The sequence below is a fragment of the Pedobacter panaciterrae genome (assembly GCF_013204795.1).
Taxonomy (GTDB): domain Bacteria; phylum Bacteroidota; class Bacteroidia; order Sphingobacteriales; family Sphingobacteriaceae; genus Pedobacter; species Pedobacter panaciterrae.
Genome location: NZ_JABMKW010000018.1, coordinates 230,687 through 288,357 on the forward strand (window position 1 = coordinate 230,687; position 57,671 = coordinate 288,357).

Below are 57,671 nucleotides of genomic sequence, written 5' to 3' on the forward strand. Positions count from 1 at the left end.
AAATCCCTTTTCAATAAATCCATATTTATTAAGCCTATCTAAAACCTTTGGATTTGGAGTTAGGTGAATATGATTATATCCGGAATGAATAAAGTTACTTAGATTTTGATCACCTATTTGTAGAGACAAAGCAGGCCTAACAGTTATGGCAAGAGGATTCATTCCATATTTGTGTTTCAACGTATAAGCCACGTATGATCCATCTTTCCCCCCACTTACAGGAACAATACAATCAAAATTTCCAGTCTTGGATTTATGCTTAGCCAGCAATTCTTCTAATTCCTTATCCCTGGATGTCCAATCCATCACTTGTTTCTCTTCCATCCATTGACAGGCATTACACCATCCCCTTGAATCAAAAGTTATTCTTGGTCTTGTGGACATGTTTAGGCAATTCTTGCACCAAAAAATTGTTTTTTTACTCATTCTTTATTTATTTCTTACATCAAATAGAAGTCCATCCCCCATCCACCGCGATATTCTGTCCAGTTATATACTTAGCTTCTTCAGATAGAAGGAAAACTACTAATGGAGAAACGTCGTCGGGTAGCCCCATTCTTCGCATTGGAACTTTCTTATTATAATTTTCAACAAAAATAGGATTTTGATTGTCAAATATACCCCCTGGAGAAACTGTATTTACTCTTATATTTTTTTCACCCAAATAAGACGCTAAATATCTGGTCAAATTTATCAGCCCCCCCTTTATTGCGGAATAAGCTGCAGGCATAGTCATTGCCGTTCCTTCATAAACATTAAAATCTGGACCCACAATCCCATAAACAGAAGCCATGTTAATTATACAGCCTGATTTTCTCTCAGCCATATATTTTACAACTTTTTGCGTAAAATAAAAATAGCTATTTAATTGCCAGTCAACATTATTTTGCCATGAGGAGAAAGCGATGTCCTCAAATCTATCACCCCAATCAGTCGTTCTTGGATATGCATTGTTGACCAAGCCATCTATCTGTCCGTATTTAGCGATTACCATCGCGATACACTCATCAATTGAGTTAGTATCAGTGATATCGCATTTTATTTTTGACAACTCGGAATTAGAATCGTGATTAATATCAACATTAATGCAAAAAGCCCCCTCACTCTCAATTTTACTGATAATTTCACCCCCCAACAAGCCATTTCCTCCTGTAATTAAAACTATTTTATCTTTCAATCTATTCATTTGACAGCGTAATTTTTAAAATTTCTATAGATTCACTAAATGTATTCATCGGTAAAGTATCATCTTTTAAATGTGAAACAAAATAACTCATTTGATCAACATAGCTGTTGATCAAATCATATCCTTCATTATTAAAAATAATCTCCCCTTCATCCGTTAGAATATTGTTTCTGATTAAATCCACCGTCCATGTGGTATTTTCGAACAGTATCTCAATAGTACGTTTTGGTTTTCTTCTATAATAGTTTAATAAAATAGAGACATTAAAATCAGAAAAGCTGAGAAGATAGTTTGCATAATCCGGTGCATCAATTTTTAAGCTTGATAGGTTTGTCGTGTTACTTCTATAAAAAGATGGGAGACCAAATAACCAACATGCAAGATCCATTTCATGAAATAAATCCAGATGTACCCCTCCTCCCATATTCAAATTCGCACTATAAATATCACGATAGTTTTTACCTTTCCTCCAATCCGGAAGAAATGAACCACAATATATATTTACCTCATTAATTCTTTCATTTGAATTATTAAGATATGATTTAAGAAATTGGATACAAGGATGAAACCTTAAATTACATGCTACATATGTAAAAATACTATTCGGCTCAATCATTTGTTGTAGATGAGCGATATTCTCAAGTGTATGAACTACCGGTTTTTCAATGAACATTGGAATCCTTTGCTCAGCAACCTCTCTTATTGTATTATAATGTAAATAAGTGGGGTTTGAAATAATAACAAAATCTGGTTGGCCTATGTCCTTAAAATCATAAATATTGGTTATACCATCAACATTCCCTGCATTCCGAGATGATCTTAAAGCCTTTATGTTAACCTCATAATCCAGTGATCTCAATGCAAAAATATGCTTGGTAGAGATAGAGCCCAATCCAATTATTACTACATCCATATCTGAAATTCTAATTTATTCTCAGACAATAAAAAATCCAGGAATTCAAAATCAATTAAATGATCAAGGTCAAAGCAAAGATGAGGCGTTAAATAAATTAATGTCTTTTCAGTAAATACAGTTTTGTAATCTTTCTTAAAAAACTCGCTTTTATAAAAATAAAAAGAGGCATTTAAATCGTAAACCTGTGGAGCAGTCTGTCTACTGAGGACAACCTCTTCATTCTTTACAAGACCATAGTATCCTGAATCTTTTTTTTCAACCATATTAAAATATGGATTTCTTGCTGCATGATTAACTGAAAAAAGATTCATAGCTTGAGTATCCAATTTTAATTGTTCAAATGCGTGCTCAAGATCTTCAAGTGTTCTAAGAGGTGAGGTCACATCTAAATCTAAAACATAGTCAAAAGTTTTATCAAATTTAGTCTCATAATAATGCATTACATCTACTATTGTATCAATTTTACCGGCCCGATCCGTCGCTAAATGAACTGGTCGAAGATAATCAGTTGAGATACCCGATTCTTCTGCAACACGTTTTATTTCAAGATCATCAGTTGAAATGCCTATCACTGCAGTATGTTTTTCAGCAAATCTTTTTGCAATCTGAATGGTATAAGCGATCAATGGGATACCATTCAACAACTTGATATTTTTACCAGGAATCCCTTTGGATCCCCCTCTTGCACAAATAGTTATTAGTATTTCCATCAGCTAAAAGATATATGTTTAATGTCTTCCTGTGCTTTTATAAAATCTTGTTGTTTCCCAATATCAAGCCAATAACCCAAAAGCGGATAATGAACCAAAATCTTTTCTTTGCTTTCGATAATCCTGTCCATTAAATCAGTAGCATTAAAAAAGACTCCTTTTGTGACATATTCCTTTAAAGTATACTTGAGTAAATAGATTCCGCCATTTGAATAATAAGTATAAGAGGGTTTCTCAGCAAACGATGACACACTATGATTTTGGGTCTGTAAGACTGCGTAAGGAATATTCACAACATAAGGAATACTGGCTAGAGCCATGTCTGCCCCCTCTGATTTATAAAAATTATAAAAATCTTCAAAATCAATGTTAGTTAGAAGGTCCGAATTCATTACAAGAATATCTTCATGATCAATGCTATCGATTAACGAAAGTGCTCCCAAAGTCCCTAAAGGTTCGTTCTCTTCGATATAATGTATTCTAACCCCTTTTTCGGAACCATCTCCAAAATATTTAATAATTTGTTCTTTCAAATATTTAACACTAATGAAAATATCGGACACTCCGAAGGAAATCAAACGGTCAATATTGTGCTCTAATATGGGTTTCTCACCCACTTTCAACATTGGTTTCGGTATATCGTTGGTAAAAGGCCTTAACCGCTCTCCTTTTCCACCTGCCATAATCAACGCAGTTATTGGGAGTAAAGTCCTGGTTTTCCTTAAATCGATAATTTGTACAATTTTAAACTCATTGTCAACAATAGGAATAAGCATGATGTCTGCTTTTCTATATTCCTTGATGAGATCAACATTATCATGGTCATGGCGTAGAAATTTGAAATTTATATTCATAAATGCCTTTATTTCCTGAGAAATTTCCGCATCATTTAAAAGTCCTCGCCTTATATCGCCATCTGTAATAGATCCGACGATTTGATTTTCGTTATTAACAACAAAAAGGGTTCGGCTAACACTATCTGACAATTGATCTAAAATCCTCAATGCATGACGTGCGATTTCACTTTGATTTACAATATGTTCCTTATAACTAATCATAACTCAATTCTTTTTTCAAGGCATCTAAAATCTTATTTGTAGCACCGCCATTGTAATATATATTTTGCATCATAAGAATTTCCTTTTGTTCAATCTCAGATACGGCCCTTAAAATTTCAGAAGTCTGTATTTGAGTATGAATAACGTTAGCTCCCGATGTTCTACCTAACTGCCTTTTTCCCAGGTTTATTACATACTTGTTGAATGATGCAGCCTCAATAATTCCACTGGAAGTATTTCCTAAAAGAAATGATACATACTTAAGCGCTGAAAAATAGCTTTGAGATCCGAGATTTTCAATTAGAAATACATTTTTTGACCCATCGAATGCATGTTTAAAAGCAGTTCTGATTAAATTCCCGGCAGTATCTGCATTAGGCATTGTTATAATAAACTGATATTCACTTAGCGAATCAATTGCAGCAATAAGATTAGAAACATTCTGCCGATTAGAATCAAGGTCAACTGTTTCTGGGTGAAAAGTAACGAGTATGGTTTTGTTTAAGAGGTCGACTCCCCATTTATCTTTAAATTCCTCAATTGAAAGAAGTTCAAGTTGTTTTAAGTTATCAAGACTGATCGCCCCCACATTGTAAATTCCGTCATTAGTTCCAATTAACTTCGATACATATTGGGCATGGGATTCAGTTGATGTAAAATGAATCTTTGAGGCTAAACTTATGGAATGTCTAAAAATATTATCTATTGCCCCTAAAGTAGTTTCTCCCCCATGAAGGTGTGCAAATTTTATATTGAATGGAATCCCGGCGCTTACAGCAGCAAACATTTCAAATCGGTCTCCTATACAAAAAACAAGATCAAAATACTGACAATATTCTTTCCAGAAATCGCCAAACTTAATCATTGTTAACCCCATAGCTGTTGAAATGGAAGAAGGAGAATCTGTTGCCAAAATGGATTCAATTGTAAAATCTACTTTAAATCCATTGTTTATGATTTCATTTATGGTTTTCCCATAGAAATCAGAAAGATGTGTTCCAAAACTAATAATCTTCAGATCGAAATACTTATCTGATTTTAATGCCTTTGCTAAAGGCAAATAAATGCCCCAATCTGCTCTTGAACTTGTTAATATAGCAATTCTCATATGCTTAGGTCATTTAAAGAGAGCTTATGCCCGGCTGGTAAATTATGTACAATTGATTTCCCAATTACATTGTACATTATCATCGGCGATATTCCATCTCCAGGTCTTATCATATCTAAGTCTTCTGCCGTTATAATATCCCCTTTAACCTTATTTTTTGCCAGATGAATACTTTTTCTGGCTATGGCTCTATTTTTAATTTCTGAAGGACTTGGTTCTTTGATCTCGGAGCCTAATGCAATTTCAACATTTCTAATTGAAGAAACCATTTGTCTTAATTCTTCCGGCTCGAGAGAAGCTGCATGATCTGGGCCCGGTAGTGCTCGATCTAAAGTAAAGTGCTTTTCTATTATCTTCGCCCCTAAAGCCACAGCTGCGATAGGTATTTCGATGCCTAGAGTGTGATCTGAATAGCCTATTTCCACATTAAATGCTTTTCCAATTTCAAGCATAGCCAAAAGGTTAACATCCTCGTATGGAGTTGGATATTCTGTGTTACAATGAAGAATAGTAACTTTAATGTCGGTCAGATTTCTTATTACAGTTACTGTATCCTTAATTTCTTCCATAGTACACATTCCTGTAGAGATAATCAATTCGTCAGCAAGTTTCGATACTAACTCGATGTATGGAAGATTAGTTATCTCTCCTGAAGGAATTTTGAATAAACGAATACCAATTTTTTTTAAAAAGTTAAGACTATCAAGGTCAAAAGCCGTTGAAAGAAATTTAATCCCTTTTATAGCGCAGTAATCAATTAATTCGATATGATCTTGTTCAGACAACTCAAGCTTCTTGAGCATTTCAAACTGTGATTCAGCAGAATCTCCTGTATTTTGATTTTGATAATCAGCCTTAACAGCAACCCTACTTACAAGTTTTGTCGCTTTAAAGGTTTGAAACTTAACATAATCAGCACCTGCGGCCGTCGCAGCATCAATAAGCTTCTTTGCTATATTAATGTCACCATTATGATTTACTCCGGCTTCTGCTATTATTAACGTCCTCATATTTATTTAATCCTTGCAGGGTTTCCATACACTGTAACGTTATCAGGTATATTTTTCACAATGACAGAACCCGCTCCAACAATAACATTTTTACCAATTCTTATATTTTGTTTAATTACCGAATTTGCACCAATAAACGTAAAATCGCCGACATTAACATTTCCAGCCAATACAGCACCAGGTCCAATATGTGCAAAATCGCCAATTAAACACTCATGTTCAACGATACAACTTGTATTTAAAATAACACCTTTACCTATTTTAGAAATGGCATTTATAATGGCTCCAGCCATTACAACACTTGCAGTTCCAATTTCACTATATTTAGATACAATGGCCTTAGGATGTTTCAGCAAAGGTAAGCTTATATCATTATTTCTTAAATACTGATAAAGTCTATCTCTCACCTTATTATCTCCAATTCCCAGATAGACATTGAATGACTTCAGTTCTTCAACAACTTCGCTATTTGACTCATCTCCAAGGTAATCTACATTAAAAGGATTTGCCGTTTTCTTTTGTTTTTCACAATAGCCGGCAAGACTAATCTTATTTTTCAATAAAAGATCAGCAACAACGTAAGCGTGGCCAGAATAGCCAATAACTACTGCTTCTTTTTTCATCTAACGCTACTAGGAATATTCACCAAACGATCTGCAAGCCATTCGCTATTGTTCAGATCCCCCTTTTGTGCATTTATAAACATTGGCAATCTATGCATCAATTCCCAAACCGGCCTTGTCATTACTCCATTTTCATTCGAATACTCCAAGAATGAATCTCTCTCGTCAGCGTCAGCAAATAATATACAGTTTAGCCAATAGTTAGCTTTTGCACCCTCATTCTCGGTTACAAAGGCAATTTGTTGATCTTGAAAGTAACTCTTATAAATTGAGGCTAATTCCCTCTTGTTTTCTACAAAAACATTTAATTGTTCCAATTGAGCGCAAGCAAGCGCAGCATTCAAATTCGGCATCCTATAGTTATAGCCAATTTCATCGTGAACAAAGGCCCATTTATGAGGCACTTTCGCTTGAGTGGTTAAGTGCTTAGCTCTTTTAGCAAATTCTGGGTCATTTGTTACTAATGCACCTCCTCCTCCACATGTTACTGTTTTATTACCATTAAAACTAAATACACCTACTTTTCCTGTAACTCCTGTATGTTTACCTTGATAATAACTTCCTAAAGATTCAGCAGAATCCTCAACTAATGCTATATTCCATGTATCACAGATTGTAGAGATTTTATCGATTCTACAAGGAAATCCAAATGTATGCATTGGAACACATGCCTTTATCCTTCTATTACTTAATTTATTATACGTAAACCCGTCATCTCGTATTTCCGCATACTCAATTAGGAATTTTTCAAGTGCATCAGGAGAAAGGCCCATTGTATCTCTATCAACATCTACAAAAACCGGATTTGCTCTACAATAACTTATTGCATTACAAGTAGCGATAAAAGTAAGGCTTTGGGAAATAACCTCATCATCATCGATAACTCCAGCAAGAATCAATGCCATATGTAAAGCATTGGTTCCGTTAACGATCGCTACGGCATATTCAGCACCAGTAATTGAACACATCATTCTTTCAAATTGATTAACATATTCTCCTACCGAGGAGACAAAAGTTGAATCAATGGCGTCAATTAAATAGGCCTTTTCATTGCCATTAAAAACAGGAGCATGCAAGGGAATAAATTCCTTATTCGGATACTGTGACTTAACAAAGTTACAAACTTGTCTAAAAGATTCTGTTTCAATCATAAAATCTACATTTTCGCGTCTAAGTACTTTCCTGTCTCCTTATGTTCAAATCCAGGGATCATGTAATGAAATAATTGCACAATATCCTGTTTATTCCACCTATTTTGTGCCTTAATGTTAATTATCGAATCTTTGAAAAACTGAAGTTTAGAATTATCGAAATTAAGTTCATTTTTGATTACTCCCAGATTTTCAAACCTATCCATATCTAGGATTTCTTCACTCGTATAAAACTCCTCAAAATCCTTTTCTCCTGTAGTGTCGCTTTGGGTAAATAAACATGGCCAAATCTTTTCTGAAGGCAAAGACTTCATGAGATTTCTAGCCTCTTCTTCACTTACACATGGGGATGCTTTGTATCCCAACTCTTCGAGATACTTTATTGCTATATCGGCAAAAGTCATCAAGTGAAGTCCTTCGCTTAATTTTGGAAAAAAAACATCTCGATTATTCCCAAAAATGCATGAGATTAAACAAAGTTCCCCTGATTCTTTTGGTATCACAAAATATCTTTTAATATCATTTGGGGCAACTATAGGCTGTTTTTTTTGAATACGTTGATTAAAACCATGAAGTAACGATCCATCAGAAAAAGCAACATTTGCAAAACGGGCTGTAGAAATATCTATCTCTTGACTTTTTTCCATGAGAAACATCTCCATGATACGTTTAGATGCGCCCATCATATTTACGGGATTTGCGGCCTTATCTGTCGATACGCAAAAATATTTTTTAACCCCTTTAGAAATTGATTGATTTATTGTTTTCTCAGTATTAAAAATATTTACCTCAATCATTCGCATCAAAGTATATGGATCTTTTTCACTTCTGACATGCTTTAATGCAGATAAATTTAAAACATAATCATAATAGCCATCCGATTCTATGAACTTATCATATTCAATAGACCCAATATCTAAAGCAAATGTTTGAAAGTCCCCTTCTATATAACCGAAGGAACTTCTGACGTCCCGTACTAATTCAACCATATTGTTTTCACTAATGTCAACAACATGGAGCTTTTTGGGGTTACGCTTAAAAATCTCCTTGACAACAGCTTGCCCTATAGACCCAGCACCTCCAATCACCAAAAATCTGGATGATGCAATTATTACTTTTAATTCTTCATTGAGTCTATTGATATCATCATGAAATAACTCTTCTTTGCGACCAATTAAGCTTAATACATTCATATTATTAATCTATCTAGAGATGTTATTAAAAAGTCGTCTCATTATTAACACAATACACGTAATAAATCCTGCTATTATACCCCCAAGAATAAAGGACTTAACTCTTCCAAAACTGTAGCTATTCAGAGGAAACACAGGATGGTCAACTATTTGTAGCAAAGGAGTCTCTCTAAGAAGATTCATCTTTGATAGTTCTAAATTTTTTACAAGTTCGCTCAAAATTGCCTTGTTAGCTTCTGCATTGAATTGTGATTTCTGTACGGGTACCGCACGTTGCATTTGTCTTGTTGGGTTCAAGTTAGGCGTTGCATCTGAAACCATCGCAGCAGTATATATTGCTCCATTCATCACTGCCCTTATTGAATCCGTCTTCTTTTGTAGAATCATCACATTATCCAGAGATTTTTTTGTTTTTGTCTTTAAATAGAAATCACTAACATTTTTTACGATTTCATCATTGAACGTTTTTGCGAAAAATTCATTCTGAGATCGTATGTCGACTCTTATTATACTAGAGCCCTCTTCAGGTTTAAATACCTTCAAATAATTATTATTGATGTCATTTACAACCCTACCTAAAATACTGTCTTGAGAACGCGAATGAATTATAGGATTTAAAACATCTTTTGATTTAAAACTATCATTGTCGAAAGCATTACTATTTGTGCTTTTGTCAGGACTATTGAAATCGATATAAATATCTATTAGCGACTTTTTTTTTCCTTCGTAATCAACTTCCGTCAGTAGAGTTGATTCAATCATTTTTCTAGATTTATACAGTTCAACAATATTTCCTACTTGAAATATTCCACCTCCGCCTCCACCAAGATTAATGCCGGCCAAAGATGCGAGTGCTGCATACTGCCCTCCTCCATTTTCCGCCCCCCCTTCTTCCAGAACAAATGTCGTTGTTGCAGTATATACAGGCTTTTTAAAATAGGTTAATAAAAATCCCATAACTCCTCCGATTAAGAAGAACAATAAAATAGTTCTCCATTTTGATAACAGATATTGGTACCAAGACTTTAATTTCAGAACGATATCCCCTAATGAAATATCTTGACTTTTTAGGTTATTTGGTAAATTTTCTTTCATCAATTTTATCTCAATAAACTAACAACAATAGCCGCCAAAGAAGCAAAAGCTGTACTAATTCCTATCCAAGCCTGAACGTTCATTTTTTCTCTCTCAGCACGTTTTGGCACAAAAATCTCTGCACCTGGCTTAACCTGAGGATAATTATTAAAAAATAAGAACCTCTTAGCCGCAGCAACGGAGCCATTTGAATACACGATGTATGCTCCCTTTTTATACGCATTATAGCTGAAACCACCTGCTCCATCCACGTATCCTTTAAAGGTTCTCCCTTTAATGTAAACAATGCTGTTTGGTTTTAAAACCTCTCCAGTTACTCTTACTGTTTGCAATTCCTTAGGAACACGTATTACATCTCCATCCTCTACAATCAAATCATTTCTAGACAGTGGCTTTTTTAGGATTCTCACTAAATCAATACCTACCAGATCACTACGCAGCACCTGTATGTCTTTTTCAAATGTGGTTGTGTCCTTAGCTCCAGACTGCTTCAAGCGTTGCAAGTTCATCAGCTTTTCCTTCTCTTCCTTTCTTCTCTCCAGACTATCTATAGCCCGCGCCTCTGCACCACCGGTACGTTTTAAAGACGCCCCCTCTACATAAGCCAAAGGACTTAAGCCACCCGCTCTTTTCATAATATCTGATATTCGCTCGTCCTTTTTAGTAATGGTATAAGTTCCAGGATAAAGAACTTCTCCCTCTACTTTTACTTGTCTCTGTACCTGATAACTCTCAGAACTCCGGATGGAAACTATATCAAATGGTTTTAAAGTAAAATCTCTCTCCTGAATTTTTAGATTCTGGTCTACATTAACCGTAAACACCTCTGCAGTTTGTGCAGATGCCGATGTTGCATCGCTATTTTTGATCCTTCTCGATATCTCAATACGATTTGGCGTAGCGCCTTCCTTAAAGCCTCCAGCCATTTGGATCAATGATTCCAGGTTCATGTTATCTCCATATTCAAAAGTACCAGGTTCTCTAACCTCTCCCTGAATAGTTACTTTATATTCTTCTCTTAAATCGAATATTGAAGAGATGGTTACTTTATCTTCTCTCTGCAGCTTAATATCTGCTTCGGTTCCGGCCAATACTTTGGCCACATCGAATGATAAAAGTGATAAGCTGTTGTCTGCATTTAACCTTGAGATGTATCCCCTGTTTAAAAATGCGTCTTCCTTTAAGCCATCAGCCTTATCAATCAATTGTTTTAAAGTCAGGTTCTCGTCAAGCTCAAACTGCCCCGGACGGAAAACAGCCCCTGAAATCTCTACCCTGTTTTCGAAACGATCCAGAATAGCCTCGACCACATATTTATCGCCGTTTAATGGATTGTATTTATTATAATCATCAGCCGGTACATCCGTGATCTTACGTTCTTTATTAGTTTTTTGAAGTACTTTAATCTGCGCAGTATAAGCATCGTTAGAGAAACCACCTGCAAAACGAACCATATCTTCTAAAGTTTCTGTATTTAGCGCCTCGTACAATGCCGGGCGTTTAACCTCTCCGGCCATTTCAACCCTTGTTTGATACACCGGCACATTGATCACATCCTGATCCTGCAAGCGGATATTGTTTAGCTGGATTCCGTTTAACAGAAAATCATAAACATCTATAGTAGATACCACTTTATTGTTCCTAACCACCTGTATTTTACGGAAAGACCCATTCCTGTTCGGCCCTCCTGATTCATATAAGGCATTAAATACGGTAAACAGCGAAGGAACGGTGTATGACCCTGGTTTAACTACCTCTCCTATTACGGTTACTTTGATGCTTCTGATATTGCCCAAAGTTACGGAGACACTAGTTCTGCCAGACCTTAAACTTGGGTAAGTACTTGCCATGCTTGAACGGATCTTTGAAGTGGCCTGCTCAATAGTTAACCCACCTACCGATATCAATCCTACGTATTGTAAACGGATGGTGCCATCAGGACTTACCTTAAGTTTATAGTTGGCTTCGTTGTCTCCACTTAAATCGATTAGCAATTCGTCATCAGGACCAACAACATAGCTTTTAGGAGTGGCCATACGAAGGTTTGGCTCAAAAGTAAGGTTCTCGTTTTTAAACAGGTCTTCACCAAATATTTTAGGCTTAAGGCCTTCGAAAAGCTTTTTCATTTCCTCAAGCTTTTCCTCTTCCAAAGCCTTTTTAGTTTTCAGATTGCCGCTTGAATCTGTTTTATTGTTATTTTTAGTGGTATCTCTTACGTTTTGCTTATCAAACCCTCTGGTTCTGTCCAGCTCATTTCCATTTTGCTGATTTTTATTGGAACCGTTGCCGTCCGATTTATCATTACTTTGGCCACCTTCCTGTTTCCTGATCTTTTCTACTCTTAAACGGAGTTTCTGAATTTCAGTGGCATTCATGCCCTGAGCCGCAGCCATTTGCTCCAGCTGAGCATCATTATATCCTACCGATTCCGCTCTTTGCATTAATTGTCGGATCTGTGTATCCGTTAAGTCATCAACTTTTACGTCCGCATAATTGGTTTGCGAAAATGCCGATTGAGAAAGAATAATGGCAAAGAAGAAAAGTAATGCGGTAAGTATATTTTTAAACTTCATAGGTAATTGATCGTGTATGAAATAGCTTATTCGAAATAATTTAATGTTTTAAAGCCGCCTTGCTTTAAGTACTCATCCTTTTTCATCAAATGCAGATCGGAATGAACCATGTCTTTTACTAATAGCGGAAGATCATACTTAGGTTTCCAATCCAGTTTGGTATTGGCTTTTGTTGGATCGCCCAATAAAAGATCAACTTCTGTTGGTCTGAAGTACTTTTCATCAACCTGTACCACAATGGTACCCGGTTTTAAATACTCGTCATTTAATCCTAGTTGAACAATTAAATCCTGATCAACATCAATAATTACACCCCTCTCGTATTGGTCTTTTCCGCTGAACTCGATTTCAATTCCCAACTCGGCAAAGCTCATTTTAACAAAATCTCTTACCGTAGTAGTAACGCCTGTAGCGATTACGTAATCTTCTGGCTTTTCCTGTTGCAGAATTAACCACATGGCTTCGATGTAGTCTTTTGCGTGACCCCAATCACGTTGTGCCGAGAGGTTGCCAAGGTAAAGGCAGCTCTGAAGGCCCAATGCTATTTTACATGCCGCACGAGTGATTTTACGGGTAACGAAGGTTTCGCCCCTAACCGGACTTTCGTGATTAAACAAAATGCCGTTGCAGGCAAACATATCATAGGCCTCTCTGTAGTTAACCGTAATCCAGTAAGCATACATTTTTGCTGCCGCATAGGGTGAGCGTGGATAGAAAGGGGTTGTTTCGCTTTGAGGGACAGCCTGAACCAATCCGTATAATTCGGACGTAGAAGCCTGATAAACTTTAGTTTTTTTGGTAAGACCCAAAATCCGAACAGCTTCTAATAACCTAAGTGTTCCGATTCCATCGGCATTTGCGGTATATTCTGGTGTTTCAAAACTCACCTTAACATGGCTCATTGCAGCCAGGTTATAAATCTCATCGGGTTGGGTTTCCTGAACGATACGAATTAAATTGGTTGAATCGGTTAAATCGCCATAGTGCAATTTGAAATTTACATTATTTTCGTGTTGATCCTGATAAAGGTGATCTATACGCTCTGTATTAAACGATGAAGATCTTCTTTTCAATCCATGTACAAAGTATCCCTTTTTTAACAAAAATTCAGCTAAATAGGCTCCATCCTGTCCCGTTACTCCCGTAATTAAGGCAATTTTCATCTGTGTGTTTACGCTTTAGGTGTTATGAAGTTTGCATGAGACTTGTTTAAGTTAGATTTGAGCGGTAAGCTCATGCAGTTTCATTTGATAAGTGTGTTCAATTTATTCACGCAAACATACGGAATTATTTGATTTGTTAACAATAGGTAAACTCCAAATAAAGGCATATATGAAGTAGAAAGCTATTTGTTGCTGCCTAAATGGATTTGAATCCCTACTGAAAAAGGATTCAAAAGAAATTCGGTTGTCCGGTCGTTATTGACTGTTCGGGTATTATTAATATCCTGCAAAATCGTTTTCTGCTTCTCGAAAGAGTACAGAAGATCCAGAGTGCCTTCGGCGAAAATAGAAATCTGAGGTATTGGGTTGATTTTAAACCCTACAACCGGGGATACCATAATTCCGTGCTTAGTGGATTCAATCTCCTGGCCTACGGCATCTGCACTCACGTCTCTCAATTGGTTTCTATTCTGTAAACTACCCTTAAACCTGTTATAACGATAGCCCAAATCAAATCCGACATAGGGTTGAATCCGTGAATAATTAAGGTTCTTTTCAAATCCTAATTTAAAGGAGTAGTCGAGCAGCTTGCCATCGGCTTCCTGACAGGTTTCACACTCATTGAAAAACTTTTTGGATTTATTATAATAGGTTCCGTTTAAACGATAGCTAAACTGGTTGTCGTTAAATTTAACCATCACTCCGTTAAAATAAGCATCTGTAAACTTATCAGAGCTGGTTTCATTAAATACTTTAGGCATCTCAACCATACTATATCCTCTGATGGCAATACTATAATTATAGTCGCCATTCATTTGTGAAAATGCAGTAACAGTAGTTAGCAAGAATAGGGCTAATAGTAAAGGTTTTTTCATATATACTTAATTTGATCGAATGACTTTCTTAGCCAGCCTGATTAATATTGGTGGTGTTAAATCATATAATACGCTGCGCAAGGTGATAGGTTCTTTGGTAACATCATTTTTCGTTCCGGATCGGTTTACAAACAGCGTTCCATGCGGTTTGTGGTTTACCTCGCTTTTTGGTCGGCCATTACTATAATAATATAATGCCAGAGATTTTCGACTCCTGTCTGGCGGGCATGCTAGCGCATTAGGATGGCCATGGTATGAAAAATCGGTGGTTGAAAATATAGCTACCCGATTAAAAATAGGCAGTACCTTTGTGCGCGCCTCCTTCATATCACGATCCCATAGTTCAAAATGTCCGCCGTAGCTTTCATCCCAGTCCTTATTAAGATAAACCAACAAGTTAATGCGACGATCCAGCAAAGCTAATTCATGCTTATTGAAATCAGCATGCACTTTTAGCAAACCACCTGATTTTATTTCATGATAGCCGCCGCCCAAAAAATAAGGATCCGGTAGTAAAGTTTCCTTAATCCCCGTAAGCTCCTGCAAAAATTCCAATATTGGCTGTGAATTTAAAAAATGAGCCAGCAAACGGGCTGATTCACTGAAGTGTTTCTCGCCTAAAGCTTCCAGCTTCTTTTCATTATGGTTATCATATTTCTTTACATCCTTTTGTTTAGACAAGTCAGGAAATTCATCAGCCACTTTACCTAAAAACTCCTCGTTAAAAAAATTGTCCAATACAATACTGGGGAAAGGATCAGCGCTTATGTATTTCTGATGCATATCTTTTCCCAGTTGCTTTATATCTGTTATAGATGGATGTAAAATATTCATGTATGTAATTTGATGTAAATATAGTGTTTCCGCTTTTATAAACGAAAGCAGCCCCGGTATGCCAGGACTGCTTTACGATTATTAACTGTTAAATCTCAGAGCGCTATATTCGTTTTGTTTTAACTTTAAAATGGAAAGTCCCCGTTACCAACCTCTTGCTACTTTCGTTAAGGGTTTCACCCATACTCATGCTGTAACGGCATTTTATTTGAAATTGAGCATAATTGCCTTTAACACCTATATACTTGATCTCTAAAACCTCGTTATAAGAATCGGAGCTGGAACCGGACAGACTTACTAATTTTGTGGTTGAGTTGGCAATTATTGGAAGTGTTTGTGAAAACTCAAAGGGCTTTTTATTGGCCCCAACTCTTGTGATCCCATACTTTTTAATATTGGAAGACCTTACCATAACCGAGCTATCACGGGGAAATGAAAAGTAAAATGTTTCATTTGTAGAGGCCGATGTTGCTGATACATATGATGTGGAATCGTTTAAGCTGATAGGATCCAGATCGAGATGAGTACAGTCGATCTTTCGTTCCCAATCAGGTGTTTTGAAGGCCATATGTAGTGTATTATCCACTGCATCTCCATTACCGATTACAGGACCCTTAACGGGACCCGGGTTCTCATTTGAGGGACCATCGCTGTTTTTTTCACAAGCCATAAAACTTGCTGATAATAAAATAAGTAGTATTAATTTGCTGAGTGTTTTCATGAGCGTTAGTTTTAGGAAAACTATTTCATTAGGTTAAGTTCGACGACTTCTTTATGTACGATCCCTTTCTGGGTTTCAATATGCTCTTCATATACAGAAAGCGTGGAATCGGTTAATTCCTTTATATGATAAATAGTGACATCATCACCATCGATATATTTTAAGACCAGGTTTTCTTTTGTGGCAGTATAAGTAAAAGCATCAACATCGCCCTCGCCGTCATATATACTTCCTTTTTCTCCTTCCTTAAATTCAAGATAAGCACCAGGGATCGCAAACATATCTGTTCTGAATACTTCAGCCCCATCAATATAGTCTATTTCGACCGCATTTGCGACAACCCACTTGCCTACAACTCGACTTCCCATGATAATCTAATTAAATCCAGGTATCTTAACTGAATCGAAAATTCAGAAGATTTACTCAAAGGAAAAGGAAAACGCTTAAGCAAGCAATACCCATAATTAGGTATTTTAAGTGGCTGCTATTTAGCCTCAGCTTTATCGCCTACCCACACATATCGATTTGTAGTACATTTTGGGCACCAGTAAATTCGTATAGGAAGAAATCCCAGCAAATGTTTTAACACAAATCCGCGTGGAACCTGATAATGAAAATCTGTATTGCACTTCCTACACTTATAATCCTGATAGCTCATGTATTAGAGAAATTAATTTAGCTTTTTAATAAAATCCCGCAAAGGTATGTAAAATCGATTATTAAAAATTACTTCACAAACTTATTACAAATAAAAAGGCAAAAAATCGGCCATTGTTAAATATGACCTCATTTCTGATCATTTAACGAAAAACAAGGTTAATACTGAGGCAACTTTTTCTCCTTTATTCCCCGTTTTAGGACAATAGGCATGGGGTTCACAGGACACTGGGTTAATAATCTTTCTTGGGAACTTAGAATGGAGAGAGGATAATCACGGGATTTCTCCTATCGTCAGAGATGACGGCGCCTTCTTTAGCAGGGGATGCAGGCAAAGAGCGACCGCCTTATGGCGGCCGCTTTAAGAAGAACGCATGTTACTTTTTAAACCATTGTTTTATTTTCTTAGAATTTCTATCGGCAACTAAATACATACATGGAACCAATACCAGGGTTAAGAAAGTGGCAAAACTCAAACCGAAGATAATGGTCCATGATAGTGGGCCCCAGAACGCTACGTTATCACCTCCAAAATAAAGGTGTGGGTTAAACTCAGTAAATAAAGTCACGAAGTCAAGGTTCAAACCTACTGCCAGCGGAATGAGGCCAAGCATAGTTGCGGTAGCGGTAAGTAATACCGGGGTCATCCGGGTACGGCCTGCTTCGATAACGGCCTCTCTTACTTCCATGCCCTGACTAACCATCAGGTCGGCAAATTCGACCAGCAGGATCCCATTCCGGACTACAATTCCCGCCAGGGCGACAATTCCCAGTCCCGTCATTACAATAGACAACTCCATTCCGAAGATGGTAACGCCCAGTAATACCCCAATAATGCTAAACAGGATCTCACTTAAAATAACAATCGGCTTACTAATGGAATTAAACTGCAGTACCAGGATAATGAGGATAATAAACAAAGCGCTGACTAAGGCTGTGCCTAAAAACGCAGCTGTTTCCATTTGCTCTTCCTGCTCACCGGCCATTTTTATTTCAATTCCAGCAGGTGCTTTAAATTCATTTATCTCCCGCTGAATATTTGCCACAACCTCGTTCGCATTGTATTCTGAAAGCACATTTGAGGAAAGAATTATGATTCTTTTTTGCTGCTTGCGTTTGATACCACCATAAGTATTGATATAATCTATATTTGCGAAAGATGATATAGGCACTTGCCTAATAACACCGTTCATTGCCATATCACGGTAGGTCACTTTCATGTTTCGTAAGGCTTCCAGGTTGTTCCTTTGATCTTCTCTTGCCCGAACATTGATCTCATAGTCTTCATTAATGTCCCTGTATTTAGAAACTTCCTTACCATAAAGTGCCGTACGCAATGCCATGCCAACCTGACCGGTTGAGATCCCTTCGCGATTGGCCCGTTCCCGATCGATATCAAAAATAATTTCGGGCTTGTTATTTTGAAAATCAGATTTAAGCTCTTCTACCCCGGCAATTTGCCTGCTATCCAGGTATTTTTTTAAGCGATCGGAAGTCACCGCAATGGAATCCAGGTCATCGCCCGTAATTTCTATACTGATTGGTTTGGCCGTTGGTGGCCCCCCTTGTTCCTGGGCTACCGAAATTTGTGCTCCAGGAATCCCTTTTACCGCTTCACGGATCTTGCCGAGGTAATTTACGGTGCGCTCTCCTGTTCTTTTGCCATAGGCCACAAAGGCTACTGTAACCTTCCCCTTGTTGGTATACTCGCCCTGGTCTTCGCCTTGCGGGTCGGTTACCCCTACAGTGACATTGGAGATTATTGAAGATACATCGGGATTCTTTTGGCCGACTACCTTTTCTACCCGCTGCTCAACCTTTTCGACTATTTTGTTGGTATACGCCTGATCTGTACCTACCGGCAATTCAATATAGACATACACAAAGTTCGGGTCGGCAGTAGGGAAAAACACTACCCTTGGCGGCACAATGTTTACCAGAATCATGGTAAAGAAAAACAAGCCCACTGTACTCCAGATCATGGTACGCGGACGTTTAAGTGCCCAGGTAAGTAAACTATGATATTTATTTATTGCTTTTGGCCACACTACCGTCTGGAATTTCTTGATCACCCCTGTTAAGAAGAAGTGGTTTAGCAGGTATAACAAGGCAAGCAATATGATAAAGTTACCGAATCCGATATTGATGAGGTAGCCCAATAAGGCCATGACTGCAAATACAACCATTGTCCGTTTTACTTTTCTGTCAAACCTTGGTTTCTGATCTTCATGATCATCATGCGGTTTCATAAAGTCGACTGCAAAAACCGGGTTAATAATGTATGCCACCACCAATGAGGCAGAAAGCGTTACAATAAGCGTAACCGGAAGGAAATACATGAACTCACCAATGATTCCGGGCCAGAATAGCAACGGGAAGAACGGTGCAAGGGTGGTTAAAGTTCCGGATAATACGGGCATAAAAACCTCGCCAGTGGCCGTTTTAGCAGCCTGCACAATAGGAACCCTTCCGTTATCAAAAATCCGGTGTGTATTCTCTACCACCACAATGGCATCATCCACCACAATACCCAGTCCGAGCAGGAAGGAGAACAGCACCATCATGTTCATGGTGAAATTAAAATCGAACACCCCCCCGAGAACGGGCATGGAGAGAAAGGCAATGAACATGGACAACGGGACGGACAGGGCAACAAACAGCGCATTTGTGACGCCCATAAAGAACATCAGGATCAGGGTAACTAAGATAAAACCGATGATGATGGTATTGATCAGGTCATGCAGGGTAATCCTGGTCTGATCAGATTGATCACCGGTAATGGTAATATCCAGTTTAGAAGGCAGTAAAGTGCCCTTCATTTCCTTTAGCATGGCATTGATCTTGTCAGACGCCTCAATTAGGTTTTCGCCGCTGCGCTTGCGTACATTTAGCGTAATTACATTTTTTCCGTATAAGCGTGCATAGCTGTTTTGCTCTTTAAATGAATCTTTTACTTCGGCAATATCCTTTAAGTAAACCGAGCCTCCTGCCTGTGACTTGACAATCATATTGCCTAATTCCTCGGCATTTACGAACTCCTTTTTCACATTTAAGGTACGCTGCATGCCATCCATTTTCACTGAACCTCCTGATATGGTCAGGTTTTCGGCCTTTACTGAATTTCCGATATCGTCAAATGAGATTTGCGCCGACTCCATTTTACGGAGATCTACATTGATCTGGATCTCTGGCTCAAGGGCACCCACAATATCTACCCCGGCGATTTCTTTCAGTCCCTCTACCCTATCTTCAATATCATCGGCATACTCTTTTAGTTTTTTCAGGTCATAATCTCCGGAAATGTTGATGTACATAATGGGGAGGTCTGAGAGGTTGATATCCATAATTACCGGATCATCGGGTAAATCTGAAGGCAGGTCAGTTTTTGCTTTATCAACGGCATCCTTAACCCGCTGTTTTGCATCTTTGATATCGACCCCGGTATTAAATTCTGCGGTAATAAATGAGAAATCCTGAAAGGAGTTGGAGGTGATCTTTTTTAACCCAAGCGTACCCCTTATTTCCTTTTCGAGCTGCTTTGTAATCAGGTTCTCCATATTTGCAGGTGAAGTTCCCGGATATATGGTTTGCACGAATATTTTAGGAATGACAACTTCCGGAAAATTCTCTTTTGGCAAACTGTTGTAGGAAAAATACCCCGCCAGAATCAGGATACATGTAAACACATATATCGCTGTGCGGTTATCTATAGCCCAACTGGATGGACCGAATTCTTTATTGACGTCTTTCATATGATCGTAAGATTATCATGAATCTTTATTTATAGTTTTACGGAATCGCCATCGTTCAGATCCTGGAATCCTGTGGTAATCACTTTATCGCCGGATTTTAATCCGGTTAAGACCTCTGCCTGGCTATTGGATATTTTTCCTGTTTTGATATCTGTTTTTTTGGCTTTGCCGTTTATAGCTATAAAAACATATTCACCAGCTTCGGACTTTTGGATGGCATTGACCGGTACCGTTAGTGCCTTATCATTTTTATAATCTATAATTTTAAGAATGGCCAGCATATTTGGACGGTACTTTTTACTGGAAGGCAGCTTAACCTCTACATTAAAGCCTCTTGATATCGGATCAATAACTTTGGCGGCAAATGAGATTTTAGTATGCAGGTTCTCTGGCACATCGGGCAAAGATACCTCAACCTCATCTCCCTGGTTTACCCTGGCGGCATAGTTTTCTGAAACAAGGGCTTTCACTTTTAGTCGGCTTGCATTAACCACCCGGATGCCTGTAGGTGTTCCCGGCGCGACGGATTGCCCTAACTTAAGCTCCATGGCATCAACAGTACCCGAAACAGGACTTTTGATCTTATTCATTGCGGCCTGAGATTGCAAGCCCGACAATTGTTTTTGGAGGCCCTCTTTCTTGCTTTTTTCGGTAAGGTATTGAACCTCGGTACCAATTTTTTGATCCCAAAGGTTTTTCTGACGGTTGAAAACGGTAGTGGCCAGATCCAGCTGTGTTTGTAATTGTGCGATATTTTGGCGTAGTACTTTATCATCAATCTGTGCGAGTACCTGACCGCGGCTCACGCTTTGTCCGACTTTAACATAAATTGCAGTTACTGAACCAGGGGATTCGGGAGTGACCTCCACATTGTCTTCCGCATCCACCTTGCCCTGAACCTCAACGAAGTTCCTGAATTCGGTTTCCTTAAGTTCAGTAGCAGTTACATCTTTAGTATCTGCCTGACTTTTATTCTGACCAAGTTCTTTCTCGATCTGTTCAATTTTTCCGTTAAGAGCGGTACGGTCTTTTTTGAGTTGTTCAAGCTCTGCTTTTTTGTCCTTAGGTTTTTCTGATGATCCGCAGGAAGCCAGAAAGAGAACTAATGCGATGCTATATATTGTTTTCATGAGTTTATGTTGCTTGATTAATAGTTAATTTTTCCTGTGGCTTTATCCAGATCCACTTTATTGATGAGCAGGTTATATAAAGCAGTGATGTAGTTGTTTTGCGCTTCCTTTTGAGAAGTCTCGGCAGTGGTAACTTCCAGACTGGAACCTATTCCCTGTTCATATTTGATTCGGGTAACCCTGAGGATTTCTTCGGCAAGCTTTAAATTCCTTTCCTGATTTTCCAATGAGCGCTGGCTATTGGCGTACAGCTTTTGAGTGGTGGAGATTTCATTCACGATTCCATTTTTGAGGTCCTGCATCTGATTTTCGGTTTGCTTTACCACAAGCTTGGCGTTACGCAACTGATAAATCCGCTGACCTCCGTTGATCAGGTTCCATGAAAGGGTAAGGCCAATTACCGATGTAGGGTAGTTTTGGTCGTACAGGTTTGAGAAGTTATCGGACTGAAAACTTTTGGTAGCACTTGCAAAACCTTTTAGCGTAGGCAGGAAAGTACTTTTGTACCTTTTCACATCAAGCAGGTTTAACTTTTTCTGCGTTTCTAAAAGGGAATACTCAATTCTTGCCTTGTAGGCAGAGGTATCGGCCACTGCAGTCGAAACGGGTTGCGCGCGCACGTCACTGATCTTGTCGACAGGCTCAAGTGCAGCCGTTACCGGCATGCCCATCTGAAACTTAAGCAGATCGATATTGATAGATAGTGAGCGGGTAGCATTTTCGCGTTCCGTTTCGAGGTTATTCTTTAACACCAACAGCCGGTCGGCATCAATTTTTTCTGCAAAACCGTTTTTAAACATCGCCTCGGTATCATTAAAGGATTTGGTGAGCTGTACCAAATTGGCATCGATAAGGGTTAACTGTTCCTTATTGACCAATACCGAATAGTAGGCTTTTGTAACGGCAACCACGGTTTCAATTTTAGTTCTTGTGCTGGTTCTGACAGACAGCTCCTTATAGGTTTTTGAAGCCTGCAGGCCTACAATATAAGTTCCATCGAAAAGGAGCTGATTCAGCTCTATTCCTGCCGAAGAATTATACTTTACACCGAACTTAACCGGAATTTGTGTGCCGGGCTGACCAAAGAACTCGCCCGGAAGCAAGCTTGTTGGCACTTTAAGGTAATCCTGAAAGTTAAAAGTAGTGGAGACCTGCGGCAAGCCGGTACCCACCGTTTTTTTAACATCATTTTTAGCTATTTCTTCATCAATCTGTGCGTTTAGCACGGCCGATTGGTGGTTTAGCGCATAATCTATGGCCTCTTTTAGGCTGAACTTATAATTCAGGGAATCAGTTACCTGAGCCTGAACCATTCCGCCGGCAAAAAAGAGGAGTAGTATTATGAGATAGATTTTGGTTTTCATAGGTATTTATCGCTTATAGGATTAATTGCTTTTCTTTATTGAGGTAATGCCCGGTTAATGAGCCGGGGTATTCCATTAATTCGGCAGGGGTTCCTGTAAAAATAACCTCTCCTCCTTTTCTGCCACCTTCCGGCCCCATATCAATGATCCAGTCGGCATTTTTGATCACGTCCAGATTATGTTCAATTACGATTACGGAATTCCCGATATCAACCAGGTGATTCATGATTTGCAGCAAATGTTCTACATCGGACATGTGTAATCCGGTGGTTGGCTCATCCAGTACATAAATGCTTCCTCTTTTGTGCAGGTTACTGGCTAGTTTAATGCGCTGGCACTCGCCACCGGATAGTGTACTAAGTGGCTGCCCGAGGGTTAAATAATCGAGCCCTACATCCAGTATGGCTTCTATTTTGCGTTTCAGTTCCTTCTTATCAAAAAAATCTACCGCTTCCTGTACAGTCATGGCCAGCACCTCGCTAATCGATTTGCCATTTAATCTATAGGCCAGTACTTCTTCTTTAAAGCGCTTGCCATTGCATATTTCGCATTCGGTTTTTACCGGCTCCAGAAAAGCAAGGTCTGTATAGATAAACCCCAGGCCCTGACAATTGGGGCAGGCTCCTTTTGAGTTGAAACTAAACAGGGAAGCGCTTACTCCATTTTGCTGGGCAAAGAGCCTGCGGATCTCGTCCATAATGCCCGTATAAGTAGCAGGATTAGATCGAATTGAGGTACTCACAGCAGTCTGATCAATAATGATTGCTTCGGGATATTGCTTTATAAACTCATGGTTAATGAGTGAGCTTTTACCAGATCCGGCTACCCCGGTTACCACCGTAAAAACCCCCGTTGGGATGGCTACAGTTAAATTTTTAAGGTTATGCAGTTTTGCGTTATGAACGGTAAGGGCTCCTTTGGCACTGCGATAGGAGGATTTTGCATAGTGCTGCCGGTTCATGCAGTTACCCGTTAAGGTGTCTGATTTCAACAACCCCTCTACTGTTCCATGGTACACGATTTCGCCTCCATGGGTTCCTGCATGAGGGCCGACATCTACCACATGGTCGGCAATCCGGATCACTTCAGGGTCATGCTCTACCACAAGAATGGTATTGCCTTTATCGCGAAGCTGCAATAAGAGCTCATTTAAACGGTGCACATCATGCTGATGCAGTCCTACACTCGGCTCATCGAAAATATAGATCATATCGGTAAGGCTGCTGCCAAGGTGCCTCACCATTTTAATGCGCTGAGATTCTCCGCCTGAAAGGCTGGCTGTCTCGCGGTCAAGGCTCAGGTACTCCAGACCGATATCTATTAAATGTTGTAAACGCATTATTAATGCGGAAGTCATGGTTTCAGCTATGGGATCATCTATTTTGGCAATGATCTTAATGAGCTCATCGACCTCAAGATTGGTGAGCTGAGCGATGTTATATCCGTTTATTCTGCAGCTTAATGCGGCCTGACTTAACCGTGTTCCTTTACATAAGGGGCAAGGTGCAAAAAGGATAAACCGTTCAAGGGTGCTCCGCATGGATTCGGACAGGATACTGGTATCGCGCTTGATGTACATGCGGTTAAACTTATCGACCAGTCCTTCAAAATTGACATTGAGTGGCACATTGTCTTTTTTAACCTGAAATTTCTTGCTTTTCCCATGTAGCAGGGTTTGCCACTCCTCCTGGGTATAATCTTGAAGCTTCTTATCGTTATCAAAAAATCCGGAATAGGCATAAGTGTTAAAATACCAGCTGCCTACCGAGAACATAGGGAATAGGATTGCGCCCTCGTTAAGTGATTTAGATTTATCGAGCAATTTATCCAGGTTCAGTTTTACCGTTTCTCCTAGGCCATTGCATTCGGGGCACATTCCGGCAGGATCGTTAAAGGAAAACGCGTTGGAATAGCCGATAAAAGGCTTGCCCACTCGTGAAAACAGGAGACGCAGTATGGAATAAATATCTGTTATGGTACCTACTGTAGATCTGGAATTACCTCCTAAACGTTTCTGATCGATCACAATTGCGGTAGAAAGGTTACTTATGGCGTCGGCATCAGGCTGGCTATGTTTTGGTAAGCGGTTTCGTATAAAAGTGGAGAAGGTTTCGTTGAGCTGTCTTTGGGCCTCCGCCCCGATGGTATCAAAAACAATAGAGGACTTGCCCGAGCCTGATACTCCGGTAAATACCGTAATTTTTCTTTTTGGAATCCGCAGCGAAATATTTTTGAGGTTATTCTCGCGGGCACCTTTGATCTCTATAAATTCTTGCTTCATCGGGATTTCGAATTATAGGTAAACGGGTTAATTATTTGGTTTATCAAAATTGCTCTGAAATGCGTTTACCTACCCCTTCTGGAAGGAGAATAAACCATGCGAAAAGGAATAATTTCCTGACTCCTTCTTTTAAAAAGTAAAATTTGACTAAATTCGTTCTAGTGAAGCGCCTTTAACATCATCTCCTAACCCTATGAACGACAATGAATTAAAAGCACCCCTTCTTTCAGATCTCTCAGAAACCTGCGAGTTGCACTATACTGACGAATTAGGTGCATCGGGCTATATGAACATCAGTGAAATAAAAATTGATGGCGCAGATATTTTTGCCGCGAGCTGCAAACAGAAGCATGAAATTACCATGCGCGAACAAACGGAAACGCCTACCCTAAACATGTATTTTTCGTTACAAGGGCAAAGTGCGGCATGGGAGGCGCAAAGCAAAGACAGGTATGTGCTGAATGACAATGAGCATGTGATTTCATTTATGCCAAGTTTTGATGGGTATTATGCATTGAGCAGTCCGGAGATCAAGAGCTTTGGTATTTCGCTGTATGAGCCTTTCTTTCGCAGGCTGTTTGCAACCGATATGGATTGTTTAAAGCGGTTCTGGGACAAGGTGGATGCCGGGAAAATGGCGGAAATCTCGAAACATGCCCTGCCGGTAACCTCTAAACAGCAACTGCTGATTAATGAAATGCAGCAATGTGTTTATTCAGGACATATGAAACAGCTGTTTTTTGAATCTAAAATTATTGAGCTTTTTCTGCTCCAGGCCGAACAGGCTGACAGTTTAGATGGGCAGAAACCCATTAAAATAGAACGCCATAATGTAGATAAGCTGCATGCTGCAAAACAGTTTGTACAGCAAAGGATGTTTGATCCATTAACCTTAAACGGAATTGCACGTGAGGCGGGACTAAATGAGTTTATGCTTAAGAAAGGCTTTAAAGAGCTGTTCGGATTAACTGTATTCGGGTATTTAAATGAACTGAAAATGAATTACGCCCGGCAGATGCTGTTAGATTCGAACTGTACCGTATATGAAGCTGCTTATACCATAGGGTATAATGAACCTTATAACTTCTCTAAAGCTTTTAAAAAGCATTTTGGATATTCACCCGGTGAGTTAAAAAGATAATTCCATAGATTTGTCGGATAACATAAAAAAGCTAGATATGACTTATCCGGAAAAACTGAGCGCGATACGTAAACAAATGCAAGCCGACAACGTACAGGCTTATATTATTCCATCTGCAGACCCACACATTAGCGAATATCTGCCAGACCATTATAAATGCATTCCTTTTACTTCCGGTTTTACCGGATCGGCGGGCACATTGGTAATAACAGCAGATTTTGCTGGTTTATGGGCCGACTTCCGTTATTTTGAGCAGGCTGCTGAACAATTGGAAAACAGCGGTTTCGAACTGGTGAAACAAAAAGTTCAACATGCTCCTGAATACATTCAATGGCTTATTGAAAAGCTGGATAATGGTGCTGTAGTTGCCAGCAATGAGAAATTGCTATCGCTGCTTTTAGGAGACCTGTTTACACAACAGTTTTCGGTTAAGAACATCAGTTTGGCCAATAAAGATTATTTAAGCGCTATTTGGGAAAACAGACCTGAGCTGCCAATTCAAAGCGCATTTTTGATAGCGGAAAAACATATCGGACAATCGGTAAGCAGTAAGCTTGCGGAAGTTCGTTCGGCACTAAGTAAACAAGGTGCGGCTTATCATTTAATCTCGTCGTTAGATGATATGGCCTGGTTGTTTAATATCCGCGGCAACGATGTGAGCTACAACCCTGTGGTTTTAAGTTTTGCATTAATTAACCAGGATCATGCTAAAATATTCATCAACCCTGATAAATTAACTGCTGATGATAAGGCACAGTTGTTAAAAGAAGGTGTAGAGGTATTTGATTACGAAGAAATAGAGGATGCGTTAAAAAGGATTCCGGAGAACAGCTCCATATTTATTGATCCGAAACGGAACTGTTTTGCCTATGCTAAGTTGATTCCTAAAACGGTTAGAGTTATAAAAGACACCAACCCCTCTACCCAGCTTAAAGCCATTAAAAACGAAACAGAACTGGCCAATACGCGTAATGCAATGGTTAAAGATGGTGTTGCGATTACCCGTTTCCTGAAATGGCTTTCTGAAAACATTGGAAAGACTTTAATTACTGAACTTTCTGCAGCTGCTGAATTGCGTAAGTTCAGAGCAGCCCAGGAAGGATTTGTTGGGGATAGTTTTAATACGATTAGTGCTTATAAAGCACATGGAGCCCTGCCTCATTATGGAGCATCTGAGCAGAGCAATTCGGAAGTAAAGGCCGAAGGGTTGTTCCTGGTAGATTCTGGTGGCCAGTATTTTTATGGGACAACGGATATTACCCGTACCATCCCAATGGGAAACAATACGGAAGAAGAACAAAGGGATTATACGCTGGTATTAAAAGGAATGATTGACGGATGTAAATCGCGCTTTCCAAAAGGTACTTGTGGCTATCAGATTGATGCAATAACGCGCAAACCATTATGGGATTATGCGCTTAACTATGGGCATGGAACCGGACATGGTGTTGGTTATTTTTTAAATGTACATGAAGGCCCCCAGGTATTTAACCCAACCGCGACGCCCGTTGCCATCGAACTGGGAATGATCACTTCTGTTGAGCCTGGAATTTACCGTCCGGGGAAACATGGTATCAGGATTGAAAACCTGGTAAACACCATTAAGGATGTAAGTAATGAGTTTAATGAATTTTATGCTTTTGAGTGTTTAACTATTGCGCCGATAAGCACTAAGATTGTTAAAAAGGACTTACTGGAACAAAATCAGATTGACTGGCTTAATGGTTATAATGCGTTGGTTTTTGAGAAACTTAGTCCGTTTTTGAATGAAGATGAGGTGGCCTGGCTGAAGGAAGAAACAAGGGAAATTTAGTATTCTCAGCTAAATTTCAGGAAAAAATATTGGAGAGGAGAGGTAAAAAAAGAGAATGTGTTCCAGGAGGAGAAACACATTCTCTTTTTCTCTTTAGCTAACGGAACGGTCTAAATGAACATATCCGCCGTCAACATATACCAGTTGCCCTGTAGTATGGCTCGAGGCTTCTGACAGCAAAAACACAGTAGCGTTGGCTATTTCTTCGGCAGTTGTCATTCTGTTTCCCAATGGGATTTTAGCTTTAATAGAAGCCAGTTTTTCTTCAGAATTAGGGATTGAGCTGATCCATGTTTGATACAAAGGCGTATAGCACTCTGATACGATCACAGAATTTACACGGATGCCATGCGGCAATAATTCAACCGCCCACTCTCTTGTAAGCGCATTTCTGCCCCCATTGGCTGCAGCATAGGCGGATGTACCACCCTGGCCAGTATCAGCAACTTTTGAGCCTATGTTAACAATAGCACCTTTTGATTTGATGAGTGATGGTAAGGCATGATGTGCCATTAAATAATAATGCACGATATTTTTATGTAAGCTCTCTATAAACTTTTCGTAGCTGCCGCTGGTTAAGCTAACCCCATCATTTACGCCCGCATTGTTCACCAATCCATCTATTCTACCGAACTTTTCCAACACCTGGGCTATTGCCTTCGCATTATCTTCCGGATTAGTTAATTCAGCAACGACCTGAAATACTTTACCCCCGTTTGCGGCTATATCATCGGCCACTTTCAAATTATCGGCCTCGTTTCTTCCAATGATAACAGGAATGGCTCCTTCTTTGGCCAATACCCTTACAATGCCCTCGCCAATGCCTTTAGCACCACCTGTTACGATAATTACTTTATCTTTTAATTGCAGATCCATAGATTGCTTATTTCAAATTGTAAAATTTAGTTGCATTACCTCCCCAAAATAATGCTTGTTCGTTTTCTGAGAGTTTGGAAACATAGCCTTTAGCCAGATCTACTACCTGCCCGTAAGCCGCAGCAACCAGGCTCACCGGCCAGTCGGACCCGTACATCAACTTGTTTGTTCCAAAAGCTTCAAAAACGACATCTAGATATGGGGTAAAGTCGTCATTTTTCCAGTATTTCCAATCTGCCTCAGTTACCAGACCGGATACTTTACAGTATACATTTTCATGAGCTGCCAGCTTTTGTATGTCAAGCGCCCAATCATCGATGTTTTTATTTTTAACATCCGGTTTAGCAATATGATCCAGTACAAAAGGCTGATCCGGAAATTTAGCTACCAGTTCGGCTGCATACTTTAACTGATCCGGAAAAACCAATATATCATACGTAAATCCGTAATCTTTTAACTTGCTTATTCCGTTAACAAAATCAGGTTTTAGCATTAGGGCACGGTCTGTTTCGCCTTGCAAAATATGCCTGAATCCCTTCATTTGAGGGTGCTCGCTTAAATCGGCAAGCTGCTCACTGATGTTTGCAGCCCTCAGATCGACCCAGCCGACTACGCCCTTAATAAAAGAGTGATCTTTGGCATTTTGCAGTTGAAAGGCATTCTCTGCAGCAGACTGATCTGCCTGGACCACCACGCAGCCATCGAAATTAAAGTGTTCAAGAACGGGTTGTAGATGCATTGGAAGAAAATCATCCTGCAGCACCGCCATATCATCTGTTATCCAGCTATCCCTTACTGCATTATATTTCCAGAAATGCTGATGAGAATCAATTCTTAACATAATTTTTAACCTGTTGTTTTGAGCTGCCAAGGCCATCTATGCCAAGTTCTACAACATCACCTTCTTTAAGATAAACAGGAGGATTAAACCCTAATCCAACACCTGCCGGTGTTCCGGTAGAAATTACATCACCAGGTAACAAAGTCATGAACTGACTAACATATGAAATTACAAAAGGCACGTTAAATATAAAGTTGGAAGTATTTCCATCCTGCATTATTTTACCGTTTACACTAAGCCAAAGTCTAAGGTTATCGACGTCAGCAATTTCATCCTGTGTGGCAAGGAATGGACCTAAAGGTGCAAAAGTATCGCAACCTTTTCCTTTGTCCCAGGTTCCGTTTCTTTCGATCTGGAACTCACGCTCTGATACATCGTTATGTAAAACGTAACCTGCAACATAATCAAGGGCATCAGCCTCATCAACGTAAGATGCTTTTTTTCCGATTACCACTGCCAGCTCAACTTCCCAATCTGTTTTTACAGAATTTTTAGGGATCACAATATCATCAAAAGGCCCTACCATAGCAGTAGATGACTTCATAAAAATAACAGGTTCAGGTGGTATTGGTGCGTTGGTTTCCTTTGCATGGTCGGCATAGTTTAATCCTATACAAACTATTTTTGAAGGACGCGCTACTGGTGAACCTAAACGTGTGCCTGCCGGAATTGTGGCCAATTTACCCTCATTTGCTTTAACAAATGCATCCAGTCTGGCTAATCCGTTATCATTAAAAAATTTTTCATTATAGTCCTCGCCAAAGGCCGAGGTATCATACCAAATATCGTTTATAATAACGCCGGTTTTTTCCTGATCGGCTGCTCCCCATCTGATTAATTTCATTGATATCTATTTATTTTAAAAACTCAAATTAGTTATTTAATTTAACAAATCCTCCATCTAAAGGATAGTCGTTTCCAGTTACAAAACCAGCTTCGTCTGAGCATAAGTATAATGCCAGAGAAGCTACTTCCTCTGGTTTACCCATGCGGCCTATTGGCTGACTTTTAGATAGCTTTTCAAAAACTGCTTCTTCTTGACCTGCATAGTTTTTGGCAATAAAGCCATCCACAAAAGGCGTATGTACCCGTGCAGGTGAAATGCTGTTACATCTGATGCCATCGGCCATATAATCGCGCGCTACAGAGAGCGTCATGGCATAAATTGCGCCTTTACTCATAGAATAAGCAAACCTGTCGGTAATGCCAACCAACGCAGCGATAGAAGCCATATTAAGGATTACTGCTGAAGTGCTTTTTTTCAATGCCGGGATTGCCGCATATAAGCAATTATAAGCCCCTTTAACATTTACATTAAAGATCTTAGTGAAATCATCTTCACTGGTGGTCTCCAGTTTTCCTACATGGGCAATACCAGCGTTATTAACCAGAATATCTATATTTCCAATTTTGTTAAAGATATCGATTACCTGAGCCTGGTTACTTACATCACAGCTGTAGCCTATCGCGTTTCCGCCTGCTTTAGTGATCTCATCTATTGTATTTGAGGCCGCTTCTGAGTTGAGTTCTATGATATGAACCAAAGCCCCTTGTTTTGCAAAAAGAACAGATATTGCCCTGCCGATTCCGCTTCCTCCACCTGTAATAATTGCTGATTTTCCTTTTAAACTGAACATGCTTACCTTATTATAATGAAACGCCTCTTTTCCATGGGATGAAGTCATCCTGATTTAACTGTACTGCCTTAGGTGTGATTTCGCCACTTGCAGCTTTGATGCAATATTCAAGAATCTCTTCGCCCATTTCCTCAATGGTTTTTTCGCCACGAATGATTGCGCCAGTGTCTATATCAATGATGTCGCCCATTCTGCTGGTCAGGGCTGTGTTTGTTGCTATTTTAATTACAGGACAAACAGGATTTCCTGTAGGCGTGCCTAAACCTGTGGTAAATAAGATCAATGTAGCACCACTGGCTGCTTTCCCTGTTGTTGCCTCGACATCATTTCCAGGAGTACATACCAGGCTTAATCCTGGTTTGGTTACCGGCTCAGTATAATCCAAAACGTCCACTACAGGAGAAGTGCCTGCTTTTTTAGCCGCTCCGGTACTTTTGATGGCATCGGTAATTAAACCATCCTTAATATTCCCGGGTGATGGGTTCATATGAAATCCGGAACCTACTGCATGGGCCTGGGCATCATACTCCTGCATTAACCTGATAAATTTTTCGGCCGTTGGTTTATCTACACACCTGTCGATTATGTTTTGTTCTGCACCGCATAGTTCCGGAAATTCTGCCAACAGTACCTTGGCTCCAAGCGCAACCAAAAGATCAGAGGTATAGCCCACTGAAGGGTTAGCAGAAATACCACTGAACCCATCGCTACCACCACATTTAACCCCAACACACAACTTACTAAGCGGCGCAGGGCTTCTTTCTATTTTATTGATTTCCGTTAAACCTTCAAACGTTTTAAGAATGGCATCTTTTATCAGCTGCTCTTCGCTCTGGCTTTGCTGCTGTTCAAAAATCAAAACCTTTTTATTGAATGTAGGGTTGCGTTCTTTGATATCCTCTAGCAAACTTTGTGTTTGCAGGTGCTGACAACCAAGACTAAGCACAGTTATACCTGCTACGTTTGGATGATCCGCGTAAGCAGCTAACAGATTACTTAACAGATCTGCATCCTGGCGCGTGCCCCCGCAACCACCCTGATGATTAAGGAATTTTATACCATCAACATTTTTGAATACTCTTTTTTTAGTTGCCTGAGCAGATGCAAGACTATCTACATTAAAGGAATCTATTGATTCGCCGTCCTGATAAGCAGTAAGCAACTGATCTGTAAACTGTTTGTACTTATCGGTTACATTATAACCCAGGGTATTGTATAATGATTCTTTTATCACATCCATATTCCTGTTTTCGCAGAAAACTGTAGGTATAAACAACCAGTAATTTGCTGTTCCGACTTTACCATCCTGACGGTGATATCCGTTGAATGTTCTGTTTTGAAACTTTGATACGTCAGGAGCCTGCCATTGGTAATTTACATTTCTGTATGCATAATCCTGAGAGGCATGATGAACATTTTCGGTAGTCATTAACCCTCCCTGAGGAATAAAAGCAGTTGCTTTGCCAACCAATACGCCATACATTAAAACATCCTCGCCAATTGCCCTATCCGTTATGAAAAACTTATGCTTGGCGTGTACATCATCCTTTAAATCGAATGTTAAGTTATTCCATTCAATTTTTTGTCCCTTTGATAAATCCTGCAAGGCTACCAGAACATTATCGTCTGGATGTATTTGCAGGAAACTCTTATTAGTTATTATTGACATTATGCTTTTAATTCAAATATTTTATCCATCATCACCCATTTCTCACCAGGTTTAGCACCCGGGATTGCCTGTTGATATTTCCACATTAATTTCTCCCACTCCTGTACCTTTTCATTTGAGGCATCCATGGCTCCCTTCTTTTCAAAGCTAAATTTACCATTTACTTCCATAATCATAAACAGCCTATTGCCATATCTGTAAATTTCCATTGTATCGATTCCGGCAGAGGTGATGCTCTCCTGAATTTCGGGCCATACCTGCTGATGCATTACTTCGTATTCTTTGATCAGATCAGGATCATTTACCAGATCAAGCGCTAAACAATATCTTTTCATTTTATATATTTTCTAAGGTTTTAATACTATGTTCTTTTAACAACCTTATGCCCGGTTACACCAAATAGAAATACAACGGCGAAGCATATTAATGGCACGATATAACCTATCTGAATATCGGCTATATCAGCAACGTAACCCATTGCCGGAGGCAATATTGCGCCACCAACGATGGACATGATGATCAGACTGCTTCCAAATTTTGTGTCTTTTCCAAGATCCTTTATACCCAGAGAGAAGATAGTTGGGAACATGATGGACATGAAGAATGCAATTCCGATAACAACAAATAATGATATGGTGCCATGAGTTACTATTGCAAGAACGCAAAGTACCATGCTGGCTACAGCATAAATAGCCAATAACCGCTCTGCTTTAATAAATTTCATAAGGAAAGTACCAAGTACCCTCCCAATCAGGAAGGCTAAGCCCATGCCTATACCTGCATAACCAGCTGCCTTTTGCTGATCTATTTCGGCAGCTTTGGTAGCATACAGAATAAAAAAGCTAAACACACACACCTGAGCACCTACGTAAAAGAACTGTGCAAGAACAGCCCATCTTAGGTGTTTATGCTTAAGCGCATCCAATAAGGTATGGTCAGTTGCTTTGTCGCCCGGTTCTTCTGTCTCCACAATTTCCGGTAATTTCAGAAAGACAAAGATGATTGCTATGACCAGAATAATGCTCCCCAGCACCAGGTATGGTGTTTTTACTGATGAAGCTTCTGATGCCAAAGCAAATTCCCTTGCAGAGGCAGTCATTTTACTTAACTTCTCATCAGATATCCCTTCTATTAAAATAATTTTAGCACCGATTATAGGAGCAGCCGTTGCTGCAAGTCCATTAAATGATTGCGCAAAATTCAGTCGAAAAGTTGCCGTTTCAGGAGGGCCAAGCAAGGATGCATAAGGATTGGCCGCTGTTTCCAGGATGGTTAGTCCGCATGCTATGATAAATAATGCCCCCAAAAAGAATACATAAGCTTGCGTATTTGCAGCCGGTATGAATAAAAACGACCCTATGGCAAACAATGCAAGCCCCAGAATTATCCCCGTTTTATAACCATACTTTTTCATAATGAATCCCGCTGGGAGTGCCATTACAAAATAAGCGATGAACACTGCAGAATCAACCAGAGACGCCTCTAAAGTACTTAAACTAAAAGACCTTTTTAAATGGGGAATAAGTATTGGATCTAGGTTATGTACAAAACCCCACATAAAAAACAGGGAGGTAATCATAATAAACGGAAAAAGATATTTGTTTTTAGTCATCTGGTTTAATTTTTTGGTTAATCAAAGAACGCGTTTTTTGAAGTGATTTATTTTATCATTTTATCTTATTATTAAACTATTTTGGCAAATAAAGTGTCTATTACCCTTGTTATGCAGCTCAATTTGCAAAATGCCATAATGAAGATTTTGATTTATTATCTGATTTCGATTCGTGCGTTGAATAGTCCTATAGTAGTGTGTGGAGAAAGCGGCTTATGTAACTGCCAGCTAAGGGGATAATACTTGCCTTTTTCTACAGCCAGTGGTTTCAGCTGCTGACGGTAAATGGTTTGATCTGAATTGTTGTCAATGCTCATCACATTCACCTTTTTAAATCCATTGTAATACTTAACAATAAGCTGGTTTGTTCCCTTTTTAAGCGGCAATAAAATCACATCTTTCAACTGTTTATCTTTAAAAGGACTATTATGTTCTGCCAGCACTTTCCCGTTCAGTGTTACTGTTACTCCGTCCCCACTGGTTATGCCAACCAGATAAGGTTGATCTTTAGCTGAAGTTATTTCTTGCAAAAGGTAGGTTGCCGAGTTTCTGTCGGCTTCTATTTCGTAGGTCACATTATTTTTCAGTTCTCCCTTTTTCTCCCATGTTCCACCATTTGAATCTGGCCATGGCTTGCTTACATCTACATTAGTCAGGTTACCATGTACACCACCTACCCCAGAATAAAGCGGCCCTGTTTGGTAAATATCACCCCATTTAATGGAGGAAGGATCGTTCTTCAACTTTTCTGCGCCAGTTCCATTTAAGGTTATTGCAGTGGCTTTACCATTCAGCTCTACATCTATAACCTTTCCTTTTTCTTCATCCGTATAATAGATTGCAGGAACAAGGTTTCCGGTTTTTGAAGGACTAACTGTCCACGATTCCTTTACCGTACTCTGATAGCGGTTGTTGTAATCAATACCTGAGCTGCTGTAATGCTTAAAGGCATTGTGCGAGTCAAGAATTAAAGGTGCTTTAGTGAAAGCGATGATATTTGCAGGAGGTACTGAATAACCATTAACAAATTCTATTGCAATTACTTTAAACTCTTTGCTGATGTCTAAACCTTCTGGCACATTAATTTTTACACCTGAAGCATTTTGGGAGAATTTCGCTTTTTTATCCTCTCCAAGAACGTATGCATCTTTAATTTTCCCGGTAAGGCCTGGAAGTGTAATCACTCCGTTTTCAGGAGCTGAAAGCAGGTGCAAATAAATTTTATCAGGTCTGCTCGTTAGGCTTCCCCATTTGAATGAAATGTGAAAAGGGTCTGGATCTGTTCCATAAATGGCTTCTTTATTTTTATCGAGCCATTTACCGATGCTTAATAAAACATCCTTTTCGAAATCAACTACAGAACCATCGCCCTTTGGGCCGATGTTTAGAAGGAAGTTTCCGCCACGACTTGCAACTCTGATTAAACTTGTGAGTTTCTCGCGCATTTTTTCTTCTTCGCTCCCTCTCACCTGCCATGAACGATAGCTCCATGTTTCGTCGAAGAAAGACGCAGGAGATTGCCAGGGCACTCCGATAGTATAATCTGGCTCCTGGTTGTCGCCCATTACGTTAAAGTCGCCCATATCATTCCCGATTCTGCTTCCGATCATACAATTTGGCTGAAGCTTATGAACCAGGTCTCTAAGGTCTTTGCTTTCATTAGCATTTTGGGAGCCCATATCAAACCACAGTTCAGAAACGGGGCCATAATTACTTAGCAATTCTGTAATCTGCTTTTTATTGTATTCCACATGTTCGGGGGTAATATAATCTGAATTGCTGCTCGAGATTGGAGAAGCCTGAGGGAAATGCCAGTCGATTAGCGAGAAATATAAACCAAATTTTAACCCACCACGCTTACAGGCGTCGGAAAGCTCTTTTACAATATCCCTTTTGAACGGAGTGGCATCAACCACGTTAAAATCTGTAGTATTTGTTTTAAACATACAAAACCCATCGTGATGCTTTGAAGTGATTACCAGAGAGCGCATGCCGGCTTTTTTTGCCAGGGCAACAATAGAATCGGCATTCCAGTTTTGGGGATTAAACCTTTTAGCAACATCTGCGTAAGTATCACTATAAATACCCGCGTGAGCCTGAATCTGTTCACTTAATCCTTTGGTTACCGGCTTACCTTCCCATACGCCACCCAATACAGAGTAGATTCCGTAGTGAATGAACATGGAATATTTTTGATCCTGCCATTCCCTTAATGCTTTAGGATCGTGCTGTCCAAAAACAAGGGTTTTGCAGAAAAGTAATAATGCAAATAAAATGATTGTTTTGTGTTTCATGTTTATTTAAGTGGTTTATCCAGGGTGATCTTTTGAGTATTCTGACTTCTAAAAATAGATATTTCGACAGTTTTATCTGACTTATTTTGCTGCTGCAGGGCAACCAGATCTGCTACTTTATTTGTGGTCTTTTGCTTAAAGGAAAGTATGACATCATTGGCTTTTAACACTCCGGCAAAGGGGCTGTTGGCGTGAACGCTAAGCACCAGAACTCCTATTTCTTCGGGCATTCCTGTTGCAGAACGTTCTCCTAATGTTTCGAGATTTTTAATCTGTAAGCCGAACCATTCGGTTGATTCACTCGTAGTTACCCCTTCGATTCCTTTAAGTACCGGAATCGGGGCTTTTTTCGCTAGCTTACGTAAAGCAGGAGAGGTTACCCCGAATTGATCTGTAGGAAAGCTTTTAAAGCCTACAGTAAGTGCTTTAGAAGTGCTTTTAACGCTGTAATCGCCAATAGCCGGGTTTAAAAATTCGGGGTTACCAAAGGTAGAATGCTGATCGGTACCAGCCTTTTGCGATTTCTCTAATGAGGCTTTATCTGCAAAGAAATTATAGTCGATTTCCTTGCCCCAAAAATTAATTCCGATTGGGTAATAGTTCCTGGTGATGATGTTATGCTTAAATACATCACCGCTATTTTCAAACCATACATGCGGGTGGAAGGAATTGTTTAAAACAATGTTATTCTCTACTGTTCTATAAAAGCCTTCGCGAAGTTTTAAACCCCCGTTTAAGCAAACATTATTGTAGATGTGGTAATTGCTTGATCCATCGTCCAGATCAATATCCCATCCATGTTCACAATGAAACCTGTTATCATGCAGTGTAATGGTTTTAATAACATCGGCAGTAATTAATGCAGGATTGTCTTTAGCGATCTTATTCATTACCGGAACGTTAGCATTCCAATATCTATCTCTGCCCCATGAATTAAACGCACCGTGATCGCCAGATTCCAAAACAGTATTGAAGACGTCGTTAAAAGAAATTTCGTGACCGCCCCATGTTCCTTCGCTGATGTTTATGCCTGCTCTTGGAACATCGTAAATGGTATTGTGAGTTGCGGTAATACTCATAGACATGGAGATTTGTACGCCGGCGACCTGTTTTTCAACTTGCCCCAATCCGTACATCAATGTATTTTCGACAGTGCAATTTGCGGGATAGTTATTTGTTTTTGGCCCGCGAACGGTATCAATTTCATTTACCGGAACAAACTGGGCATATTCAAAACTTGGGGACCGGACTGCTTTTGGATCGCCTACAAAACAAATCCCACTTGCGCCTGCGTAGGCTATGTGACAACCAGAGATTTTATTATCTCTATTATAGTTGCTTAAAAATACCGCGTTGCCGCCAACATGGTCAAAGAAGCAAGATCTGATCTGGCAAGACTCCGCACCTTCCATTAAAACTGCTCCTCCTCTGTATATTGTCCAGTCGCTGCGCAATAACGGCTCTTTGGTTTCCATAAACGTTCTAAGCGTATGTGTAAGCTCAAGACCTTCGATGCTTATATTGGTAACTGGAATTTCTTCTGATCCTTTGAATTCAAAAAGATGTTTTAGGCGTGGGATTTCTACTTTGGCCGTGGTAAGGTTCGCGCTCGATTCGGGATAATAATAAAGCAGCTTTTCATCTTTATTGTAGTACCATTCTCCTACGGTATCCAGTTCCTCAAATATATTTTCTACAAACCGATATTTATCGTGCATACCCATTTGTCTGTTATTCTGATAACCGCCCTCCATTTTCAATTTACCATCTACATCTTTTCCTGTGATTTGATATTGGTACCCGCCCCACTCAGCTTTATGCAAAGCATGAATGAATCCCCCTGCTGGATTTTTCCAGCTTGCAATGCGCTGAGGACTTAAGGCATCGGCCGAAGATCCGCCATAAAACCTTACAGCTGGATTATAGTTCGGGTATCTTGCCATGCGCTGCTGATGGCGGTTAATGAAAAGCTGGTCGAAAACATGGTCTTCACTGACTTTGGCTTTCATTATGTTTCCCTTGTAAGACTCCCATTTTAAGGTTAAAGGAGTGCCGCCACTAATGGTTACTTTTTCATTAGCATATGGCTTTATGGTTAGACCGGCATTTGCTTTTCTTGAATCCTCGGGGCTGAATACAATGGTTTCCGATAGATAGTATGTTCCGCTTCTAAGGTAGATGATAACTTTTCCCGATGTATTTCTTGCCGTTAGCTGAGCCTTTTTAATACTGGCAAAGGGCTTGTCTATGGATCCTGAATTCTTATCGCTGCCTTTTGGGGATACATAAATATCCTTGCCGAAGGCATGACCAGCAATCAGCAATAAGGCAAACAGGAATGTGAACAAAGATTTCATCAGCTTTCTCATTAGCTTCATTTGGTTTCTCAAAGAAAGCGAATTACAATCTACAAAGTTTTCCGAAATTGTCTAAATATTAAGCGATTTTGGCATAACACCCCAGTTATAAGCCAAAATGAAGTAATAATAATAAAGCCAGCCGCATTTTGCGGCTGGCTTTAGATTATGGCTAAAGTGCGCGTTTAAGACTGCTGCTATTTTATCATTTTTTTCAAATAGGCCATTGGTATTTTAATCATGGTCTCATCAGATAGGTTTCCAGAAACGTTGTTCAATTTCATGTCTGTTAAATTCACATCTACTTTACCAGAAGTGTTTAATGTCAATTGTTTTATACCAAACTGGGTCTTACCTTGTTCATCACCGAAGATGTTTAATTCTGATCCACCTGATGCCTTTACATTTAGGGAATCGAAAGATTTCATTTCAGATTTAAAGCGTGAAGATTTTAAATCCAGGTTCAGGGTTTTTACTCCTTCTCCAATCAGTACTAAATCATTAACTTTTTCTTCGAAAAGGTCCAAGTGACTGACATTAAAATCTTTCTCTAAATTCAGTAAAAACACATTCTTGGCATTTAATCGTAGCGGCACTTCACTGTTTTTAAAATTCACCGTAATAGCATCCAAGTCCGATAGATTTAATTCCTCGATTTTTGGCGCATAAACGTAGATAGCAATTGGATATTTTATTTCTTGATGGTCCCCCTTTATGATAATGTGAAGTTGCTCATTTTCATCGACACTCATTGAAACAAAATCTTTATATACTTCAGAGACCTTTGCACCATGGGCTGCATCATTCACCAAATTCAAGTACCATGATTTATTTGCCCGCCCTCTCACGCTTATTGATTTAAAGGCTTTGCTCTTGAGAGTAACAAATCCATCCGAAGGGGTGTTAAAGTTTGCATTGGCCGTTTCTTGCGCTTTAATTTGTTCCGGGAACTTATAGTCTTTATTTATGGTATACGCCATTATTGTTAATGGTATGATAAACATTAACAATGCAAATATAATGAGTAACTTATTACTTGTTTTCATTTGAATAAATTTTGGTTTTTAAGGATTAGTAAATGTTTCTTTTACAAATTTCTGGTAGCGTGCTTCCAGTTCATCGAAGCCAATATCAAGAAGGTAAAGATTTCTGAAAAATACAGGAAGCTCTTCGTCCATAAACTGGATTTTACTGTAAATTTTTATCTGCTTAATGGCATCTTCAGCAATAAAAAAACCAATTCCCCGCTTATTGCTTAGAATATTCTTATTCTGTAAGAGCTCATAAGTTCTCATTACCGTATTTGGATTGACTTCAAGCGATACTGCCAGTTCTCTCACAGAGGGCACTTTATCTTCGCTTTTCCATTTTCCAAGCAAAATATGTTCACAAACGTAATCCCCTATTTGAAGGTATATTGCCTTATTCTCTCTAAATTCCATGTTTGTGTTGTTAAAAATTAAACTTCTTTTTCTTTTACCCTGAAAAAGGTAACGCACCAGAGAAAGACCGTTACGGCTGTTATACCTACCATGGCGTATATGAAAAATTCATTATGGGCTGAACTAAACCCGAAATTTGCCGAATCCTGCATCTTGTCTCTTGTCATCCAGTTTGCTGTTTGGATCAAGGTATAAATAAGCGCCGTTAAAAAGAGCATTACCACAACAGCAGTTTTGATGTAATGAAACCGATTAAAATAAACCGAACCCAACAGAAAAATACTGGTGATCATGAACGGCACAACAACCATGGATTTTATCTCATCATGCTCAAAAAAATCGTTAAAAAAAGTCCTTGCACTCACAATACCCGTTTTGGGTGTTGGATGAACTCCGGAAGTCCAACTAAAAGTAATTGTACCAATCGTCTTATCAATATATTTTACAAACGCCAAATCTGTTATATAAAAGACAAGTAAAAAGCTAAACACACTGAAGATGCCAGTATAAAAGATGCTGCAAAGCCATTTTTCTAATGTAGAGGCAGGAGTCATCAATTCGATAATGGCTTTCGGTTTTTGCCCTAATAAGGAAAAATAACCACTAGCTATAACACTAATAAAAATGAATCCCAACGTCAGGAACAATGGAATTCTAAAAGACAAGTATAAAAACCCCTCTGAATTATATCTGTACCCTTTCTCCGCTTCAGGTTCTGGCAAATTCCAGGCGTAAAAAAGGATAAGCACGCCCACAACCACCAATAGGCTGATCAGGTATATTTTGCCAAACTCGAGCCATTGTCTTTTTACCAATAACCAAAAACGATTAAAATTAAATGAGTTGTTCATAGTGCGTTAATTAAAAATGGGTTTTAGTTTTTTCTTTTCTGCAATCACTGCATTGAATAGCAGCTCAATATCCATCTTGCTATCTTCCTGATGAAAGTTTGGAACTACTACGTTATATCCCGATAATGCTGGCTCAGCGTAGATCACCGTTTCATCTAACTCCTTCATTTTTTTAAAGGTCAATTTTTGAGTGATTTCTTCAATTGATGCTTTTAATGAGATTGTGCTTTCATCCAACATGATCACTGTATCAATTAAATTATCAAGATCACGTACTTGATGGGTTGATATCACAATGCAGCGATCGTCAGTTAAAGCAGAGGCCATCACCTTACGGAATTGTGCTTTTGAAGGGATGTCTAAGCCATTGGTTGGTTCATCCATGATCACCAGTTTAGCCTGGGTGGCCAAGCCAAAGGCAATAATAAACTTCTTCTTTTGTCCGTAGGACATATTTACCAGCTTGTTGCTAATTGGAATGTTAAATTCCTCTAATAACACATTCAAATAAGCATAGTCAAATTTCTTATAAAAGGGAGCATTTGCCTTTATATAAGCATCAATTTTGATTGATGGGAGGTAAAACTCCTCAGGAATAAAACAAATGTCAGCTAATAGTTCAGGTTCTCTTTTCGCGGGATCAAATCCCATCACTTTTAAAGATCCACTTTGTGCATATACCAAACCTGCTATATTTTTTAATAGACTGGATTTCCCTGCACCGTTTTTTCCTAGTAAGCCGTAGATATGACCAGCACTGAGCTGCATACTCATGTCTTTAAAAAGCAAATTATGCTTACTGTAACCAAAATTAAGATTGTTAATTGTTATCATTACTACTGTATTAGTTAAATAATACACTAATGTACAGTGTAATTTTATGATATCCTAATAATTAGGAAAATAAATTCAGGATTAAAATTTAAAGCTTGAAAAGACGAATCTGAGAAAACAGCAATAAACTATACAGCTACACCAGTTGCAGTCGTCAACAATACCGCATTTTATTATTAACCAAAATCCAGAAGATCTTTTGGGTTTATATCTAAGCCTTTTGCCAGCTCAACGATGGTAGAGAGTTGAACATTTAGTTTCCCATTCTCTATTTTGGATATTTTGCTATCATCAAGATCACAACGAGTAGCTAAAGCCCGCAAACTAAGTCCCTTACTCAAACGAATTTTCTGTAAATGCGCGCCGAAACTTACTTGTAAGTCAGAATAGTTTTTTTTGGGCATGTGATTTTTATCAAGCAAGTAAAATCCCTATATAAAATAAAAATATTGCGGACTTAAACGACCGCATTTTGAAAATTTTTGACTATCTTAGTCACATGAATTAAAATATGTAATGCTATTTTTGTAATTCTTCTTAAAAAACTGGAAGCATTACACTAGAGTCTTGATCTGGAAAACTGGTAATTTAATAGACCCAAGACGACGGTGAAGATGCTCACGCTAAATGGCGTGGGCTCTTTTTATCGTGGTCAAGGGTATACCAGTACCTCCAGATCGATAAATTGAGCTTCACGTCATTTTGCGTTATCTCCCTTTATGACTCATATTAATTGTTAACTAACTATTATTAATATGAACTTTACCAGTTGTAAGATCAAAGACGAACACCGTAATTTTCTCAAATTCCGCCAAGGCGATGAAAAAGGGCTGGAGTATTTTTACAATCGCTTTTACCCTTCTTTATACCATAAAAGAAAAAGATACATTAAAGATGACACCAATGCGGCCAGCATCGTCAGCGAAGCATTTCTACGCCTCTGGCTAATTCGAAACAGCATCACAGACCCCAACCACATTGAAACCTTCTTGAGTAACACCACCATCGAAGCCTGCAAATCCTATTACAAAACTTCAAGTCACAATTTCCAGCGGAATATGCTCCGGCTTGATGAGATCGAAAACTACCAGGAATTTATGGGAGGCTATGATCCTGAAGAGGAATTGGATCCCGATGACATTTTCTATCAGGAACAACTTGATGACCGCTTAAAACTGCAATGGCAGCAAGTTGAGGCAGTCATTCCCAACCTCACTGAGAATCAGCAACTGTTTATCAAGCTCTGCCTGAAATACGCTTTCAACTATGAGCGTATTGCCTGGCATATTGGTGGCATCTCTGATTATCAGGTAGCCACAACTGTCGAGAAAACACTGGAAACCTTAAAGTCCATTCTGACCAGCTCACAAAAACTGGAGGCTACAGGAAAGACCTCAAAATTTAAATTCGAAGGTGACCTCTGTGAAGAGCAATCCAGAATTCTGCACATGCGCTATGAACTCCAGTACAGCTTTGAAGAGATTGCCAGGCAAATGAATTTAACTCAGCAGCACATTCAACGAACCTTCGCTCAGGCCTGTACCAAAATCAAAAGAATTAAAAAATAAGCTATGGAAAAAGAGACCATGATCCTGACCCGTAAGATCCAGCTGCTGATTGATTCCGAGGACAAACAAGTCATCAAAGCCGCAAAGGATCAATTGTACAGCTGGCAGCGGATTTGTTTCCGTGCAGCCAACATGATCATGAGCCACCATTTTGTCCAGGAGCAGGTCAAAGATTTTTTTTATTTAACAGAAGAAATCAAGCTTAAAATCGCTGATGAAAAGAAAGAAGAAAACGGAATTTTAAAATCCTCCCAGCAAAACACCACCTACCGGCTGCTCTCCAATCATTTTAAAGGACAGATTCCTACAAATATTCTCAGCTACCTAAACAACACCCTGATATCCTCTTTTAACAAGGAAAAGGTGGCCTATTGGAAAGGTGAAAAGTCGCTGAGGAATTATAAAAAGAATATTCCCTTGCCTTTCGGGGCGGAAGTGATTTCAAAGCTGAGCCATACGCCCGATGGAAGAAATTTTTGCTTTAGATTATTTCAGATTCCATTCAGAACTTATTTGGGTAAAGACAGATCAGATAAAAAAGTTTTATTGAACAGAGTACTGAACGGCACACTAAAACTCCGGTCAAGTCAGATCCAGCTGGATCAAGGCAAAATCTATCTGTTGGCAGCCATTCAGATCGAAAAGGAGCAACATCATTTGGATACCTCAGTTATTGCAGAAGCGTCTTTATCTATTGAACACCCCGTTACTGTTAAAATCGGAAGTCATGAACACACCATTGGTAACAAGGAAGAGTTCCTACACCGGAGATTGGCCATACAGGCGGCGATCTACCGGGTAAAGAAGGCGGTTACTTTTAACAGGGGTGGCCATGGACGGAAGCGAAAAAGGAAAAGCCTGGAAGACTACCAGCATCAGGAAAGAAAATATATTGACTATAAACTCCATGTGTATAGCCGCATGCTGATAGACCTCTGTGTAAAGCATGAGGCGGCAACCCTTATCCTGGTCAATCAGGAACTAAAGGAGGAAATAGCGAAAGAAGACCCTTTTTTATTGCAGAACTGGAGTTATTACAGCCTGAAAGAAAAAATTGCCTATAAAGCTGACAGAGCAGGCATTCAGCTAGTAGTTGAATAGAAGTATCAGGCTCAGGCCTGTCCTAATGGTGATAAGGTTAGTTCTTTGAAAGGAAGACATTTAATATGGAGGCTGCTTGTGCAGCCATAGGGTGAGGTTATTTTAACACTCACTGAATTGCTTAGGTAGAAATGCCAATTAGTTGACATCTCCTATTTTGAAAGCAATGCGCAATGCTCTATTGTAATTCCGTTTCAGAAACGCATATGCTCTAGGCATGACAAAATGTAGATCCTGGTAATTGGTTAGCTTGGCTTGATAGATATGCCATCCAGGAAGGTTTATCTTTTCGAATGCCACGGATACCAGGCTGTTTGTATAGAAATAAGAGGCTGCTTGTACAGCCATAGGGTGAGACAAAATGTACTCACTAAGTTCCTGACAGTAGTTGGCAGTGCCATTTACCTGTTCTATCGCGAACATACCATGCCGGGGTAGCTTATTAAAATCCCTTTGGACATTTAGGTCTGGAAAAAAAGTATAAGAGGTTACTTCTACATGTAAATATTAAAGAAACTTGAGGCTGCTTGTACAGCCATAGGGTGAGACAAAAAATGTACTCACTGAGTGTAAAAGACAATACAACCGCTACGGGCTCTATTAATATGACGTATATAACATCTTTGCAACTAGCGTAAAAAGGCCTTTTATATTTTTATAGGTTTCCCCCGCATGCATTAATAAGCTAAAACATGCAGGGTAAAAAGTCCTCCACCAACAGAAGGCATTGGCAGCGGTAAGCTCACTGCAGGATGACTCGTTGGTAAAATTATTATTTGCAAAAAATGCTATCTTAAAATCTTCAACAGGTAAGAGCCGTATCCACTTTTCACCAAAGGCTCGGCTACTTTCCTTAACTGTTCTTTATCAATAAAGCCCATTCTGTAGGCAACCTCCTCGACACATCCGATTTTTAATCCCTGACGTTCTTCGATTACCTGAACAAATTGTCCGGCCTGCATTAAAGAAGCAAAAGTACCCGTATCTAACCAGGCAGTACCCCTGCTCAAAACGCCAACTTTTAGCTTGCCTTGCTCCAGATAAACTTTGTTTACATCTGTAATTTCGTATTCCCCTCTTGGTGAAGGTTTGATGTTCTTAGCAATTTCCACAACAGAGTTATCATAGAAATACAAGCCTGGAACTGCATAATCTGATTTAGGTTGAGCTGGTTTCTCTTCGATTGAAATCGCTTTGTTTTGATCGTCAAACTCAACAACACCATACCGTTCAGGATCAGAAACCCTGTAAGCAAATACAACACCACCATCCGGATCAGCACTTGATTGTAATAATTTAGCCATTCCATCGCCATAGAAGATGTTATCTCCAAGCACTAAAGCAACTTTATCATTTCCAATAAAGTCAGCCCCGATTACAAAAGCCTGTGCAAGACCATTTGGCTGCTCTTGTACGGCGTAAGAGAACTTACAGCCAAGAGATGCTCCGTCGCCAAGAAGTTTTTCGAAATTAGGGAGATCGTGAGGTGTTGAGATGATCAGAATTTCTTTGATTCCGGCCAGCATCAATATAGACAATGGGTAATAGATCATCGGCTTATCATAAACCGGCATCATTTGTTTACTCATTACCAGGGTTAAAGGATGCAACCTTGTGCCACTTCCCCCTGCTAAAATTATTCCTTTCAAGTTATAGCGTTTGTTTGTTTAAAAATCTATTAAGGTGTTAACTATTTACGTCTTTATCCGAAGATACATTATCTTCCAGCTCTTTAAACCATTCCGCACCATATTTCCTGGTCAAAGGTCCTTTTAAGAACTGATAAACCGGCACTTTTAACTCTCTTCCAAATGAACATGCATCGTGGCAGATGTGCCATCTGTCGTAATTTAAGACCTCAAATTCCGGGTATTGGGTTACCCTGATCGGATATAGATGGCAAGAGATTGGTTTTTGCCAATCGATTATTCCCTGCTCATATGCCTTCTCAATTCCACACTTCGTAATTCCGTTCTCGAAGGTAACATAAGCACATTCTTTGTGCCCATCTACGCATGGCGTAGTTAAATCGCCATCTGCATCAACGACAGATGTTCCCTGCTCTTCAATTGCGGCTATTCCCTTAGGTTCAAGCAAATGCTGAATCTTTGGATAAATTTCTTTAAGTATTGCTGTTTCTGCTACATCTAAAGGCGCACCAGCATCACCCTCTACACAACAAATACCCTTACATTTGTTGAGGTTGCACACAAAGTTTTCCCTGATCAGGTCTTCATGCACGAGGGTATTTTGTACTTCTATCATCTTCTTCTATTTTACTATAGCCAGGGGATACCTTAATCCATCGGCCGATTTAATTTCCATTATTACTGATCCTACCAGAATCTCTACCTGAGCCTTTACAGGCACCCTGTTGCCATCATCAGTAATCCATAAGTACAATTTACTGTCTTTACGGAATATCCTTCCTGGCTTTATGGAAGGGCTAAATTTCAGACAGCTTATTTTTCCAAGCTTAGTCTTTATCACTTCCTTACCTAAATATTGTATTTGGAGCTGACTGATCTCATCGCTCAGGAAATAGTTTAGTTTAACAAAATCACCGGATTTCATTTTAGAGACATCAAGGCTTCTGGCAAAATAGTAAGAAGAAACCAGGTCGAATGTTTGATTACTAGGGGCAATAAATGTACCCTTTGTAGCCACTACTTTCCTCTCCTCCTGATTAAATCTGGCTTTGTCCTGTCGCCTGTAACTCCCTTCCCTGATATTCTCCTGAAAGAAATAGGGCTTTAAGTTAACCTTATCTATGTAGGAATCGTAATGATCTCTGATCTTATAAAAGATATCGAATGTTCCGGAGGTTACTCCATCCACACTTAATTTATAAGTAGGATTACCCTCAAATTTAAGATCAGAGTTAAGCACTTTTAATGTGCCTTCTGCCGCGGTAATAAATCCATATTTCAATTTATAGGTTAAAACCTCTCCGGGTTGAAACACCGGTTCCTTTACAAAAGGTAGCTCCTGGGCCGCAGCTCTAAAGCTTAGGAATGCAACAACAATAAACAATAGTGATTTTCTCATACCTAAGCTAAAACAAAAAACAATCCAAAATTAATCCTTTCGCTTATATATGGGCACAGTAGAACATGGCTCTCCATACATAATGCTTTTTACAACTGGCGTTAGCAGGTTAGTAATCTCTACATAAGCTGCAACAGGCAGATCAATATCTGCACAACCTTTTACGACCACACGTTCACCGGCAAAGGCATTAAGATCAATCTTTGCCAGGGCTTTAGTAAACAACACGGCTTCTAATGTTTCAAGGCTACCAAATACAACCTCATTTGCATATGGTTTCATTTTGTTAGCCAACAGCATGTAAGCCCAGGTAGGTACAATAGCATCAGCACTGCAGGTGATGGCTACATTTTTACCAGTATAAGCGGCCCAGTCGTGCGCTTTTATAAACTCTCTGAAATCTTTCTCTCTTAACATTAGTCCGTGAAAAAGATTATCCTTAATATCATAAACGACTCTCTCGCCCTGATTAAGGTAATCTTCAAGGTTAAACGTAATTAAACCGCTGGCCGCTACTTTATTGACAAAATTTTCTTGAATCTCCATCGCTCTAAAATAAAAAAACCGGAAGTAGAAACTACTTCCGGTTACAAAATTACGTAAAATAAGATTAATAGAATTTCACCCTATTGTCTTTTATGTCGCTTTTATCTTGTAATGCCTGGAATGCCGCACCTAAAGAGCGCTGAGCAGTAGCCTGCATCATTATTTCTTTTTGTTTATAAGTATTCGCTAACGGTGCAGGATTCGTAAATCCATCCACTGAGAATGCATAAACACCACGCTCGCCATCAATTGCTTTAGAAAGCTTACCTGGCTGAGATCCAAATACCGCTCCAACCACTTTATTTTCCTGGCCACCGCCTGGGATAATAGGATTAGAGAATACGATGTTTTGAACCGGTGTTGCTGGTTTAGCCAGTTTTTGAGCTACCTGATCAATGTTGGCCGCACCTTGTAATGCTTTGTCAACTTTTTCTTTAAGCATTTTAGCTTTAACTAGATTACGAACCATTGGCTCAATATCTTTCTTCACTGCATCTAATGGCAATGTTCCTTTTGGTCTGATATCCGTAACACGTGCTACCACAAATGAATTATCCATTTGATATACCTGGTCTAACACATCTCCTTTTTTAGCATCATACGCATCACGAATTAACTGACGTGGATTATCTAAGCCCGGAGCGAAACCTTGTGTTGGTGTAATTTTATCAGCTACACCTACAGTATAACCTTTTTTCTGAGCAAGCTCAGAGAAACTGCCACCTTTAACTTCACTTAAGAAGTTACTTGCTTTTTTATAGGCCGCATCTTTAGTTTTATTACTTGCCAATAAGCTCTTCTCGATGTAAGCCAGTTTAGCCACTTTTGAAGAACCAATTTGTTTCTCGATTTTAATTAAGTGCACACCAAACTGTGAGGTTACCACTTTAAGGTCGCCAACGCTACCGTTAAATGCAGCATTCTCGAATTCAGGCACCATTTGGCCACGTGCAAAAGTACCAAGATCTCCGCCTTTATCTTTAGATCCGTCTACGCTGTACTGAGCGGCTAAAGTAGCAAAGCTTGCGCCTTTTTGAATCAGTCCTTTTAACGAATCGGCCATTTTTACAGCTTTATCTACACCACCAAGTTTGCTGGCATCAAGTAAAATATGACTTGCTTTCACTGAATCAGGAGAGAAACGGGTATCTATAACTTTAACCAGTTTGTAAGAGTTACCTGAGAATTTAGGCCCGAAGAAACTTCCTGCAGGCAGATTAAATACTACTGAATCTACAGCTGGGTCCAACTTACCTTTATTAATATAAGTGTATGGAACTTTAACGTCTGAGTTAACCGCAGCAAAAAGAGAATCGTTGGCTGCTGTTTTAAAGTCGGCTGCAAGCTTCTCAACCTGAGATTTCACCGCTGCAGAATCTTCTTTAGTTGGGCTAACACTGAAAGACACATACTCAAATGCACGTGTTTCTGTAGGGTTTTCAAAACGTTGTTTGTTATCGTTATAGTAATCTGAGTAATCAGATTCTGCAATCTTTACGCTTGCGTCAGGAATAGATGCATATTCAAGACCAACATATTTAAAGTTAGCCAGTTTATTACGGTTTATATATTCATCATTAGCTTCTAATGAAGTTACATAAACAGCGTTGCTGATCATCTTAACATATTTTTGTTGTAATGCCTGTCTTTCTATTTCAGCTTCAACTGCCTGAAGCTGTTTTGCCATATTAGGATCTTTGTAACCTTCTTTAAAGGTTCTGATCACCTGAGCTCTATCAACCTGACCAGTTTGAGGGTTTCCAAAATATTGTACAATTATCGGGCTTGGATTGTCTCCTTTAATCAGGTCAGCCAATTCATCACCAGAAACGTTTATACCTAAACGGTTATACTCTTTTCCTAAAAGAACTCTTGCTACTTCACCTTGCCACACATTATCAACCGCCATAGCCTGCATTTGGGCATTGCCTGAACCACCATATTGTTGTTTGAACTGAGCAAGGCTTTGATCAACCTTAGCCCCAAACTCATCTATGTTTATATCCTCACCATCAACAGACCCCACAACTTTTTGAGAAGCAGCCCAGAAAGGCTTACCTACGTTAATTGCATCACCAACCAAAAATGCAACAATTGCAAAACCGATGGCTCCTATCAGAATATAGCCTGCGCGATTCCGCAAAAATGTCATTAAACCCATAATATTCTTATTTATAATTTTTTTTAAGAGGGCGCAAGATACAACTTTTGCTAAAAAAAGAAAATATTAAATTGTATTTGAATAAGTATTTAAAAATTAGGGAAATAAGGCCCTTAAATAATTGTGCTTATTCTCCGAAATTATCCGGCACATAGGTCTCACCCGATCCGTTTTTCCAGTTGATAAAATTGAAATCTTCGGTAGCAGTAAAGTCCACCGCATTAAGCACTGTACCGTCTGGTTTTGTAACTACTCCCTTTGGAGATAAAAACAGTTTCTTGTTTTGGTCCCAAACCAATTCTTCGGTATTAAAGGTCATGTTTTCATTAACAACAACAACGTTTCTCCTGAAGATGGTCAGCTTCTCGGTATCCTTCATAATCGCATAGTCTGAAGTTATAGAGCCTTTGATCTTTGTGGTGATTTCGTCGATGAAGTTGATCTTTACACCCTTTGGCATTTCCTGATAAACAGCGCCATTGGCGGGAGTAACTTTATCAAGAATAGGTGCAAACCCTTGCGCTTTAACTTTAGCAGAGTCGCTATAAATAATGTCTACACCGGTAGTACGGTCCCTGTTTAACGCAATCTTTTCAGATAGCTTTGCGGCTTTCTTCAAGTCGTCCTCCCCACAGGAGCTTAAACAAATTTGCAGCAGACAAAGTATAACACTTCCATATATTATACCCCGGGTTTTCATTAGTCGAATTTATATCTTCTGAACCAGGTATCGTTAAGTGTAAATCCTAGATGAAAATTAATATAGTTCTCCTGGATAAGCCCGTTCGTTAGTGATCCTCTTTTTCCTACTTCAGTAGTAAAGTTTAGCTTGTAAAAAGAGCTTCTGCTAAGTGCTAAAGGAAGCCCTACACCAAAGGTAACGGCCATTTGTTTTACGTCCTGATTATTTAGCTGGATATAGGTTTTATCATACTGGAATCCAACACGATAATCTACATGCTTAAAATATCCCGAAACTGCTGTTGCATCCGGCGTGATTTGTCCACCTGCCGAGAAACCCCAGCTATCCTGTAATCCCTGATTAACACCATCCATGCTCAATTTAGACCACTGGCCCATTCTATAATCGGCACCGATCATCCATTTGTTATCTCTTTGAATAGAGATCCCGAAATTGTGCATCAAAGGAAGTTTCATTTTCGCTGAGCTGTTTTCAACTATCTTAACCGTATCAAAGGGCGATAGCTCGGCACCTTCATTATCCTTTTGGTATAAGGTGGTCAAGAAAGTCTTTTTGTAATTTATTGACGAAGAAGAAGATCCAGAATAACCTAAAGTAATGCGTTTTCTTGTTCCCAGTGGGATTTCATATTGTGCGCCGTAAGAAAAACCAATTCCGCCAACACTATTCTTTTTAATGTTACGGCTATTAAAGGCCACCTGATTAACCGGCTCTAAAGAGGCGTTTTCCTGCAGGTTTCCGAATATGTATTCGATGTTACCACCAATTCTGAAATGGTCTCCAAATTGCTGTCCGTAACCAAAATATGCTTTTGTTAAATTTCCTTCTCCTGAATAAAGGTAATTTACGCTGTTTGTATCCAGCTTATCGCTAACCGTATATTCATAACCGAGCTCTGTAAATGGCAACAAGCCAAAGCTTAATGCTGACTTTCCTGATACTACAGGGAAAGCAAGTGCAACGTGACTAAGTGTACCGTTAAAACTGCTTTCGGATTTTGAACCATCTTTTAGGGTAGTAAAAGCTCCGCTTAAGCCCATATCAAGTGTGGTCATTGTGATTCCGGAATAAGAAGCCGGATTCTGCATATTGATGTTACTAAATCCGCTGGGTTTATAAACACCTGTGGAAATGCCACCCATTGCCTTAAACTGAGGAAGTAATGCTCCTTTAACGTTTCCAAGTCCAAATCTGGAGTATGGCGACTGTGTTGTAACCTGTGCATTAACAGAAATACTGGTAAGCAATAACAATACTGCCGCTATATAATTAATCTTTTTGTACATATTCAAAAGCAATGACTTCATTTAATCCTTTTAATACTAGGTATGGATCGTGTATAATTCGAGGCGCAAAGATGCTGTTTTTTAATTGTTTCAGCAAAAAAGCTGCATCTCCTCCTGTTATTAGTACCGTCAGATCCTTATTTTCTTTATTTTTATGGGAAATAAATCCCTCAACTTCATTAATTACGCCTTGTAAAACTCCGCTTTTAATGGCAGTTGGCGTGTCTTCACCCGCGGGTATCTCTGTTTCAGTTCTATCCCACTTTACGAGGGGCAATCTGCGGGTAAAATGATGTAATGCTTCAAAACGCATGTGTAAGCCTAAACTTATACTACCTCCAAAATAGGCATCATCGCTATCCAGCAAATCATATGTGATGCAAGTTCCTGCATCAATTATAAAACAATTTCTTTTGGGATAATAATAATGGGCTGCAATAATCTTTGCCCACCTGTCCAAACCCAGCGTAGAAAGTGTTTTATAGTGATTCTTGATTCCAGTGTTTATCCTTGTAGAAAACTCAATATAATTTGTGTTCTCTTTTAAAATGCCAATGACATCTTCAAATTCAATGGCTACACTTGAAATTGTTGAATTGCTAATCTTATACTGCTTAATTAAACTTATCAGCGCCTCAGCCGTTACTTGTTTCAGCGTTTGATATTCAACCAGCTTCCGGTTATTAAAAACAGCCAGTTTACTATTCGTGTTACCAATATCTATGACAAGATTATGCATTCAGGACAGCTACTCCAAACTTCATTGCACAAAGCTATTAATCTTTAGCAAGTTTCAACATTTCAAATTGTTAAAAAAAGTTAAACAAACAAAAAGTACTGAATAGCAAAAACCAGGATTAGAAACATACTTTCATAAAACCATCTTTTTTTGGCATTTGAGAAATAGTACGCCAATAAAACCGCTCCCGGGGGTACACACAACAAGAAATGATATAACCTGAAATCGGGTTTGGTATAAAAACTGACAATGCTGATGATGAACATAAAGAACAGCATTTGAAATGCCTTTCGTGTACTGATGAAGCTTCTAAAAAAGTTCTCGCGCAGCTGCAGTGTGGCCAGAACAATCATCACTACCACCGGAACCAGCACCAGGTAGTCGTTATAATTGATTGTAAATACAGATGGGAATTTATTGGTTAACGGCAGCCAGATCTTGTAGAACATGGACAAATTATCATTCCAATAATAGTAAACGCCTACAAAGAAAAATATGGTTAAGAACCCCACCAGACCAGAAATCCACTCTCGCCAGCTAAACGACCTGTATAGCAATAATGTAAACCACAGCATGGCCAGCATGACAATAAAAGGAAAATAAATAAGCGTTCCGATAGCGATGATCATCCCTACATCAAACATCGTCATGATTGCGTTTAGAGATTTCCCCATCTTCAAAAATTTGTCCATTATCCATATCATGAGGAAATTACAAATCAAAGTAGGACTCAGAATAAGAAAAGGCATAAACAAGCTCGAAGCGGTAACATATAACAGTGCAGGTAAATACCCCGGCTTACTTAACAAGCCATGATTGTTGACCACCCTGTTAAACAGGATTGCCTGTACAAAAATGATTATCCCTGCAAAAAAAACATTGCCTGCAGGCGAAAAAGTATTTTGAAGAGGCATCTGAATAAAGAATTTAGTATACGGTTCTAAAAATTCAAACTGAAGCGATGGAGGGAGGTCAGCAAATATTGCCATGCGCATAAAAAATGTATATGCGAATAATATGAGCAGGTTTATGGGGTTTAAATTTCTAAATTGATTGATCATGCCTGTATATTAAGGCAAAGTAAAGCAAATTATCTGGCAAACTGCCTCACAACTTTATCAATTACCGCAGCGGTTTCATCTGGAAAATGAAATTGATGCTCCTGAGGATTGCTTACCCAGTTTTTAACAATTGGCAACCAGTTTCTATTGCTTCCCCATATTACGGGTAGTCCGAATTGCTTTAATGCGAAAGCATTACATTGCTGTTCGTACTGAAATTTCATGGGCGCAACAAGCAATTTTTTACCCATATGCAATGCTTCGGCAGGCCCCTCAAATCCGCCACCTGTAAACAAACCTTCGCAGGAAGCTAAGCTCTTATTGAACAACTCATTATTCACCGGCTGAACAGCCACATTTTCATCAGTATAGGCCACTTTAGTATGTTTAGAAAAGACCTCCCATTTAATATGCGGGATTTGTTTTAAGATAGGAACGAGAAATTTATCGTCTATTGCAGGCAGGTAAACGGTATAATGGCCCAGGTTTGAAACAATCATATTCCTGATTTCAGCACGAATTACCGGTGTGTAAATGAAATCATCATATCTATCGAAATGGAAGCCAACATAATGAGATGCAGGAGCATAGTATTTCATAACCAGCTGCGCCCAATCTATACTTTTAGGTTTAGGAACTTTTTTAGATTGAAAGGAAGCCTGGTGACTGAGCCCAACGCTTTCTATCCGCTGGCGTTTACAAGCCCAGGCGGTAACCGGTTCAAAATCATTAAGGATCAGATTATACTCCTTAAGCGGTACGCTGCGCATGTCTTTAATAAAACGCGGAAGATTCATTTCCTTCCACGTTTCATAATGATTTACACCACCTTTTTTACCGAAAATAAAGCTAAAGCCATGAAGCTGATATTTCACCTGCTGTGTTAATTTAACATCGGCCTGGGTTCCGCTGATTAAAAGATCAACATCTCCATATTGCTGTAGCAATGGCACAATTTCTCTTGCCCGGCTAATGTGTCCATTACCGGTTCCCTGAATGGCGTAAAGTATCTTCATCCGCACCGAATATCTGTAATTTTAATCAGAATATATTGCTTTTTTATAGGTTATAAAGCTTGCATGAGCTGAATTCAAAGTAAAAGAACAAATGTAAGCTCATGCAGGTTTAACGCGCTAGGCAATTTCTAATTTAATCTTTTGCAATAAAGTATTAATATCCAATTTACTGTGAAGATCTTCACTGTCTGACAAAACACCTTCCTCTGCTTCATCCTTCTCAAAGTCCTTTTGATCGTACTTAAAAATCTTCCAGCCTTTATCGTAGTACTCGAGTGCTGTTAAATTTTCAACCCAGTCGCCACTATTCAGATAAGTTACTTCACCATCTTCTGTGGTAATGGTACGCATTTCGGGTTGGTGAATGTGCCCACAGATCACATACTGGTAACCTTTTTCGACTGCAAGTTCTGCAGCGGTATACTCAAACTTATTGATGAATTTTACCGCATCTTTAAACTTGGCTTTTATTTTTTTAGAGAAACTCATCTTCTCGCTTCCTATAGAAGTAAGGCACCAGTTTACAAAACTGTTTATCAAAATCAGTGTATCATAACCTACTGCACCAAGTTTGGCCAGCCATTTAGAATGCTGCATGGTTACATCAAAAACATCCCCATGAAAGAACCATGCCTTTTTTCCATCGAGTTCCATGATCAGTTTATTTTGAAGGTGGAATGCACCTAAATGCATGTCGGCAAATTTCCTTAACAATTCATCATGATTTCCTGTTAAGTAATACACAGGAACACCCTCGACTACAAATTTCATTAATTTTCGAACGACCTTCATGTGGGTTTCGGGCCAGTATCTTTTACTAAACTGCCATACATCAATAATGTCGCCGTTCAGTACCAGCATTTTAGGCTTAATGCTTTTAAGGTATTTTAACAATTCTTTAGCGTGACAGCCGTATGTTCCAAGATGAACATCTGAAATTACAGCTATATCAACTTCTCTTTTAGATATCATCTTCCTCCATTGTTAATTCGTATGGGCTGAAAAAGAAAGCTATTATTGCAATGACACATACTATTAAAAACAATTCCAACATAGGATATTAGTTTATTATACAAATTTGCAACATGTAGATTAACAAGGCGTTAAGAAAACATTATGATTAACCGGAGGGGCAATAAAAAAAGCCGTCACTTTTTAAAGTAACGGCCTGTATAAAATCTATAAACAACTATTACTTAGCTGTTTTTTTCTTTTTCTTATCGTCATAGAATGCAAATCCAAGACCAGCTACTAAAAGTATAGAACCAGCCAGAGAGATTTTTTCTCCTAGATAATATGAAGTTGGCTCAAATTTAAATTCAACTTTATGATTACCAGCCTCAAGCTGTGCAGCACGGAGTACATAATCTGCTCTGAAGTATGGTTTCTGTACCCCATCTACATACATATTCCATCCTTTATCGTAATAAATCTCAGAGAACACCGCAATGATATCACGAGGAGCAGTATAAGAGTAAACCATATGATCAGGGCTATAGCTGTCCAGCTTAATGGAAGCCGTTGGATCTGCACCAACATTCTTAGAGCTGATCTGATCTTTATATCTGACATCAACAATAGCTTCTTTTTTAGGGTCAAAGCTGCTGATTGCTTTCATTTCCTCATCAGCATCTTTTACAAACTGAACATTCTGAACAATCCATACGTTTCCTGC

The 57,671-nt window shown here is 39.1% G+C and carries 52 protein-coding genes (2 of these 52 running past the window's edge); 4 read left to right on the forward strand and 48 right to left on the reverse strand.

What is annotated here, in order from left to right; translation table 11 throughout:
• From HQN86_RS16635 to HQN86_RS16735, 21 genes are all read right to left on the reverse strand, one after another.
• Positions 1 to 426, reverse strand: partial view of an N-acetyl sugar amidotransferase gene (locus HQN86_RS16635; protein ID WP_172662058.1) — the 5' portion only. It extends 720 nt beyond the left edge of the window; 426 of the gene's 1,146 nt are visible here — the first part of the coding sequence; its start codon is at positions 424 to 426; its stop codon lies off the left edge, out of view.
• A gap of 19 nt (positions 427 to 445) precedes the next feature.
• The gene (locus tag HQN86_RS16640) at positions 446 to 1,186 is read right to left on the reverse strand and encodes an oxidoreductase (protein WP_172662059.1); all 741 of its coding nucleotides are present in this window, start codon (positions 1,184 to 1,186) and stop codon (positions 446 to 448) included.
• A complete protein-coding gene (locus HQN86_RS16645) occupies positions 1,179 to 2,099 on the reverse strand; it encodes a Gfo/Idh/MocA family protein (protein WP_172662060.1) in 921 nt (306 codons plus the stop codon). Before HQN86_RS16645 ends, HQN86_RS16640 begins: the two co-directional genes overlap by 8 nt.
• A complete protein-coding gene (locus tag HQN86_RS16650; RefSeq protein WP_172662061.1) occupies positions 2,090 to 2,812 on the reverse strand; it encodes an acylneuraminate cytidylyltransferase family protein in 723 nt (240 codons plus the stop codon). Before HQN86_RS16650 ends, HQN86_RS16645 begins: the two co-directional genes overlap by 10 nt.
• Entirely contained in the window at positions 2,812 to 3,870 is a 1,059-nt protein-coding gene (locus HQN86_RS16655) for a nucleotidyltransferase family protein (RefSeq protein WP_172662062.1), read from the reverse strand. The genes HQN86_RS16650 and HQN86_RS16655 overlap by 1 nt, the downstream gene beginning before the upstream one ends.
• The gene (gene neuC, locus HQN86_RS16660) at positions 3,863 to 4,978 is read right to left on the reverse strand and encodes a UDP-N-acetylglucosamine 2-epimerase (RefSeq protein WP_172662063.1); all 1,116 of its coding nucleotides are present in this window, start codon (positions 4,976 to 4,978) and stop codon (positions 3,863 to 3,865) included. The genes HQN86_RS16655 and neuC overlap by 8 nt, the downstream gene beginning before the upstream one ends.
• On the reverse strand, positions 4,975 to 5,988 hold the full coding sequence (neuB, locus tag HQN86_RS16665) for an N-acetylneuraminate synthase (protein WP_172662064.1): 1,014 nt from the start codon (positions 5,986 to 5,988) through the stop codon (positions 4,975 to 4,977). Before neuB ends, neuC begins: the two co-directional genes overlap by 4 nt.
• A 2-nt stretch (positions 5,989 to 5,990) precedes the next feature.
• Entirely contained in the window at positions 5,991 to 6,611 is a 621-nt protein-coding gene (locus HQN86_RS16670; RefSeq protein ID WP_172662065.1) for an acetyltransferase, read from the reverse strand.
• Positions 6,608 to 7,762: a LegC family aminotransferase gene (locus HQN86_RS16675; protein WP_172662066.1), complete on the reverse strand. Its 1,155-nt coding sequence runs from the start codon at positions 7,760 to 7,762 to the stop codon at positions 6,608 to 6,610. The genes HQN86_RS16670 and HQN86_RS16675 overlap by 4 nt, the downstream gene beginning before the upstream one ends.
• Positions 7,763 to 7,767: 5 nt before the next feature.
• Positions 7,768 to 8,955: a UDP-N-acetylglucosamine 4,6-dehydratase gene (locus HQN86_RS16680; RefSeq protein WP_172662067.1), complete on the reverse strand. Its 1,188-nt coding sequence runs from the start codon at positions 8,953 to 8,955 to the stop codon at positions 7,768 to 7,770.
• 9 nt (positions 8,956 to 8,964) lie between these two features.
• Positions 8,965 to 10,050 (reverse strand): Wzz/FepE/Etk N-terminal domain-containing protein, encoded by a 1,086-nt coding sequence (locus HQN86_RS16685; RefSeq protein WP_172662068.1) that lies wholly within the window; start codon positions 10,048 to 10,050, stop codon positions 8,965 to 8,967.
• Between the two features lie 5 nt (positions 10,051 to 10,055).
• Entirely contained in the window at positions 10,056 to 12,623 is a 2,568-nt protein-coding gene (locus HQN86_RS16690) for an SLBB domain-containing protein (protein WP_172662069.1), read from the reverse strand.
• A 26-nt stretch (positions 12,624 to 12,649) separates the two neighbouring features.
• The gene (gene gmd / locus HQN86_RS16695) at positions 12,650 to 13,786 is read right to left on the reverse strand and encodes a GDP-mannose 4,6-dehydratase (protein ID WP_172662070.1); all 1,137 of its coding nucleotides are present in this window, start codon (positions 13,784 to 13,786) and stop codon (positions 12,650 to 12,652) included.
• A gap of 182 nt (positions 13,787 to 13,968) precedes the next feature.
• On the reverse strand, positions 13,969 to 14,661 hold the full coding sequence (locus tag HQN86_RS16700; protein WP_172662071.1) for a hypothetical protein: 693 nt from the start codon (positions 14,659 to 14,661) through the stop codon (positions 13,969 to 13,971).
• 6 nt (positions 14,662 to 14,667) lie between these two features.
• Complete coding sequence (locus tag HQN86_RS16705; protein WP_216854437.1) at positions 14,668 to 15,495, reverse strand: 2OG-Fe(II) oxygenase; 828 nt, start codon at positions 15,493 to 15,495, stop codon at positions 14,668 to 14,670.
• Between the two features lie 103 nt (positions 15,496 to 15,598).
• On the reverse strand, positions 15,599 to 16,216 hold the full coding sequence (locus HQN86_RS16710) for a hypothetical protein (RefSeq protein ID WP_172662072.1): 618 nt from the start codon (positions 16,214 to 16,216) through the stop codon (positions 15,599 to 15,601).
• A 20-nt stretch (positions 16,217 to 16,236) separates the two neighbouring features.
• Positions 16,237 to 16,584: a lipocalin family protein gene (locus HQN86_RS16715; RefSeq protein ID WP_172662073.1), complete on the reverse strand. Its 348-nt coding sequence runs from the start codon at positions 16,582 to 16,584 to the stop codon at positions 16,237 to 16,239.
• A gap of 666 nt (positions 16,585 to 17,250) precedes the next feature.
• Positions 17,251 to 20,625 carry an efflux RND transporter permease subunit gene (locus HQN86_RS16720; protein WP_172662074.1) on the reverse strand — a complete coding sequence of 1,125 codons (3,375 nt, stop codon included), beginning with the start codon at positions 20,623 to 20,625 and terminating at the stop codon, positions 17,251 to 17,253.
• Positions 20,626 to 20,654: 29 nt separating this feature from the next.
• The gene (locus HQN86_RS16725) at positions 20,655 to 21,755 is read right to left on the reverse strand and encodes an efflux RND transporter periplasmic adaptor subunit (RefSeq protein ID WP_172662075.1); all 1,101 of its coding nucleotides are present in this window, start codon (positions 21,753 to 21,755) and stop codon (positions 20,655 to 20,657) included.
• 17 nt (positions 21,756 to 21,772) lie between these two features.
• Positions 21,773 to 23,119 (reverse strand): TolC family protein, encoded by a 1,347-nt coding sequence (locus tag HQN86_RS16730; RefSeq protein ID WP_172662076.1) that lies wholly within the window; start codon positions 23,117 to 23,119, stop codon positions 21,773 to 21,775.
• Between the two features lie 13 nt (positions 23,120 to 23,132).
• Entirely contained in the window at positions 23,133 to 25,400 is a 2,268-nt protein-coding gene (locus tag HQN86_RS16735) for an ATP-binding cassette domain-containing protein (protein WP_172662077.1), read from the reverse strand.
• 193 nt (positions 25,401 to 25,593) lie between these two features.
• Here HQN86_RS16735 and HQN86_RS16740 point away from each other — a divergent pair, with 193 nt between their 5' ends.
• Positions 25,594 to 26,541 (forward strand): helix-turn-helix transcriptional regulator, encoded by a 948-nt coding sequence (locus HQN86_RS16740; RefSeq protein ID WP_172662078.1) that lies wholly within the window; start codon positions 25,594 to 25,596, stop codon positions 26,539 to 26,541.
• A 37-nt stretch (positions 26,542 to 26,578) separates the two neighbouring features.
• Complete coding sequence (locus HQN86_RS16745; protein ID WP_172662079.1) at positions 26,579 to 28,354, forward strand: aminopeptidase P family protein; 1,776 nt, start codon at positions 26,579 to 26,581, stop codon at positions 28,352 to 28,354.
• A 93-nt stretch (positions 28,355 to 28,447) separates the two neighbouring features.
• Here HQN86_RS16745 and HQN86_RS16750 read toward each other — a convergent pair whose 3' ends face one another.
• The 14 genes from HQN86_RS16750 to HQN86_RS16815 form a co-directional block, all read right to left on the reverse strand.
• Positions 28,448 to 29,230 (reverse strand): SDR family oxidoreductase, encoded by a 783-nt coding sequence (locus HQN86_RS16750; RefSeq protein WP_172662080.1) that lies wholly within the window; start codon positions 29,228 to 29,230, stop codon positions 28,448 to 28,450.
• 7 nt (positions 29,231 to 29,237) lie between these two features.
• On the reverse strand, positions 29,238 to 30,071 hold the full coding sequence (locus tag HQN86_RS16755) for an amidohydrolase family protein (protein ID WP_172662081.1): 834 nt from the start codon (positions 30,069 to 30,071) through the stop codon (positions 29,238 to 29,240).
• On the reverse strand, positions 30,058 to 30,915 hold the full coding sequence (locus HQN86_RS16760) for a fumarylacetoacetate hydrolase family protein (protein ID WP_172662082.1): 858 nt from the start codon (positions 30,913 to 30,915) through the stop codon (positions 30,058 to 30,060). Before HQN86_RS16760 ends, HQN86_RS16755 begins: the two co-directional genes overlap by 14 nt.
• A gap of 28 nt (positions 30,916 to 30,943) precedes the next feature.
• Positions 30,944 to 31,708, reverse strand: coding sequence for an SDR family NAD(P)-dependent oxidoreductase (locus HQN86_RS16765; RefSeq protein WP_172662083.1), 765 nt, complete (start codon positions 31,706 to 31,708; stop codon positions 30,944 to 30,946).
• 10 nt (positions 31,709 to 31,718) lie between these two features.
• A complete protein-coding gene (locus HQN86_RS16770; RefSeq protein WP_172662084.1) occupies positions 31,719 to 33,377 on the reverse strand; it encodes a UxaA family hydrolase in 1,659 nt (552 codons plus the stop codon).
• The gene (locus HQN86_RS16775) at positions 33,377 to 33,712 is read right to left on the reverse strand and encodes an L-rhamnose mutarotase (protein WP_048903458.1); all 336 of its coding nucleotides are present in this window, start codon (positions 33,710 to 33,712) and stop codon (positions 33,377 to 33,379) included. Before HQN86_RS16775 ends, HQN86_RS16770 begins: the two co-directional genes overlap by 1 nt.
• A 26-nt stretch (positions 33,713 to 33,738) precedes the next feature.
• A complete protein-coding gene (fucP, locus tag HQN86_RS16780) occupies positions 33,739 to 34,989 on the reverse strand; it encodes an L-fucose:H+ symporter permease (protein WP_172662085.1) in 1,251 nt (416 codons plus the stop codon).
• A gap of 155 nt (positions 34,990 to 35,144) precedes the next feature.
• Positions 35,145 to 37,283, reverse strand: coding sequence for an alpha-L-fucosidase (locus HQN86_RS16785; protein ID WP_172662086.1), 2,139 nt, complete (start codon positions 37,281 to 37,283; stop codon positions 35,145 to 35,147).
• 2 nt (positions 37,284 to 37,285) lie between these two features.
• A complete protein-coding gene (locus tag HQN86_RS16790; RefSeq protein ID WP_246269667.1) occupies positions 37,286 to 39,652 on the reverse strand; it encodes a PDZ domain-containing protein in 2,367 nt (788 codons plus the stop codon).
• Between the two features lie 185 nt (positions 39,653 to 39,837).
• Positions 39,838 to 40,686: a hypothetical protein gene (locus HQN86_RS16795; protein WP_172662087.1), complete on the reverse strand. Its 849-nt coding sequence runs from the start codon at positions 40,684 to 40,686 to the stop codon at positions 39,838 to 39,840.
• An 18-nt stretch (positions 40,687 to 40,704) separates the two neighbouring features.
• The gene (locus tag HQN86_RS16800) at positions 40,705 to 41,082 is read right to left on the reverse strand and encodes a GntR family transcriptional regulator (protein WP_172662088.1); all 378 of its coding nucleotides are present in this window, start codon (positions 41,080 to 41,082) and stop codon (positions 40,705 to 40,707) included.
• A gap of 17 nt (positions 41,083 to 41,099) precedes the next feature.
• Positions 41,100 to 41,933 (reverse strand): hypothetical protein, encoded by an 834-nt coding sequence (locus HQN86_RS16805; protein ID WP_172662089.1) that lies wholly within the window; start codon positions 41,931 to 41,933, stop codon positions 41,100 to 41,102.
• Positions 41,934 to 41,939: 6 nt separating this feature from the next.
• Positions 41,940 to 42,767: an ABC transporter ATP-binding protein gene (locus tag HQN86_RS16810; RefSeq protein WP_172662090.1), complete on the reverse strand. Its 828-nt coding sequence runs from the start codon at positions 42,765 to 42,767 to the stop codon at positions 41,940 to 41,942.
• 176 nt (positions 42,768 to 42,943) lie between these two features.
• A complete protein-coding gene (locus tag HQN86_RS16815) occupies positions 42,944 to 43,171 on the reverse strand; it encodes a helix-turn-helix domain-containing protein (RefSeq protein WP_172662091.1) in 228 nt (75 codons plus the stop codon).
• Positions 43,172 to 43,522: 351 nt separating this feature from the next.
• On the opposite strand from HQN86_RS16815, the gene HQN86_RS16820 reads away from it, so the two are divergent.
• Both HQN86_RS16820 and HQN86_RS16825 read left to right on the forward strand, forming a co-directional pair.
• Positions 43,523 to 44,335, forward strand: a complete 813-nt coding sequence (locus HQN86_RS16820; RefSeq protein ID WP_172662092.1) for a sigma-70 family RNA polymerase sigma factor — start codon at positions 43,523 to 43,525, stop codon at positions 44,333 to 44,335.
• Between the two features lie 3 nt (positions 44,336 to 44,338).
• Positions 44,339 to 45,436 carry a hypothetical protein gene (locus HQN86_RS16825; RefSeq protein ID WP_172662093.1) on the forward strand — a complete coding sequence of 366 codons (1,098 nt, stop codon included), beginning with the start codon at positions 44,339 to 44,341 and terminating at the stop codon, positions 45,434 to 45,436.
• A 138-nt stretch (positions 45,437 to 45,574) separates the two neighbouring features.
• Here the strand turns inward: HQN86_RS16825 and HQN86_RS16830 are convergent, their stop codons facing one another.
• From HQN86_RS16830 to HQN86_RS16890, 13 genes are all read right to left on the reverse strand, one after another.
• Entirely contained in the window at positions 45,575 to 45,859 is a 285-nt protein-coding gene (locus HQN86_RS16830) for a hypothetical protein (protein ID WP_172662094.1), read from the reverse strand.
• Positions 45,860 to 46,224: 365 nt separating this feature from the next.
• Positions 46,225 to 47,085, reverse strand: coding sequence for a glucose-1-phosphate thymidylyltransferase RfbA (gene rfbA, locus HQN86_RS16835; RefSeq protein WP_172662095.1), 861 nt, complete (start codon positions 47,083 to 47,085; stop codon positions 46,225 to 46,227).
• Positions 47,086 to 47,122: 37 nt separating this feature from the next.
• Entirely contained in the window at positions 47,123 to 47,701 is a 579-nt protein-coding gene (locus HQN86_RS16840; protein WP_172662096.1) for a DUF3109 family protein, read from the reverse strand.
• A gap of 6 nt (positions 47,702 to 47,707) precedes the next feature.
• A complete protein-coding gene (locus tag HQN86_RS16845; RefSeq protein ID WP_172662097.1) occupies positions 47,708 to 48,484 on the reverse strand; it encodes a DUF3108 domain-containing protein in 777 nt (258 codons plus the stop codon).
• Positions 48,485 to 48,514: 30 nt separating this feature from the next.
• Positions 48,515 to 49,030 carry a DUF2480 family protein gene (locus HQN86_RS16850; RefSeq protein WP_172662098.1) on the reverse strand — a complete coding sequence of 172 codons (516 nt, stop codon included), beginning with the start codon at positions 49,028 to 49,030 and terminating at the stop codon, positions 48,515 to 48,517.
• A 64-nt stretch (positions 49,031 to 49,094) separates the two neighbouring features.
• Complete coding sequence (locus tag HQN86_RS16855) at positions 49,095 to 51,191, reverse strand: peptidylprolyl isomerase (RefSeq protein ID WP_172662099.1); 2,097 nt, start codon at positions 51,189 to 51,191, stop codon at positions 49,095 to 49,097.
• A 127-nt stretch (positions 51,192 to 51,318) separates the two neighbouring features.
• Positions 51,319 to 51,891 carry an LptA/OstA family protein gene (locus HQN86_RS16860; protein ID WP_246269669.1) on the reverse strand — a complete coding sequence of 191 codons (573 nt, stop codon included), beginning with the start codon at positions 51,889 to 51,891 and terminating at the stop codon, positions 51,319 to 51,321.
• Positions 51,891 to 53,201 carry an outer membrane protein transport protein gene (locus HQN86_RS16865; RefSeq protein WP_246269671.1) on the reverse strand — a complete coding sequence of 437 codons (1,311 nt, stop codon included), beginning with the start codon at positions 53,199 to 53,201 and terminating at the stop codon, positions 51,891 to 51,893. Before HQN86_RS16865 ends, HQN86_RS16860 begins: the two co-directional genes overlap by 1 nt.
• Complete coding sequence (locus tag HQN86_RS16870) at positions 53,164 to 53,919, reverse strand: type III pantothenate kinase (RefSeq protein ID WP_172662100.1); 756 nt, start codon at positions 53,917 to 53,919, stop codon at positions 53,164 to 53,166. The genes HQN86_RS16865 and HQN86_RS16870 overlap by 38 nt, the downstream gene beginning before the upstream one ends.
• 80 nt (positions 53,920 to 53,999) lie before the next feature.
• Positions 54,000 to 54,980 carry a DUF6427 family protein gene (locus HQN86_RS16875; RefSeq protein WP_172662101.1) on the reverse strand — a complete coding sequence of 327 codons (981 nt, stop codon included), beginning with the start codon at positions 54,978 to 54,980 and terminating at the stop codon, positions 54,000 to 54,002.
• Between the two features lie 29 nt (positions 54,981 to 55,009).
• Positions 55,010 to 55,996, reverse strand: a complete 987-nt coding sequence (locus HQN86_RS16880) for a glycosyltransferase family protein (RefSeq protein WP_172662102.1) — start codon at positions 55,994 to 55,996, stop codon at positions 55,010 to 55,012.
• A gap of 117 nt (positions 55,997 to 56,113) precedes the next feature.
• Complete coding sequence (locus tag HQN86_RS16885; protein WP_172662420.1) at positions 56,114 to 56,965, reverse strand: UDP-2,3-diacylglucosamine diphosphatase; 852 nt, start codon at positions 56,963 to 56,965, stop codon at positions 56,114 to 56,116.
• A 223-nt stretch (positions 56,966 to 57,188) separates the two neighbouring features.
• Positions 57,189 to 57,671, reverse strand: the 3' end of a protein-coding gene (locus HQN86_RS16890; RefSeq protein ID WP_172662103.1) for a YfhO family protein. 2,001 nt of this gene lie beyond the right edge of the window; the window shows 483 of its 2,484 coding nt (coding positions 2,002-2,484); its start codon lies off the right edge, out of view; the stop codon is at positions 57,189 to 57,191.

Coding starts and splice junctions, on each gene's coding strand:
- HQN86_RS16855 (WP_172662099.1), bottom strand. CDS start 51,191: ATGGGTTTAATGACATTTTTGCGGAATCGCGCAGGCTATATTCTGATA.
- HQN86_RS16800 (WP_172662088.1), bottom strand. CDS start 41,082: ATGGAATTTAGAGAGAATAAGGCAATATACCTTCAAATAGGGGATTAC.
- HQN86_RS16850 (WP_172662098.1), bottom strand. CDS start 49,030: ATGGAGATTCAAGAAAATTTTGTCAATAAAGTAGCGGCCAGCGGTTTA.
- fucP (WP_172662085.1), bottom strand. CDS start 34,989: ATGACTAAAAACAAATATCTTTTTCCGTTTATTATGATTACCTCCCTG.
- HQN86_RS16730 (WP_172662076.1), bottom strand. CDS start 23,119: ATGAAAACCAAAATCTATCTCATAATACTACTCCTCTTTTTTGCCGGC.
- HQN86_RS16795 (WP_172662087.1), bottom strand. CDS start 40,686: ATGAAAACAAGTAATAAGTTACTCATTATATTTGCATTGTTAATGTTT.
- HQN86_RS16645 (WP_172662060.1), bottom strand. CDS start 2,099: ATGGATGTAGTAATAATTGGATTGGGCTCTATCTCTACCAAGCATATT.
- neuB (WP_172662064.1), bottom strand. CDS start 5,988: ATGAGGACGTTAATAATAGCAGAAGCCGGAGTAAATCATAATGGTGAC.
- HQN86_RS16860 (WP_246269669.1), bottom strand. CDS start 51,891: ATGAAAACCCGGGGTATAATATATGGAAGTGTTATACTTTGTCTGCTG.
- HQN86_RS16785 (WP_172662086.1), bottom strand. CDS start 37,283: ATGAAACACAAAACAATCATTTTATTTGCATTATTACTTTTCTGCAAA.
- HQN86_RS16770 (WP_172662084.1), bottom strand. CDS start 33,377: ATGTCAATAATAACTAATAAGAGTTTCCTGCAAATACATCCAGACGAT.
- HQN86_RS16765 (WP_172662083.1), bottom strand. CDS start 31,708: ATGTTCAGTTTAAAAGGAAAATCAGCAATTATTACAGGTGGAGGAAGC.
- HQN86_RS16720 (WP_172662074.1), bottom strand. CDS start 20,625: ATGAAAGACGTCAATAAAGAATTCGGTCCATCCAGTTGGGCTATAGAT.
- HQN86_RS16650 (WP_172662061.1), bottom strand. CDS start 2,812: ATGGAAATACTAATAACTATTTGTGCAAGAGGGGGATCCAAAGGGATT.
- HQN86_RS16810 (WP_172662090.1), bottom strand. CDS start 42,767: ATGATAACAATTAACAATCTTAATTTTGGTTACAGTAAGCATAATTTG.
- HQN86_RS16675 (WP_172662066.1), bottom strand. CDS start 7,762: ATGATTGAAACAGAATCTTTTAGACAAGTTTGTAACTTTGTTAAGTCA.
- HQN86_RS16680 (WP_172662067.1), bottom strand. CDS start 8,955: ATGAATGTATTAAGCTTAATTGGTCGCAAAGAAGAGTTATTTCATGAT.
- HQN86_RS16790 (WP_246269667.1), bottom strand. CDS start 39,652: ATGAGAAAGCTGATGAAATCTTTGTTCACATTCCTGTTTGCCTTATTG.
- HQN86_RS16830 (WP_172662094.1), bottom strand. CDS start 45,859: ATGTTCGCGATAGAACAGGTAAATGGCACTGCCAACTACTGTCAGGAA.
- HQN86_RS16715 (WP_172662073.1), bottom strand. CDS start 16,584: ATGGGAAGTCGAGTTGTAGGCAAGTGGGTTGTCGCAAATGCGGTCGAA.
- HQN86_RS16840 (WP_172662096.1), bottom strand. CDS start 47,701: ATGATAGAAGTACAAAATACCCTCGTGCATGAAGACCTGATCAGGGAA.
- HQN86_RS16725 (WP_172662075.1), bottom strand. CDS start 21,755: ATGAAAACAATATATAGCATCGCATTAGTTCTCTTTCTGGCTTCCTGC.
- HQN86_RS16755 (WP_172662081.1), bottom strand. CDS start 30,071: ATGTTAAGAATTGATTCTCATCAGCATTTCTGGAAATATAATGCAGTA.
- HQN86_RS16655 (WP_172662062.1), bottom strand. CDS start 3,870: ATGATTAGTTATAAGGAACATATTGTAAATCAAAGTGAAATCGCACGT.
- HQN86_RS16640 (WP_172662059.1), bottom strand. CDS start 1,186: ATGAATAGATTGAAAGATAAAATAGTTTTAATTACAGGAGGAAATGGC.
- HQN86_RS16670 (WP_172662065.1), bottom strand. CDS start 6,611: ATGAAAAAAGAAGCAGTAGTTATTGGCTATTCTGGCCACGCTTACGTT.
- HQN86_RS16760 (WP_172662082.1), bottom strand. CDS start 30,915: ATGAAATTAATCAGATGGGGAGCAGCCGATCAGGAAAAAACCGGCGTT.
- HQN86_RS16740 (WP_172662078.1), top strand. CDS start 25,594: ATGAACGACAATGAATTAAAAGCACCCCTTCTTTCAGATCTCTCAGAA.
- HQN86_RS16820 (WP_172662092.1), top strand. CDS start 43,523: ATGAACTTTACCAGTTGTAAGATCAAAGACGAACACCGTAATTTTCTC.
- HQN86_RS16710 (WP_172662072.1), bottom strand. CDS start 16,216: ATGAAAACACTCAGCAAATTAATACTACTTATTTTATTATCAGCAAGT.
- HQN86_RS16870 (WP_172662100.1), bottom strand. CDS start 53,919: ATGCATAATCTTGTCATAGATATTGGTAACACGAATAGTAAACTGGCT.
- HQN86_RS16865 (WP_246269671.1), bottom strand. CDS start 53,201: ATGAAGTCATTGCTTTTGAATATGTACAAAAAGATTAATTATATAGCG.
- HQN86_RS16875 (WP_172662101.1), bottom strand. CDS start 54,980: ATGATCAATCAATTTAGAAATTTAAACCCCATAAACCTGCTCATATTA.
- HQN86_RS16700 (WP_172662071.1), bottom strand. CDS start 14,661: ATGAAAAAACCTTTACTATTAGCCCTATTCTTGCTAACTACTGTTACT.
- gmd (WP_172662070.1), bottom strand. CDS start 13,786: ATGAAAATTGCCTTAATTACGGGAGTAACGGGACAGGATGGAGCCTAT.
- HQN86_RS16690 (WP_172662069.1), bottom strand. CDS start 12,623: ATGAAGTTTAAAAATATACTTACCGCATTACTTTTCTTCTTTGCCATT.
- HQN86_RS16805 (WP_172662089.1), bottom strand. CDS start 41,933: ATGAACAACTCATTTAATTTTAATCGTTTTTGGTTATTGGTAAAAAGA.
- HQN86_RS16750 (WP_172662080.1), bottom strand. CDS start 29,230: ATGGATCTGCAATTAAAAGATAAAGTAATTATCGTAACAGGTGGTGCT.
- HQN86_RS16735 (WP_172662077.1), bottom strand. CDS start 25,400: ATGAAGCAAGAATTTATAGAGATCAAAGGTGCCCGCGAGAATAACCTC.
- HQN86_RS16775 (WP_048903458.1), bottom strand. CDS start 33,712: ATGAAAAGATATTGTTTAGCGCTTGATCTGGTAAATGATCCTGATCTG.
- HQN86_RS16815 (WP_172662091.1), bottom strand. CDS start 43,171: ATGCCCAAAAAAAACTATTCTGACTTACAAGTAAGTTTCGGCGCGCAT.
- HQN86_RS16880 (WP_172662102.1), bottom strand. CDS start 55,996: ATGAAGATACTTTACGCCATTCAGGGAACCGGTAATGGACACATTAGC.
- HQN86_RS16825 (WP_172662093.1), top strand. CDS start 44,339: ATGGAAAAAGAGACCATGATCCTGACCCGTAAGATCCAGCTGCTGATT.
- HQN86_RS16685 (WP_172662068.1), bottom strand. CDS start 10,050: ATGAAAGAAAATTTACCAAATAACCTAAAAAGTCAAGATATTTCATTA.
- neuC (WP_172662063.1), bottom strand. CDS start 4,978: ATGAGAATTGCTATATTAACAAGTTCAAGAGCAGATTGGGGCATTTAT.
- HQN86_RS16745 (WP_172662079.1), top strand. CDS start 26,579: ATGACTTATCCGGAAAAACTGAGCGCGATACGTAAACAAATGCAAGCC.
- HQN86_RS16705 (WP_216854437.1), bottom strand. CDS start 15,495: ATGAATATTTTACATCCATCTATAACAGATATAAAGCAACTGGGAAAA.
- HQN86_RS16845 (WP_172662097.1), bottom strand. CDS start 48,484: ATGAGAAAATCACTATTGTTTATTGTTGTTGCATTCCTAAGCTTTAGA.